Raw genomic sequence first — 57,671 nt, forward strand, 5'->3', positions numbered from 1 at the left:
ACGCCAAACGCGCTTGCCGCTTCTTCTAGCGGGACAGACATACATGAAACCGTCATTTTTGCGCCAGATTCCTTGTGTTTCGCAAGCATATCACCGTAATCCATACGATAGATATGGTCGCCGGAAAGGATCATAACGTACTTGGGGAGTTCGTCGCGAATGATGTCAATATTCTGAAAAACAGCATCGGCCGTGCCCTCGTACCAGCTATCAGAAAAGCGCTGTGAAGCGGGGAGGATTTCTACTGATTCACCCAGTTCTTTTTTGAAGTGCCCCCAACCTCTAACAAGGTGACGAATAAGTGAATGAGACTTGTATTGTGTTACTACGCCAATTCGTCTTATCCCTGAGTTAACACAATTTGATAGAGGAAAGTCGATGATTCTAAACTTACCGCCGAAATAAAGCGCCGGCTTGGCTCGCCAGTTAGTGAGTTCGTGTAATCTTGAACCTTTGCCCCCAGCTAGAATAAGCGCATATGTATCGCGAGTAAGGTTACTGATGTAACGAGAGCTTTGATCTGCCATTTCCTATAAACTCCTGTAAAAAAGCGACAACTGTGTATCGATAGAAATATAAAAAGAAAACGAAGTGTTGCGATTGAGTGCGCTATGCATGATAGGCCCGTGTGAACAGACTTTCCTGATAACCTAAACCCATATTACACAAGATATTTTATAATAACAGCCGGATTTTTCTGCTTTGTGATGAAATGGTTAAATTTTTTAAACTTATGTGGCTGGTACGAATTTTCTTAGCAAGACACCCATCATAAGTTCAACATGAATCATCAACACGATTATAAAAATCCTAAAAAAGACACCCACGCTCTATTATATGAAATAAGCAAAATATAAATTAAGCAAGACACCCATCCAACGGAGCAAAAGCATGGTGATATTTGCTTAAAATAATGCATTGGTGCCTTATTGTTGTGAGATAAAAATAGTCACTAAGATTTAAATTTCAAAAAATGTAGAAGACATCCGTTCAGATGCGGTACTAACGATAGCTAGAGGTTATCTAACTATTTTAAGAGACATCCACGATAAGATTTAAATAGTTTGACGTAGCATTAATGTGGGCAATTGCGATGAAAATGTTTGGATGGGTGTCTATCTAACGCAAAGATCAAAAAAGAGGTCAATGCTACTTTAAGTGACAAATGTTAATTAGATGTTATATTTGGAGCACCGATTTGTCTTGGAGTGTCAGATGAGAGCATTAAAAAAACTATTAGTTGTCGTGGGTACTGTAATTTTATTGTTTGTTGTTACAAGCTTTTTTATTCCTAATGATTACAGTGTAGAAAGGAAAGTCAATATTGATGCTCAGCCATCTGAAATATATCCGTATGTCGTGGACTTAAGAGAGTGGCAAAAATGGGGCGTGTGGTTCAAACGTGACCCAAGTATGAAACTTGACTACTCTGGCCCTGATAGAGCAATTGGGATGCGCTCGGAATGGAAAAGCGAGACAGAAGGCAATGGTGAAATGGAAATTACGCAACTAGAACACAACAAACGTGTTCTCTATCGCTTATATTTCCCTGAGTTTGACATGGGCTCATCAGGTGTGGTTGAAATTGAGTCTATCGATGATGGGTCTATAGTTACCTGGAGAGACGAAGGCTCCGTTGATAACAACCCAATAAACAAACTTTTTGTCTTAATGATGGACAGCATGATTGGGCCCGACTTCGAAATGGGGCTTGAAAACCTTAAGGTGCTCGTTGAGAACAATGGTTAATAAACATAAGGTTCTGATCTAAATATATTAAAGTACCGTAATTACAGGATTAAATTACGGTACACGCCTATCGTTTATGAAAGAAAAAAATCTCCTCGTAGCGGGCCTCTCTCTTAACAAGCTTGCCGACTTACTTATCTCAGCTAAAACAACCTTAACCGCAATTCTTGTAAGCGTTGGGGCTCCGATTTGGATGGTGGGCTGGTTAGTACCAATCAGAGAGTCGGGGGCACTTCTTCCTCAGGTTTTTATCAGTATTTATCTTCGCAAACATACTCAAAGGCATGTCGTCTGGCGTGTGGGTATGGTGGTGCAGGCATTTTCAGTACTCACAATGCTGTTATCTGTCGTGTATTTTTCTGGCTTTACAGCGGGAGCCCTGCTTCTTTTTGCACTAGTATTTCTAAGTCTAGGCCGCTCAGCTTGTTCACTAACCGTTAAAGACATGGAGGCTGATGTTGCGAAAAAGGGCGAGCGAGGTAACCTTATTGGGATAGCGTCTACTGCATCTGGTGTTGTGACCTTAGCAATAGCGATACCTTTAGTTATTTTCAATAAGGCATTCTCGTCCAATGTTCTACTATTTATTTTAGGTGGAAGCCTGCTCTCATTTGTGCTGACGTTGATTTGTGTATGGCCAGTGAAGACACATGTAAATACCGGAAAAGACGAGGGGCAAGCATTAAATGTTAATTTTGACTCTACCGTTTATAAGTTCATTTTTGTAAGAGGGCTTTTTGTCCATTCGGCACTTGTGGCTCCTTATTTCATGATTGAACGAAGTGGAGATGCGAAAGAGCTTCTTCCCATATATATAGGCGCTGAAGCTTTGGCAGCGCTCTTGTCGTCTATTATTTGGGGAAAAGTCGCAGATAAAAGCGCTCGGTTAACTCTACAATTGTCAGGGGTGTTAGCATTGAGCGCATGTGGCGCACTTCTTTTCTTGAAGTCCACTTCAATTATTACTTCAGCAATTTTGTTTTTCCTGCTTTCAATTGCTCACACAGGTGTACGAACAGGTAGAAAGACTTATAGCTTAGATGTTAAAGATGGCCATGAAAGAACCGAACTTGTTGGCTTTTCTAACACTGCAATAGGGATAATATTGTTATCATTTGGTGCGCTCTATGCAGCGCTAACGCCTGTTCTACCGTTTTCTGTTGTTTATATCATGACAGGTATGCTCTTGATTGCAGTTGTTACGACCATTATTCTACCCTCTGAAAAGTAGGCTAGGCAGTATCAAAGCAAAGCGTGGCAGATTTTTGTTTAGCTAACCGCTTCCTATTAGTGTGTATTTTAAACTTTTGCATAGAGGCCGTGTCTCCAGCAGCGATCGAGAACGCACTCTCAAAATGTCTTATTGCCTGAGTCCACTGAGTTTGGTTTAGGCCAACTAGCCCCAGCTTCAGCTCCAAGTGATTTCCCTTTGGTGAGGCGTTCTCGTCGTGGTTACGCAGTGATTTAATTGAGCAGTTTAAAAGCTCATAATAGCGTTTCAGAGTAAAGTTTAAACAGCGTCGATTTTGGCTTATTATTTGGCATTTAAATGGCATAAATCCTTTTTCGGAGTTATTGTTAGACATATGAAGAGTCAATCTTTTATGAATGCTCGTATTAAGTGATTCTTCTAGGCTCGCTGCAGCTTCTGCTCGTATCGGGTTTAAATCAACATAAGCCATGCACGATAATAAAGCCTTTTCTGTTAACAATGCTTGAGAGCGAAATCGGCCTTCCCAGAACCTGCCTGTACAGTCATCCTCTTGGTTCGCTTTCCTTGCAATAAACTCGTTTAAGTTCCTCATGAACCAACTAATGTCATAGAGTCTTTTTCTATATACTTCAGCAGTACTTTTCACCGTTTCTAACTCCATTTTGCTAAGGACTTCGCCTTTCATGTATTTTTGCGTTAAAAGGGTACCTTTGTGCATTTTATGCCACTGTTTTAGCACCGTGTTTATTGACCAGGAAAGTGCCGCGTTTTTGTTAACGCACAAAATAATATGTACATGGTTGCTCATTACTGCGTAAGCACAGATTTCAATGGCGAAGACTTTGCTCAAAAACAACAGCCTTTGTTCAACCCATGATTTTCTGTGCTCGTAACTGATGTTTGTAACGCGGTCGAATCCGCAAAGGTAGCTTCGTCTTACGCAGCGAGATATACAATGGTAATAAGGCGTGTCTTGAAGACTAATAAGTGACTTCCTGCTTTGTGCCATGTCCAATTTTTCATCTAGGTAGTATCAAAGATATTAACTTACCATTGCATGGGGGAAGCTGTGACCTGAACGATAGGGCGGTTTTACGCATGAAAACTGGTTGTTTGGTAAGAGGTGGAGCGCTATGAAGACACCCAACATATCAGTGCGTTACAAAGACACCCCAAATATCAGCAACGTATATACTTAGTGAGGTGTTGCATAGACACCCAATACATCAGAGACATATATGCTTAATATGGGTGTCTACGTAATAAAGGAGGTTAAATAAAAAATGACTATTTAGTTAAAAGCGCATTGGCTGCTTTCGATACGGGTGAGCGCCCTAAAACTTCAGATATATATGAAGTTGCCGAAAGCAATTTTTCAATACTCACCCCAGTTGTGATACCCATACCGTTGAGCATATAAACAACATCTTCAGTGGCTACATTTCCACTTGCTCCTTTGGCATACGGGCAGCCTCCGAGGCCAGCGACAGCTGAATCTATAGTAGCTACACCGTACCCCAAAGCTGTATATAAATTTACTAACGCTTGTCCATATGTATCATGGAAATGGGCGGCAACTTTGTTGACATTAATCTCTTTCAATACGTCATCTAATAGCAATCTTGTAGACATTGGTGTGCCTACGCCGATAGTATCGCCAAGGGATACCTCGTAACACCCCATGTCAATGAGTTCCTTACTTACCTGTGTTACGGCGCTAGGTGAAATTTCACCTTCGTAAGGACACCCCATTACGCATGAAACATAGCCCCTCACTTTGATTTTGTTTTCGCTTGCCAGGTCAAAGACAGCCTCGAAACGCTTTAAGCTCTCGCTTATAGAGCAGTTAATGTTCTTTTGTGAAAAGGATTCAGAAGCCGCACCAAATACTGCAACCTCTTTCGCTCCCGCATCAATAGCTGCTTCTAAGCCTTTAAGATTGGGTGTCAATGCAGAATAATGAATCTTGTCTTCGGGGCTAAGCGCCCTAAAAACTGCATCCGAGTTCGCCATTTGGGGCACCCATTTGGGAGAAACAAAGCTTCCTGCTTCGATACGATTAAGGCCAGTCAGTGAAAGAAGTCTTATAAGTTCAATTTTTTGGTCAGCGTTTAACGCTTCTTTTTCATTTTGAAGGCCGTCTCGGGGGCCAACTTCAACAATACTTACTGCATTTGGAAACATCACTTTAGCCCTCTGAAGTTTCTTTCGCTGAAAATGCTAAAAGTGTGGCGCCACCGTCAACTAACTCACCAGGGTTGAAAAAGAACTCTTCCACTGCACCATCGTGCGGGGCGATGATGCTGTGCTCCATTTTCATCGCTTCCATGACCAGTATAGGCTCGCCTTTTCTGACCAACACACCCTTTTCGACCAAATGTGCCACTATAGTTCCGTTCATCGGGGCACTGAAGTTAGCATCATCAGCATCGCCACTATCATCACCTAGCGATGCTGAGATTATGTTGAATGTAGCATGGGTGTCTTTGTTAAAAAGAGTGAACGTATCGTTGTTGTTTGAAAACGTGAATGTTGATTTGTAGCCATCAATCGTTGCTTGCAAATTATTGTCTACAAGTTTTCCGTCTACGTTATAAGTATTGTCGTCTACAGACACCTCCCAAACATCTTCACTTCCGGTACGCTGGTGTTTAACCTCAATATGCACTTCTTCTTGGTTGCAAAGCAAGATGAGAGTTTCTGTATGATTTGCATTAGCCCGCCACGCACCTGCAGTTGACCACACCGCTGGGGTCTTATTACTTCCTGAAGCCTTTCTATTTAAAAGCGAAAGCAATGCCATTGCAGGAATGTTAGTGTGGATGTCATTGCTAGTTTCATCGTTAGCGGTTGCACTAAACAACGAGTCATGGTGTTTCTCCACAAACGTAGTTGTAAGCTCAGCGCTAACGAACGCAGGGTGTGTAACGACACGCTTTAAGAAGTCGATGTTTGTGCTTACACCGTCAATATAGTAGTCACCCAATGCACTAATTAGGCGCTTGAGCGCTATCTCACGGTTCTCTCCCCAAACCACAAGCTTGGCAATCATAGGGTCGTAAAAAACGCTTACCTCATCACCTTCAATAACGCCGGTATCAACGCGAACTACGTCGTTTTCTTTTGGCGTACGTAAAAGGCACAGCGTGCCGGTAGAAGGCAGAAACTCGTTGTTTGGATCTTCAGCATAAATGCGCGCTTCGAATGCGTGTCCTGTTAACGTGAGTTCATTTTGTTGTTTAGGAAGGGGCTTTCCTTCGGCAATAGTCAATTGCCAGTGAACCAAATCCTCACGGGTAATCATTTCGGTGACAGGGTGTTCAACTTGCAAGCGCGTATTCATTTCCATGAAGTAAAATGAACCGTCTTCATCAAGTAAAAACTCAACCGTTCCCGCACCTACGTAGTTAATGGCTTTCGCTGCGAGTATCGCCGCTTCACCCATTTTTTCTCTCACTGACTGAGACATATTGGGGGCAGGGGCTTCTTCGATAATCTTTTGGTGTCGGCGTTGAACCGAACAATCACGTTCAAAAAGGTACACGCCGTTGCCATGGGTGTCACAGAAAACTTGAATTTCAACGTGACGAGGACGCGTGAGGTACTTTTCAACCAGCATGTGGTCGTCACCAAAGCTCGCCATAGATTCACGTTTAGCTGCGTTTAATGCTTGAGAAAACTCTTTTTCACTCCAAACTTGGCGCATGCCTTTACCGCCACCGCCAGCAGCGGCTTTTAGAAGGACTGGGTATCCCATTTCATCGGCAGCGCCTTTTAATATCGCTTCACTTTGATCGTCGCCATGATAGCCTGGAACTAAAGGAACACCTGCTTTTTCCATAATGTGTTTAGCGGCAGACTTAGACCCCATCGCTTCAATTGCAGATGCTGGTGGGCCTACAAAGATAATATTGTTTTTGGCGCATAGATTCGCAAACTCAGCATTTTCCGAGAGAAAGCCGTAGCCTGGGTGGATAGCGTTTACACCAAGCTCCTTTGCTTTTTCAATGATCAACTCGCCTCGTAAATAACTTTCCTTCGACGGAGATGGCCCTAGATAAACAGCTTCATCAGCCATTTGTACATGAAGGGCATTTTTGTCGGCGTCAGAGTAAACGGCTACCGTCTTTACACCTTGAGTGTTGGCTGTCTTTATAACGCGGCATGCAATTTCACCACGGTTTGCAATTAGTAATTTATTTATCATTCTTAACCTCCACCCATGAAGCACTGCGCTTTTCTAAAAAGGCTGACAGACCTTCTTGACCTTCTATAGATGTCCTAACTTGTGCGATAAGTTTGCTTGTCTTTGTGAGAAGGGCATCGTTAATCTCTTGCGTAGACACCCATTGCACTAAGTCTTTTGCTTTCGCCACTGCTTGGGGGCCGTTTTTCAGTATGTTTGATAAAATATTGTCGATAGTGCTATCGAGTTCGTCTTCTGTTACTGATTCGCTCAAAAGTCCAAGTCGTCTTGCTCTGCGCGCAGAAAATACTTCAGCGGACTGGAAGTAGCGTCGGCATACTCGTGCGCCCATAGCTTCAACAACGTAAGGGCTGATGGTTGCCGGAATAAGGCCAATTTTAACTTCACTTAAGCAAAATTTACTGAGCTTGCTTCCAATAGCAATATCGCAACATGCAATTAAACCAACAGCACCGCCAAAAGCTGCGCCTTGTACTCTTGCTATCGTGGGCTTCGGCATTTTATAAAGCGTCTGCAGCATGGTGGCTAATGCAAGTGCATCACTTTCATTTTGCGCTTCGGTATAACTGGCCATTTTTTTCATCCAGTTAAGATCGGCCCCTGCACTGAAACTTTTGCCTTCCGCTCGTAAAATTAGAGCGCGAACGTTTGCGTCTTCACCCGCTTTTTTAAAAACGCGAGTAAGCTCGTTTATCATTTCGTCGTCAAAGGCATTATGTTTTTCAGCTCTGTTTAAAGTAACAGTGGCAATGTTTCTTTCATCTACGCTGTAAATCACTGATTGTTCCATTTCCAGCACTCCTACATTCTAAATATGCCAAATTGGGTGTCTTCGATAGGCTTGTTAAGCGCCGCTGAAAGCGATAGGCCAAGCACTAATCGCGTATCCGCTGGGTCAATAACGCCATCATCCCAAAGCCTTGCAGACGCATAGTATGGATGTCCTTGTTTTTCGTACGTATCGATAACAGGTTGTTTAAATGCCTTTTCTTCTTCTTCCGACCATGACTCGCCTGAGCGCTCTTTTTGGTCGCGCTTAACCTGGGCGAGTACGCCAGCAGCTTGTTCACCACCCATTACAGAGATTCGAGCGTTTGGCCACATGAAAAGGAAGCGTGGGTCATAGGCTCGGCCACACATGCCATAGTTACCTGCACCGAAACTGCCGCCGATAAGCACTGTGAGCTTTGGCACATTCGCACATGCAACAGCGGTTACCATTTTTGCGCCGTGTTTTGCGATACCGCCGTGCTCGTATCGCTTACCGACCATAAAGCCTGTGATGTTTTGCAAAAACACGAGAGGTATTTTTCGCATGGCGCATAGTTCGACAAAATGCGCACCTTTAAGTGCGCTTTCACCGAAAAGTATGCCGTTGTTAGCCACAATGCCTACAGGGAAACCGAAAATGCGTGCAAAACCACAAACTAATGTTGTGCCGTAAAGGGGTTTGAACTCATCAAAGTCTGAATCATCCACAATACGCGCAATGATTTCTCTTACATCGTATGTCTGACGACTATCAGCAGGCACAATACCGTAAATCTCTTTGGTGTCGTAGCGTGGTGGTTTTACCTCTGCCACGTCCAGACCTTCTGGCTTCTTCCTGTTTAGTCTGGAGACAGCATTACGCGCCAATGAAAGCGCGTGGTGGTCGTTGTTAGCAAGATGGTCGGCAACGCCTGAAATTCGAGTATGAACGTCACCGCCGCCAAGCTCTTCTGCGGTAACCACTTCACCTGTTGCTGCTTTAACAAGCGGTGGGCCGCCTAGGAAAATAGTCGCTTGTTCTTTTACAATAATGCTTTCATCAGCCATAGCGGGAACATAAGCACCACCAGCTGTACAGGAACCCATTACTACCGCAATTTGAGGGATATTCTTAGCAGACATATTCGCTTGATTAAAAAAGATGCGGCCAAAGTGCTCTCTGTCTGGGAATACATCATCTTGGCGAGGTAAGTTAGCACCACCTGAATCTACTAGATAGATACAAGGCAGGTTATTTTGCTCTGCAATTGTTTGCGCTCTAAGGTGTTTTTTTACGGTTAAAGGGTAGTAAGTACCGCCCTTAACGGTGGCATCATTAGCTACAATCATACACTCGATGCCAGCAACAATACCTATACCGGCAACAACGCCTGCACAAGGTACGTAGTCTTCGTAGACTTCCCATGCTGCCAGTTGGCCTATTTCTAGGAAAGGCGTGTCTGGGTCAATCAGTGCATTGATTCGGTCGCGCGGTAGTAGCTTACCTCGAGACACGTGGCGCTCAGCTGCTTTTTCTCCACCACCTTGGCAAATTTGTTCGATTTTTTCGAGGAGATCATTTACCTGAGCCTGCATGTGTTCGGCATTTGCGATAAATGTTTCAGATTTCGTATTTATACTTGAGCGAAGAACGGGCATAACCCCTCCTTGTGTTGGGCCTATGCGACGGCTGTCGCGTTAGCCACTAGTTAGCAAGATGATTGGCAAGACACCCATGCTTAGCGCCTTCGCTGCGGTGGGTGTCTTTGCAATTCATTAGCCTATTAATAAAGTTCAGCTTTTCTAAATCTACTTAAAATAGAGTAGGGTGGGTGTCTTTATAACTTCTATGACTCAAAGAGCGCCTAGCCTTTCTTGACGCAAACGAAGTTATCTTTCACCCATAACTACTTATTATTTAGATTCGTTAAATAGCTCGCGGCCTATAAGCATTCGGCGAATTTCAGACGTTCCGGCGCCAATTTCATATAGCTTGGCGTCACGTAATAGGCGACCTGTTGGGTATTCGTTGATATAACCATTACCACCTAACAGCTGAATGGCATCTAACGCCATTTTGGTTGCCAGTTCTGCTGAGTAAAGAATCGCGCCAGCAGCATCTTTTCGCGTTGTTTCACCGCGATCGCATGACTGTGCAACGGTGTAAACATACGCGCGTGCAGCATTCATTTGCGTGTACATGTCAGCTACTTTCCCTTGTACTAGCTGGAATTGACCAATTGATTGGCCAAATTGCTGACGGTCGTGAATGTAAGGTACTACGATATCCATGCACGACTGCATGATGCCTAGCGGGCCACCGGATAAAACAAGGCGCTCGTAATCAAGGCCGCTCATAAGTACGCGAACGCCTTCACCTTCGTTGCCTAGAATATTCTCTGCAGGTACTTCACAATCTTCGAAAACTAATTCACAGGTATTAGATGAGCGCATACCCAGTTTGTCGAGTTTCTGTGCGCGGCTGAAGCCAGGGAAGTCACGCTCTACGATAAAAGCTGTGATCCCTCTTGGCCCTGCGTTAGGGTCAGTCTTAGCGTAGATAACAAAAGTGTGTGCATCAGGACCGTTCGTGATCCACATCTTGTTACCGTTAAGGATGTATTTGTCGCCACGTTTTTCAGCCTTCAGCTTCATGCTAACAACGTCTGAGCCTGCATTAGGCTCACTCATCGCCAATGCACCAATATGTTCACCGCTTACTAATCTAGGCAGGTACTTTTCACGCTGGGCATCACTACCATTTTTAAAGATTTGGTTAACACAAAGATTCGAATGTGCGCCATAGCTCAATCCAATACCACCTGACGCGCGGCTCACTTCTTCCATTGCGATAGTGTGCGCAAGGTAGCCCATATCAGAGCCACCATATTGCTCTGAAACAGTAACGCCCAACAGGCCCATATCGCCAAGCTTTGTCCACAATTGGTTTGGGAATTGGTTATCTGCATCTGCTTGTTCAGCAAGAGGAGCAATCTCATTTTGTGCAAATTGATAGACCTGATCACGTAACATCTCGATGTCTTCGCCAAGTCCAAAATTTAAAGTAGGGTAGGAGGTGTTCATGCGATATTTCCTCGTTTAAGTTCTGCGAGTTCTTCACGGCAACGTGCTTCAACATCATCTAGTTCAGACATTAGCATCTGGATATCTTCTAGCTGCTGTTTCAGCACTGCTCTTTTCTGTTCAGTCATTTCAAGCATGGCTTCTAACTGAATGGCCGAATTGGGGTTAGTGTCGTACATGTCGAACAGAGTCTTGACTTCAGCAAGGGAAAATCCCAGCCGTTTTCCTCGCAAGATCAGCTTTAAGCGCACTCTATCTTTGTTCAGATAAACGCGATTTTGTCCCGTTCTTGACGGTGACATTAGTCCTTGTTCTTCGTAAAAACGAATTGAACGGGGAGTAATGTCAAACTCTCGAGCGAGTTCGCCTATGGCATATGTTGTTTCGTCGTCGTACTTGCTCATTACACGTACCTTGTATTTCAGCGCTGTCTTAACACCTCTGTTTTAACGTGGGTGTCTTTGTAATTAAATTATCTGTAGTTCGGTGGGTGTCTTTGCTTTAACACTATTGTCTTACGGTAGGTGTTTTTACATACCGTGAGATTAAAACGTAGTGTTTGGTTGACACATACTTTGTACAGGTTTACGTTAACGTTAATTACATTTTACGTTAAGGTAAAGTAACATTTTACTAACGTCAATTTTTCATGGTGAAGGTAAGGCGTTGTAGCTGTTAGGGGTGTTTACTTTTGTATACATCTACGTAGTTTTCTTCACTTAACTCTATAATTTAAATGAATTTTAAGGGCACGGTTATGAGTAACGAATCAGTAGTTATTGTCGCGGCTAAACGCACACCAATGGGTGGTTTCAACGGAAATTTGTCTTCGCTTACTGCGACCAAACTTGGAGAAGTTGCGATTAAATCAGCCTGTGAAGAGATGGATGTCTCTGTAATTGATGAAGTCATAATGGGATGTGTATTACCTGCTGGTCTTGGTCAATCTCCTGCGCGTCAAGCTTCACTGGGTGCGGGGCTTCCATTAAGCGCTGGTGTGACAACTATCAACAAAGTATGCGGTTCGGGCTTAAAAGCGGTAATGATGGCGCACGACTTGATAAAAGCGGGCAGTGCTACGGCAGTCGTGGCAGGTGGAATGGAAAGCATGAGTAATGCACCATACATGTTGCCTAAAGCTAGAACAGGATATCGTATGGGGCACGGTCAAGTGCTTGATCATATGATGCTAGATGGTCTGGAAAATGCCTATGACGGCAAAGCAATGGGCTGCTTCGCGCAGGACACTGCTGATGAAGAAAATATTTCTCGCGGCGAAATGGATGAGTTTGCTCTAAGCTCGCTTTCCAAGGCACACGAAGCAATAAACAGCGGAACTTTCGTCGATGAAATAGTACCTGTTACGGTTTCTTCTCGTAAGGGCGATACTGTTGTTGATACCGATGAAGGCCCAGGTTCGGCTCGCCCTGAAAAAATTCCAACACTAAGAGCGGCTTTCAAAAAAGACGGTACGGTCACGGCTGCTAACTCAAGCTCAATCTCTGACGGAGCAGCGGCACTGGTTGTAATGAGCGAAAACAAAGCAAATGAACTTGGTCTAGCACCACTTGCGCGCGTTGTTGCTCACGCTACAAATTCTATTGAACCTGAAAACTTCACCGTTGCACCTGTTGGCGCTATGAAAAAAGTGCTGGATAAAGCAGGTTGGACGAAAGAAGAAGTCGATCTTTTTGAAATTAACGAAGCATTCGCCATGGTAACTATGTTGGCAGTCAAGAAACTTGGACTAGATGAAAGTAAAGTAAACGTAAAAGGCGGCGCTTGTGCATTGGGTCACCCAATTGGAGCCTCTGGTGCACGCATTTTGGTAACGCTTCTACACGCACTGAAACAACGCGGCGGTCGAAAAGGTATCGCATCTTTATGTATTGGCGGTGGTGAGGGTGTAGCACTTGCCGTTGAGATGCTCTAGCTTGAAACAATCGTAAACATGTCAAAAAATTAATCATAGAGTGCCATCACATCGTTGGTACTCTATGGTTTAATGAAAATAAAACTGACTAATATGAAATTGCTCCTCAATCCAATCCGTATAACCTTATTAACGGCGCTCATTACTTTTGCACCTGTAACTTATACTCACGCGACGCCAATACAGAAAGCGGATATCAATTTAAGTTACAAAGACACCCACGTTAATAAATTGGGTTCTGGCTCGAATGACACCCATTCAAACTCAACATCGATTACTCACGCTCACGCTGCTTCTACGGTTGATGTCTTTCAAACAGCTTTAAATTACAAGGACACCCACGTTAATCAACGGAAGTCGCCCTTGAATCGTTCTTCCAGTGACACCCACGCCTACATCCATCCAAACCAAGATCCGAATGCAAACTCACACTTCCTAACTCAGGTTTCATATTCTGCGTTGGGTGTCTTGCCAACGAGGGAGCATGATTCGCAGTTCAGTTATGGTGAAGACCCGCTTCAGACAGTGTATGTGTGGCATGGCCGCAATGGTGTTCAAAGTAGGATTGCTGGGGACGCCATAATTTTTGTGCATGGCGGATGCTGGCTAAACGCATATGGATACGACCATGCTAAAGGGTTTTATAACGCGTTGTCGGAGTTAGGGATGGGTGTCTTTGCAATAGAATACCGGCGTGTTGGCGATGAGGGAGGTGGCTGGCCTGGTAGTCTGAATGATGTAACAACAGCAGTGAAAGCATCGCTAGAAAAAATAGTTACGGCAGATGATTACCGCAATATTTTTGTGGTAGGTCACTCTGCAGGTGGCCATCTTGGCTTGCTCGCTGCACAGCAACTATCGCGCAGTGATTTAGGTAAAAGCATCAAGCAAGTGATAGGGCTTGCCGCTATTACGAATGTGAAAAGTTATGCACTTGGAGAAAATAGCTGTCAGACCGCTACGCCTCAATTTATGCAGGGCTTACCCTCTGAGAAGGAACACGAGTACCAACTGGCCACGCCAGTAGCTACTGATATTCAACCTTCAGTCACCTTACTGCAAGGTAACGAAGATAGCATTGTTCCCGAACACCACGCTACAATACCCGGCGCAAAAAATAGAATAATAAAAAACGGTGGGCATTTTGACTGGCTCCACCCCGACTCATCATCCTTTGATGCTTTACTTGAGGTTTTAGGTGAACATGATAAATAAGGTTTTTACTGCCAAGCAACTTGATGAAAAAGATCCACTTTCTTGTAAAGCGGATGCCTTTTTACTGCCAGAAAATACGATATATCTTGACGGTAATTCACTGGGGCCATTGCCAAAAAACGCAGAAAAGCGGGCGAGTGAAGTGGTCAAAATGCAGTGGGGTGAAAGCCTTATTACAAGCTGGAATAAACATCAGTGGATCTCATTACCGCAACAGGTGGGTGACAAAATAGGTACGCTCGTCGGTGCGAAGCAAGGGCAAGTGATATGTTGCGACTCTATTTCTATTAACCTTTTTAAGGTACTTAGCGCTGCTTTGAGAATGCACCCCGAGAGAAAAGTGATCGCGACAACAAGGGATAATTTCCCCACCGATATTTATATGGTGCAAGGTTTGCTGGATTTACTGGGCGATGATTACAGTATTCGATATGTGGATGAAAGCAATATTAGCGCTCAGCTGACCGATGATATTGCGGTACTAATGTTAACTCAGGTCAATTTTAGAAGTGGCTTTAAGCTTGATATGAAAGCTATTACTGAGCAAGCGCAAAGTAAGGGGATTCTGACACTGTGGGATTTGGCCCATAGTGCTGGGGCATTCCCCGTGTACCTGGATGACTGTAATGTAGACTTTGCTGTAGGCTGCACCTATAAGTACTTAAATGGAGGCCCTGGTGCTCCAGCTTTCATTTATGTTGCTCGTCGCCATCAGGCTAGGTACAAACAGCCGTTATCTGGTTGGATGGGCCACAACTCGCCATTTTCTTTTTTTCCGGACTACACACCTGATACCTCTGTTAAACAAAACCTGTGCGGAACGCCGGGTATTATCGGAATGAGCATCTTAGATGCAGCACTTGATGTGTTCGATGATGTGTCACTAAAGACTATTGATGAAAAGTCGAAAAAACTACAGGCATTTTTCATAGCTGAGGCTAAAAGGGCGAGTCTTCTAGAGGAACTCAAAGTTGTAAGCCCGCCGCTGGATAACAGAGGAAGCCAAATTGCTTTTGTACATGAGGACGCCTATGCCATTTGCCAAGCATGGATTGCAGAAGGTGTTATTGCCGATTTTCGTGCACCTAATATTCTTCGCATTGGCTTTGCGCCGTTGTACTTGAGTTTTGCTGATATTGAAAAAGCCGTTATGTCATTGGCAGCAATTATTAAAGAAAAACGATATGATCAGGCTGTATTCAAGCAGCGACAGAGTGTTACGTAGACAAAGAATGAGGTAATAAGCGAATTTATTGCTTTTTTTGAGTTTACCCTTAATACTTCGCGGTTGATTTGTTGTTGATCTATTTACATTTTTTGGGTGTGCAGTTGAAAAAAATAAGAAAAAATCTGCTTAACACAGTAGTGTTACTGGTAACCACTTTTTTTAGTACGCTTTCACAGTCGGAATTTCAGGAACCAGCAGCCTCTCAAAAAACAAACGAAGTAACCTATTGTATCGACCCGAACTGGGCGCCTTATGAAGCGATAAGAAATGGGATTCACGTTGGTATTTCAGCCCAATACATGCAGCTTATCGCTGAACTTGCCGACCTTAAGTTTACGCTCGTCCCAACACAAAGCTGGCAAGAAAGCTTAGAGTTTATTCAACAAGGCAAATGCCAGGTTATTCCTATGTTGAACACGTCCGACTACCGCAAGCAGTTCTTAGATTTTAGTATGCCGTATTTCGAAGCGCCCAACGTGCTTGTTGCCCGTGCAGGTATGCCAATGTTACAAGGTTATTCCGGCATTGGTAACCGCACAGTTGGGATAGTGCAGGGATATCGTCAGGTCGAGTATATTTCGCGCTATTACCCTGGTCTGCGACTAAAGCTAATCCCTTCTGAAGAAGAAGGGTTAAAGCAACTAGTAAGCGGTGAATTTGATGTGATGGTAGGCTCCCTGATGAGCGTGAACATGCACATTAACAATTTGGAACTCGAAGATTTGGACATCGTAGGTTACGCTGAGCCTTTTGACTCTCTAGCATTTGGTATCAACAAGTCTTACAGCTACTTGGTAGACAAGCTAAACACAGCAATAGAACGCATTCCAGAGACGCGAAAAGTAGAAATTTATAAACAATGGAATAATGTGCAAATTCGATACAGCCGCAATTATACCGTAATGATACTGAGCTCTATCATTGTATTGATGGGGCTGCTATGGCTAATTTCGAGAAACCGTCATGTTGGTGGGTACAAGCGCATAATTCAGCAAAAGAATGAGGAAATAAGCGCGCTTCAAGCTAATTTGCTGGAAAAAAACAAAACATTAGGTTTTCTTTCGGCACACGACAATATTACTGGGTTGTACAATCGTAATCATATGATCCAACGTGCGGAAGAAGAGATTTCACGTTTCCATCGTTTCCATACTACTGCAACCTTAATCGCTATCGATTTAACGCCGGTTGATGAAGGTTTATATACGCACGACCCGACTATTCGAGAAGAAGCGTTAAAAGCGGTAGCCCAAAACTGCCTTGATACGGTACGAGAGGTGGATGTTGTATCTCGATTCGATGGGGAGCAGTTTGTGGTGCTTTGCCCCCAGACCCAATTAGATTCAGCAAACATCCTCGCAGACAGGCTACTTGAATGCCTAATTGCGCATTTCCTTTTAGGGGAAAAATTCAATGTTGCTATTGGTATGTCTGAATTGCGAGACGCAGAAGAGTTTCCCGATTGGCTGGAGCGCACCATTAAAGCCTTGTTTCAATCTAAGCGACAAGGCTATGGCAACGTGAGCATTGCTCAGTAGGAAATAAGAATTAAATGACGTGATTAAAATCGAAAGGAGCTTAGCTTTAAAAGGTTAAATTAAAGCTAAGCGCTAACTAAATAATTGGCTCATAATGCCACTGATGAGAGTCATAATGAATTTTAGCGCGGTCATATTCCCTTTCAGAACGCCAGTTTCTGTTATTTAACTTGGCAGAAACACCAGGGTAGAGCCTTTTATTAGCAATAAGCTTGATATCCGCTTGATAGTGCTCTTTCGCTGCCTTTACATCATTCGCTTTGTTTTCCAACCACTCAAGCAATGCACTTTCGTTGTTAAAAAGCTCAAGGGCTTCAGCGGCTTTACGCTGCAGCTCTTTAGGTATTTTTTTCCCTTGAATTAAATCAATCTTCTCTTTGTGTTTTAAGTTGTTTTCGCGAATTTGTCTTAATAGTTCGTCAAGCGAGTCTTTACGCTCTAATAACTGATTAAAACCAGGGCTGAAATCCACTTTTAAAGTACTGCCAGAAACGGCGCCTAGGGTACCCGCTTCAACACGGTCTTGGCTCATAATGTCACAAGCAAATAAATTTCCCATAGGCTTATCAATTTGCCCCACAATTACCGCTCCGCCACAGCGCAGGCGGCTGTATGCAAGTTGTCTTCCGACAGTAATATTGCCAGAGCACTGGATATCGATACCTTGCCCGTGCTGAACGTGAATACTTCCCGCTGCCACCAGTCTGCACTGGAAATCACCTTGCTTATCATTCACCTTTCCCATGGCGCCTTCAGTGATAATAATATCGCCACCAGATTCAATGTAAGCCGATTCAACAAAGCCGTTTATTGTGACATCACCCGCTGCTTTAATTTGCATTTTCTCGGTAACATCGCCATTGACTAATACAGCACCCTCATAGTTTACGTGCCCTGTACCGACGTTTACGCCGTTACAGATAAAGGTGTCATCAATATTCATAACTTGATCGCGGTATTTTGGCATTCCTGAAATTGACGACATTAATAGGTTTGCGTCGCTGTCAGACACCACCGTGCCTGTCCCCATTTTGAAATCTATCCATTCTCCTTGAACAGCAGGAAGCGTGTTTCCTTTCACATCAAAGCCTGTACGGCCCTTTGTCGGTGGTGTACGGCGCAGAACAGGCGTGTTTACCTTCACGCAAATGACTTCGCCCAGGTTGCGCATATCAACCCGTTCACCTTCGTTAGTTTGGGGCCTAAGCACCCGTTCTAGCGCGTTGGGGACAAGTGGAACAAATTTGGAATTTTTGCCATTTCTAGCGGGAAGGCCTTTGGCAATGGTTTCTTCTAAAACTGTACCGGGCGCTTCATTTCTAGCTGCATTCAGCATGGCCTCTATTTTTTTAGTGCTGACACCACGAACAACTCTGTTTTTAACGGCTAGCGACTTTACTGTTGCAAGGGAAGGGAGCTTACCGCCGTATGGCGTGGTAAGAACTAAATTTGCCATCATGCCGTCTTCAGGCAAACGAAATTCAATTTCTGCATTTTTTCGTTCGCCTATGCGTTCCTGAACCACGGTACCATCACCCGTTTTAAAGTAATGGTTGGCCGTTTCACAGGCTGATTTTAACGCTTTTTCTGACACATACAGACGCTTGGTTTCGCCACTTTCCAACTGTTGTCTAACATCACGGATATCCACCTCTGATGCAAATTCAGAAGGATTGAGCATAATGTTTATATAGGTTCTTGATTTGTCGAAGCTTATTGTAACGCCATTCATGACTACTTATTCCCTTGCGCACGTGTATTGTTATTATCGGCGGAGGTCATCAATTCCTTGACTACGTTTTATCCTTTACCGCCTTAGTTCAACTATCATTAATTTATGATGTTATAAAACCTCCGTCAAAGGTTTTTAGCATACTGATACAGTGCGCGCAGTATAGCCTGCTTGTCGGGGTTGTCGCTGTGCTCGTGAGCTAACGCTTCAAGCCTCATCATGTAGTTTTCTAATGTAATCGAGCCGCCAAATGCGGAGTCCGTTAGTCGAGCCTGACGGTGATATTGCCACTTTGTCATCTCGTCAGCGGTAAGAGTATTAGGGTAGTTGCGCGCGCGGTAACGAAACAGTTGTTTGCGCAACCTTTCGTGCTGGGTTTCATCGCCCAAGGTGGCAAGGTCGTCAGGCGCAGCATCAATAACACGCTCACACCAACGTCTATCTTCATCATTCAAGAAACCACCACTATACAAGGCATGGTCTACGTCAAGCTCTGTATTGTTGGGCTCTTCGTCGTACACATTCACAAGTTTAGCCGCGAGTTCGTTAGTGCTTGCGAGTGTTTTGTAATTGTCTAGGCAACGTTCACGATCAAGACCTAACCTAGCGGCGTTTTCCTCAGTCATTGCTTTGGCTGTGGTAAGAAAAGGGGAGCGATTAATGTGGATAAGTTTAAGACCAGGTCGTTCTTTAGTATCTGAATACGTATCCGCTGGCGCGTAAAGCGCCTGTCTTATTTCTTCGGCTGAGTCGTTTATTAAGCTGTCGATATCATGCGACAAGTCTATAGCAATGATGGCATTTGAATTGGTAGGGTGCTTTGCGATGGGCATCACCCAGGTACAGCAACCCTGTGATGCCGGTAATTTCGATGATATATGCAGAAGTACTGAGGGTTTGCTCAAGTCAATTTGCTGCATCACCGTGTGTTTATTGCGAAGCGAAAGTGCGTAATCAAATAAACGAGGTTGCTTTTCTTTGATAAGCTTTGCCAAAGCGATGGTTGCATAGACATCGCTCAGCGCATCGTGAGCATTTTCGTGGCCGATGTTATTAGCTGCAGTGAGCGATTCTAATTTGAAGCTAGGCGTACCATCTTCTCGTTCTGGCCAATTGATTCCTTCCGGTCTAAGCGCATAACACGCTCTTGCTACATCAATAATATCCCAGCGGCTGTTCCCGTTTCGCCACTCTCGTGAATAGGGGTCGTAAAAATTACGGTAAAACAAATAGCGCGACACTTCATCGTCAAAGCGAATACTGTTAAATCCTACACTACAAGTGTTTGGTGTAGACATCTCTTGGTAAATTCGCGCTGCAAAATCCGCTTCGTTTGACCCATCTCTTATGGTTTGCTGTGGCGTAATGCCGGTAACCAAACATGCCTCTGGGTGAGGTAGATAATCATTAGCAATGGCGCTCATAATGTTGATGGGCTTTCCAACAACATTTAAATCCATATCTGTTCTGACCGCGGCAAATTGGCAGGGGAGATCTTTTTGTGGGCTGGTGCCAAATGTTTCAAAATCGTGCCACAAAAATGTAGGTGCGTGCATAACCACCATTGCTTATTAGTAAAACCTTGCACGCAGTGTACACCGCGATAATTTTAATACCAAATGCTGTTGGTTTTGTGCCCAATAATTCAACCGTTTGAAAGGCCAGAGTGACGTTGTAACTTACGGTTTTATTGTTTGTTTTTATATGAAATTTTTAAACTGTAAACTTGCGAAACAAACCATCTCTGACTAGTTTTAGGTTATTACAAGTTATACGGAAATTATTGGCTTGTCAGTCCTTCCATCTAAACCTACGTTTAACGAAGCTAAAAGTACCTTTATATTGGCTACTGTGCTTGCTACCTTACTGATTGTGTTGGTTGTTAGTTTGTTTGAAAGCAGTATAAAAGCGACGGCGGAGAGTCAGGCGTTTGAGGCCTTAGAGAAAAGCGCATTAAGCGTGGAAAATGTCGCCGAAACTCAGCTAGTCAAACATCTCAACGCCCTTAATTTTTTGCACCAAACGCCGCCGATAAGCGGAATAGTTAGAGCCACACAGAACAATAAGTTAGACCCTAAAGATGGCACTACGCTTGATCAGTGGAAGCACCGCTTAGAAACTATATTCGTTGCTTTTATCGAAAATAACAGCGAAATCGATCAGTTAAGAGTCATTAAGGCTGATGAAGAAGGGAACGAGTTCTTAAGGGTCGAGCGCGAAGGCGGGAGTGTTTTAATCGCCAGCAACACTGACTTACAGACAAAAGCAACACGAAATTATTTCATTGAAAGCGCCAAAAGTAATAAAGGACAATTTTACATATCTGATATCAACTTGAATCGGGAATATGGAAGATTAGAATACCCCTACAAAAGCGTCATTCGGCTTTCCTTACCAATCTTTAGTGAAAGTGGCGAGCGTTACGGAATGTTAATTATGAACGTTAACGCGCAGTACATGCTTTCTCAAATGACCCAATCCTTAACGAGCAACCAGTCGCTCTATGTCACTGACCGTGATGGTTATTTTGTAGTACATCCCGATAGCCAAAAATCCTTTTCTAAAGACTTAAACCCGTCTGTAACATGGCAAAGCGAATTCTCAGTATCTCAATTCAACGGGCGCGGCAAGATTACCTCCAAAAATGAAAGCCAGGGCGTAAATTACGCTGTTTCAAGGGCGTTCACGCTAGGTGCGCAAGGTCAGGGCTCAGGCTTTTACTTACACATACTACTACCGCAATCTCAAGTGAGTGCGCTGATAAATGAAAAGCGGCTGAGCGTTTACAGCGTGATTGGTGTCATATCAATTATCTTTGTAAGCATTCTGCTTTTTGTATATCGCAGTAATAAAAAGAATATTGAGCTAGCCAAAGTGCGTGGCGAATCAGCTGCTATTGTGGATATTTCAAAAGATGCCATTTTTAGTGTGGACTCTACGGGTATTGTCAAAAGTTGGAACAAAGCTGCGGAGTCACTTTTCGGGATCCCCTCCCAAATAATCCTCAATCAGCATTATTCATCTTTCGAACCACTATCCTTATCTGGGTTAGAGGATGAGCTTGTTAAAGGTGGCAAGCAAGTTACTTTCACCTCTCATTATGTCGATGATGATAAAAATGAGCATTCACTATTGATAACTACCTCAACGATATGGGGAGAGCATTCACAGTTTTCTGGCGTAGCTGTAGTAATTAGAGACATTACGGATGAACAAAAAGCGAAAGATGCCATTGAGCGAGTCAACTTAAAGCTTGAAGAGAAAGTGGTAAGTAGAACGAAAGAGTTGGTTGAGGCAACACAAGAAGCGCGTAAAGCAAGTAAGGTAAAGAGTTCATTCATTTCTAATATCAGTCATGAAATGCGCACGCCCCTGAACGGGGTAGTTGGCTCTTTAGCTTTATTAAAACGCCAACCGCTTAACGAAAAGGCTGAGCAGTTAGTTTCCATGATGGAAATCAGCTGTAACAACTTAAACGTGCTTATAAACGATGTACTAGACCTTTCTAAAATAGAGGCGGGTAAGTTGGAAATTAACCAGCAACGTTTTGAACTACTCTCTCTTATCGAGTCTATCGCCAAAGTGTTCGCTATTAAGGCGGCAGGTAAAGGCCTAGAGTTGCTGGTGGATACCTCAGAAGTACCAAGGATAGAAGTTCACTCAGATCCTCACAGAATTAACCAAGTATTGAGTAATCTACTTAACAATGCGATTAAGTTTACCAAAACAGGGCACGTCAAACTCTCGCTTTTTCTAAGCGAACCGGCGTCTGAGGTTCACCAGTTACATTTCAGCATTGAAGATACAGGTGTTGGAATAGCGAAAGACAATCAGCCCAAGCTTTTTTCTGCGTTCACGCAGGCTGATGCCTCAGTGGCTACACAATACGGGGGTACAGGGCTAGGACTATCTATTTGCAAGCAGTTATGCCAATTATTAGGTGGGGATATTACCTTTGAGTCGGAGTTAGGAAAGGGGAGTAAGTTTTCGTTTTATATTTCCCTTCCCGATACTGCATTAGATAAGCCAGCAGATTCTGACCAAGTTGGCCAGGAAGAAAAGTCACTACTTAATAAGGTTAAAGTTGGCGTTTCATCTGCTTACTTACCGCTACAAACGCATATTTGCAAACTTGCTGCATATGTAGGTGCTACTCCTGAAGTCTTAGATGGGCCCGCTAGTGCTATACAGTGGCAAGATTACAATGTAATTTTACTTGATGAATCCAGCGTTTTAATTGGTGAAATAGACAGAGAATGGGAGCGAAGTGAAAAGGGCGGAAAGGATAGCAAAATGCCCGTGGTTTATATTCTTCAAAAGCTAGAGGGGGCACCCTATGAGTTTACGCATTTGACGCCTCTGTACCTACCCAAACCCCTTTTCCGCTCTACGTTTATAACGGTAAAGCAAGGACTAGATGTTGTTAAATATGGTGGCTTGACTAAAAAAGTCACCACTGAAGAAAGCCATAGTAGTGCATCAGAAGCCGAAAATTGGGCTGAAGACCAAATTAAATCGCACATTTCAATTGAAAATACTCGCTTACTTATCGTTGATGACAACCTGATAAATAGGGAAGTGGCTAAGGGCGTACTAGAGTACTTACCTTGTAAATTATATACCTGCGCAGACGGAGAAGAGGTGGTTGCTTTTCTGCGTAAATGCGATGAAAAAGGGCGTCGTATTCATAGTATTTTAATGGATTGCCAAATGCCTAAAATGAATGGTTACGAGGCGACTCGTGCTATTCGAGAGGGAAAAGCTGGTGCAATGCATGCCGATGTTCCCATTATAGCCATGACGGCAAACGCTATGCTGGGCGAGAAGGAAAAATGCTTAGAAGCAGGGATGGACGACTTTGCCACTAAACCGGTTATTGCAGATGTAGTAATCCCAAAAGTCAGGCAGTGGCTCGTTAATCAAGTTACCAAGGTGGCTGGCACCGAGCTTGAAAATTCAGATATTGATTCCCAAAGCGCTGAACGCAACAACACTTCTTATTCAGAACCCGCCGATAAAACAAGTAATAGTGCGTCGTTGCCCCCCTTAGTAGACAGCCTGCTTGGCGCTATTGATAGAGATTTAGCGTACAGTACAGAGTGTATGCGCTCAATAGACGATTCACAGGAACACAATGCTAGTGATGATGTTCTTGTTCACTCTGAGGCTACCGACGCATTAGGTAAGCCGGAGGTTATTTCTAACGAGCAGGCGAATACAGTAAGTGACGGCTGTTGGGAAAAAGAGAACGCTATAGCACGAATTATGGGTGATAAAGCTTTGTTCTCTCGGGTTTGTGAGCTCTATTCTCAAAGCGCACCTGAAAAATTTAAACTTTTACAAAGGGCTGTAGAGCACCAAGACTTTTCACAAATACAAATTCTGTCGCTTAAACTCAAAGGAATGTCTGCTGATATTGGTGCCGTGCAGCTGAGAAAAGATTTTGAATCACTTTGGGAGTTATCAAAAGTAGCTGATTGGGAGAAAGTAAAGGCGTTGCTTCCATCTATCGGCGACGATCTTAATACCTTTTTAGAACTTCTTGAAGTAGCCTAGATTATCATCTTTTAGTGTGTCATCTTAATTCGCTATAAATACGATAATCACATCGCTCGTTTGTGTTGGTTTCATCTGCCACGGAGCAAAGCGGTGTTTTATAACTTTAAAGGAGTTAACCGTTTGAACCTTCCTCGCATTTTTCGTCAGTCCAATAAAGTTCAAAATACGTTATGTGTAATCAGTGCCTTAGTAGCTTCGCTAACGCTCGTTAGTGCTAACGCATCGGCGGCTGATACTCACCAAGAAAGCTCACGGGTTGCCATCGCTATTCATGGCGGAGCCGGCACTATTTTAAAGTCTTCGATGACGGCTGAAAAAGAGGCGGCGTATAAAAAGGTGTTAACCCAAGCAGTACAGCACGGTTATTCCTTGCTGCAAGACGGTGTCAAAGGTGAAGTCGCGGTGGTTGAAACCATTAAAATTCTTGAAAGCTCACCTTTGTTTAACGCCGGCATTGGTGCCGTGTATACCTTTGACGGAGAGCATGAACTAGACGCGTCTATTATGCATGGTGGAAGTAAAAACGCAGGTGCGGTTGCGGGTGTTAAGACAATTCGAAGCCCGATAGAGGCAGCGCTGTTGGTAATGAATGAATCTCCACACGTTATGCTTTCCGGTGAAGGCGCGGAAGACTATGCAAAACAAAGCGGCCTTGAGCAAGTGGACAATTCGGTTTTCGACACTGAGTTTCGCAAGCAGGCTCTAGATAAAGCGAAAGCCCGTATGGAGCAGGCTTCAAATGGTTATGGTTTACAGCAGGGCAATGAGCGCTTTGGAACCGTAGGGGCAGTGGTACTAGATGGCGAGGGCAACATTGTTGCCGGAACATCCACCGGCGGAATGACGGCTAAACGATATGGACGTATTGGTGATTCACCGGTGATTGGTGCTGGCACCTATGCCGACAATGCAAGCTGTGCGGTATCGGCTACTGGACATGGTGAATATTTTATTCGATACAATGTGGCAGCAGATATTTGCGCGCGGATGAAGTATCAGGGCTTAACGTTAAACGACGCTGCTAATACAGTGATTAACGACGTGTTAGTGAAAGCTGGTGGTGATGGCGGTGTAATTGCTATTGACGCAAAAGGTAATGTTGCAATGCCGTTTAATTCAGCGGGTATGTACCGCGCGAGCATTGATGTAAATGGCAATGTGAAAGTGGCAATTTACAGAGATTAACCACTGTAAAATCTATTTGTTGTTTTAATGTTAAATATGCTGGCTTGTAGGCAACGAAAGGTCTAATCTTAAAGTGTGGGGGAATGTTACTTTCACATGTGGTTAAAAATAATTGAAGTGCCGTAACGCCAAATAAGTCGCAGTATCGGTCACATTAGGCGCCACGGCTGGAGAATTGAAAATGGAATCGTTGCAAGTCAGTGATTATATGAATACTCACCCAGTGAAGCTTAATGTCGATATGCCCGTTGCGCAGGCTGTCGAAGCGTTGTTAGCCAGTGGGCAAAGTGGTGGACCAGTGCTTGACGTAAAGGGAAAGGTCGTGGGCTTTTTATCCGAGCAAGACTGTATCGCTCAAATGATAGCTTCAAGCTACTATCGCGAACAAATTTGTAGGGTCGGGGAAATCATGAAAACGCCGGTGGTTTCGGTTAAACCTTACATGTCTGTAATAGAGTTAGCGCAATTGCTGCTTAAAGAGAAGCCGCGGGTTTACCCGGTAGTAGATGATGATGGTGTGCTTTTAGGCTCAATTAACCGAACGGCCGTGCTTCGTGCCATTGACGTTCAATTAAATGATGGCTATCAGCGAGCAGGCTAGTTGATATTAGATTTTGCGCTGCCTATGTAAGCTTGTCTGCAAAACCTAAAGCTGTCTACAAAACCTAGGGCTGTCTGCAAAATCTAAGGTGGTATTTGCGATGTTTTAGCTAATGCAACCTTAAGCGCAATTAAGCTACAGCGATAAGTCAGCAAGTTTTGAGAGTAAAGGGAGAGGTTAAGCTTTAAACTTCCCCCTTTCTCTATTATCGACGTGGGTGTTGATGGTTACTCACACCATGTGCCTTTAACCTTGTCTGTTTACTAAATCTCTTATTGCGTTTTTTAGCGTCGTACCTGCGACAAGTTTAAAGTTTTGCTTTTGGCTTGGCATTACGTTTCGGCCATCTTGTACTACCCACAGTCCTTCAGTAAAAGCACCGCCAAGGTTGGCATTTGTTGCTTCTAGCCCGTCAGTTTCCGATACCCCGTCAATTTGTTTTGCCTTGTCAGCAGCAATTTGAACTAGCCCCATAAATGTTAACGTTTCAGGGTTTTCTTCATCTATATGATAGATGGCATAGCTGTTATTGCCCTGACTTGATGCAATGAGGTATTTCTTGTCATCAACGGTAAATAGTGCCAAGCCCTCTACATCAGCTTCAACGGGTGGTGTTATTGCTGAAATAAATGTAGGTGTATTATCAGTAGAGCTGATATCCAGCGCCCAGATGCCTGTGGCCTCTTCACCAAGGTAAGCGGTATTGGTGTGGGTGTCTACCACGCAGCCTTCAGGCTGTGAGGGAAGAGAGAAGCTCTGACTTAACTTTCCTTCAACTGCTTTGCCTTGGTTGATTGATAATTCATATCGCTCGAAGCGACCACTGGTATCGTTCGCAAAAACATGAGCTATACCGTTATTGGTAAAAAGACACATACCATAAATGTCGCTAAGCGTTGTTTTAATCTCACCTAAATGGGCGAGGTTACCGTTATGATCTATTTCCAAAACAGACAAGCTGTTATGTGTTCGGTTTGAAGCAACGGCAATATCAGTAAACTCATTTTTACTGCCGATGTTCACAGTGTTTACCGCAACCCGGTACCCAACATCAACGTTGTTGACTCTTCCTATCGGCAGGCTCTGAAGTTGCTTGCCGGTAAGATCGTAGGTATTCAATGCGCCTTTTTTGTCGGTGCCAACTATGCGACTGTCTGAAGGGGCCTGTGAGTTAACCCAAATAGCAGGGTCGTCAGCTGCATCACCATAGTTTTGCACAGGCTGAGTTTGCGCGAATGGTGAAACAGTGGCCACCTTATGTTGGGCAGAAGTATAGGAACCACTTTGAGTGTCATCGCCTTTTTTAGCAAGACACCCATCGTTAAGATATGCGGCGGCCAAACTAGCCGGCAGTTCTACAGAATAAACCCTGCCCGATGCATCATCATCTACTACCACAGAGATTCCTTGCCCTTCCTTATTTGCAAAAGTAGCTAACTGAATAAATTCAGGTTCTATGCTTTCTGCGGTCCCATCTTCATCGAGCATCAAAGTTACGAACTCAGCATGACATTGACTTTGAAGCCATACGCCGCTTTTATCTGGGCTTACCCAACCGACAAGACTGCTATTTGAACTTAGGGTTGTAGAGGGTAAGACGCTCACGCCTTCGACTGGTGTATCTGCGTCATGAAAGATAAGCGTTTTCTCTAACTCACTTTCTATATGGGCGTTAATCTTCCATACCCCGGCGAACTCATCCGCCAAATAGATGTTTTGCGTATCTAGGTCAACACTGCAACTTTTAATGCCAGGGCCTATGGCGAAACTGCGTAGCGATAAAAACTCATCATGGTGTAGTTCATATTGATTGAGGGTGCCTGTGGCATCCACATTGATAATGTGAGGGTGTCCTTGCGCACTCATTGCTGCGCAAATGGCCTCAGAGCCTTTGGCGGCTTGGCTAAGCAGCCGTTGCACTGTCAGGGTGTCAACAGATATGCGATATGCTTCAATATGTTGCGTGTTGTTATTAAACACTACCAAAGACACCCATTGTTTGTTCGTAGAGTTAGCTACTTCAGCGTGAGCAAACGTGTAGCTGCCTTCAATAAATTGAGTTTTACCTTGGCTGTTAGTAAGTGAAATGCCTTTATGCTCGTTTATTTGAAGGTCAATAACATGGGTGTCTTCGAAAGAATGACTTTTCTTTGACTGCGCTACTTTAAGCGTATGATTGCCATGGGGGTCATCGTAAGACGCTACTGGCATGGGTGTCTTTGTAAGCGCTGTGTTTTTTGTGCTGTTAGCATGGGTGTCTTTGTTAGCGTTAGCCTGGGTGTATTTATAAGTGTGATCATTGTTTTGGTAATAAAGCGTTTGCTCAAAACCTTTTTTAAGATGTGTAAGCGTAAGTACAGTGCCTGTAGGCTCGATTTGGTTTTTTGTGGCTGTTATATTTTGAGCTGCACAGCTAAAGAGTGTTGCTAGAGCACCGGTAAAAACGACGGTCTTTGCTACTGCTCGGTGTAGCCCTTTTGTTTTTTGGTTATCCATTGTCATCATTAATCCTGAATCGTGTTCGGCGAAGATACTGTGCGGGCGTTATTCATTGTGTGGGTGTAAATCGTCTTCCCTTTGTGATCGATGTAATTAAGGAAGATGTTTTTAGCTGTCATGCTTACACTGACAAAGCCGCCGGTCGATTTTGCAAATTGCGTAAAGTCGTAGTTACTAACAGGGCGCACTTCTGAGCCGCCACCGGACACTACGTGCACTAGGCCATCCCCGGGTAATTGGTTGTGTTGAAGGTCGTGCTCGTGCCCAGCAACATAAAGGTTGACGCCATGTTTGTGGAAAATGGGTTCTAACACGTCTTTGATAGCTTTTGTTTTACCGTAGCGTTTACCACTTGAATAAAGTGGATGATGGCCAATGACAACTTTCCAGGTATATTGCTCTTTGGCCAACATAGTATTTATCCAATCAAGCTGCTCAGACGCTCCTTGTGAGTAGGCTTCCTGGTATTTAGCTTCGCCTGCATAGTCGGGGTTTAGCGGAGACGTATCGATAAACAACAAGAGAGCTGAGCTTCCATCGTCAAGCTTTAGAGTCTTACTGTAATACTGCGCCGGCATTTCCCATCGTCGACTCTTAGTGCTGTAATCTATTTGCGCCTGCCAGTTTCCTCGATAGTCATGGTTACCCAACACAGGGTACCAGTCGATGAATAAATGAGGTTGATGATAAATAGCTTCGTAAGAAGACAGCCAGTAAGGGTCGTCAATTGAGGCAACACCGTTGTCGTAGAAGTTATCGCCGGTGGTTGCGATAAATTCGGCATCTAGTTGATAGCTTGCAACATCTAGCCATTTTGCAACGTGTTTTTGATAAAAGTGGCCGTTGCGGCCCCAATCACCTAACGTTAAAAAAGAAACCGCGTCATCCGGTACCGATAAACCTTCAATAGTGGTGTGCACATAATAATCATGTGAATACTGCTCGTTGGTAGCCTTCGCATTTTCAATAGCTACGTTAGTTTTTGCCGCGGAGTAAGCGGGGCTTGTTTGCTCTGCCTTTACAAATTCTGAGGTAAGGCAGCAGGTGAAACAAAACGCAACCGCAAACAAGGTTGCGAATGTTGGCTTTGTGGTTGGGGCGAGTGTGGGTAAACCGTGCATGAAAGACTCTCAAATGCAGATGACGCAAGCCCCATGTTAGAAGCTTGCGAACATCTGAATATTAACAACAAATAAAAGTGACTAGTTAAGCTGCCAAGTGAAACCTAGCTCAAAGGTACGGCCATACTCTTCGTACTGCGCGTTTTGACTGCGCGTATCAAAGTAGTTATAGAAAGGCTCGTCACCTAGGTTTATGCCGTTGAAATACACCTGCATGCTGTCGTTAATGTAATAGCGGGCCATGAAATCAATTTGTACATGGTCATCTTCAAATCTCAGCATATCACCGTCAATTTCTTCGAAGTTTTCACTTTTATACGTGGTAGCAAGTCGTACACTGAAATCATTCGCTTCGTAACCAATGGTTAAGTTGCCAATGCGATCTGACTGGTTAGGTAACTGAGTTTCGAACGTTTCACCGTCTAAGAATGTAGTGGCTTCGGAGTCTGTGAACGTTGCGTTCGCAGATACAATAAACCCGTTATTGAAGGCTTTGACCCAAGAAAGTTCCAGACCAGTCAAGTCAGCAGAGTCGCCATTTATTGGCTGAATAACTTCTTCAAAACCTTCCCAGCCAGTGGTACCTGCAACATCGGCATACACAACAAAGTTGTCGATATTCTTATAGAACAATCCTGCTGAAATTACACCAATGTCACCAGGGTAGTATTCAACTGACAAATCAACGTTTTGCGCTTCATAAGGCTGAAGCTCTGGGTTGCCCACTTCTGCCTCACGTTCCGTAACGAAAACGCCATCGTCTTCTTCGGTTTTACTTTCGATAATTTGAAACGCAGCCACATCTTCAAATTTTGGACGTGAAATGGTTTGCGTGTAGGCGGCACGAAGCTGTAGCTTGTCAGAAAATGTATATCTGGCGTTTACACTCGGTAGCCAGTAGTCATAGTCGCGTTCAGCTTCCCATGGTGTGTTGACCACTTCTTCTACATCGGTTTGTTCATTTTCAACAAGCTCTACGCGCATGCCTGACGTTGAAAAGTCGGTACGCTCATAGCGAACACCGGCGACTAAGTGAAGCTTTTCAATATCAACGCTGCCCATCACGTAGGCGGCAAAAATATCTTCTTCATTTACATACGTGGCACCGCGAGATTCAACTTCTGAATTAAGGCTGTCTACTTCGAGGCTTGAGCGGTTATCGTTAAAGTAGCTGCGCATAACGCCGCGATTAAGCCCTGGCCCGAAATTATCGAGTGCATACTCTGGGCTAGCAGTACCAAACTGAGAGGCATCTAGCCCGTCAAAGTCGCCATCAAAGATTGTGATGCTGCTGTCTCTGTCTTTTTCTCGGCTGCGGTATTTTGAACCAAATTTGAATTCACCAATGTATCCGCCTACGTTAACAGGGCGTGATGCGTCAAATTTAATACTGGTTTCTGTATCTTTGGTGTAGTTATCTTCAAAACTGATTTCATCTACCTCGTAGGTAGATAAGTCCATGGCATCAGCGTTTTGCGACACTGTTGGGCGCATGGTATTTAAATCAGCGTCAATGCTGTCGTTTTCCGTTTTAAAAACGTAATACAAAGCGTCTGGTTCGTCTTCATCAGACTTCGCATAACCAAGTTGCCAGTTTGCTCTCCACGTCTTTAACTGATGCTCACCACCTAGTGCCACTGTAAAGATGCTTTGGCTTTCGTAACGATCTTTACTTTCTCTTTCTATTTCCGAGTCTTCACCGTCAAAAGTGAAAATGTTGGCCTGACGGTATTCGTCATCAGAAAATTCACTATATAGTGTGCGAAGGAAATACTGGTTGTTGAAGTCGGGACGGAAATCAATGTTCAGCGCACTACCTAAACGTTCGCGAGTGATTGTGTAGTCACGTTGCTCAAGCTCGTCATCACCGTTACTTTCAACGTTATCCGAACCAAAGTCTCTGTCAAAGTAAGAGATAGCGCCGGCCACACCCCATTCAGATGAAAGCTTTTTAGTAAAGGTGCCAGACAGCTTTGGGCTGGTTTTATCCACTAAATCATTCTGACTTGCTTGTACAGTAACGCTTGCGGTATCACGGGCTTTATCAAAGGCACTTACGCTTTTTACCGCCACCGAGCCACCAATGGCGTCGCCATCCATATCTGGGGTTACAGATTTCGATACCTCTAACGTTTGAATAAGTTCTGAGGGAATAACGTCAAGCGCAACAGAGCGCACGCCAGACTCCGGCGAAGGAATATTTAGCCCGTTGATGGTTACGTTATTAAGGTTTGGGTCGATACCGCGAATTCCCACAAAGCGACCTTCGCCTTGGTCACGTTCTATAGAGAGGCCGGGCAAACGTTGTAGCGATTCCGCAGCATTCTGATCAGGAAATTGACCAATAGCGTCTGCCGAAACAATAGACGAGATACGGTCAGATACGCGTTGCTGGTTAATGGCGCTTGCCTGTCCGCTTCGTTGGCCGCGCACCAGAATCTCATCAATGGTATCGCCGCTACCAAATTCGACGGCAGCGCGGGCAATACCATTGTCTGTCACGTTAATCGTTTGCGTGACGGTATCTTCACCAAGATAAGAGATTTCTAGTGTGTAAGTACCTTCAGGAATAGAAGGGAAGCGAAACGTGCCGTCTCTACCTGCTTCGGTCACAAGCCCTAGCTCGACAATTCTAATTTGTGCGCCTGTATAGCTGCGTGCTTTGGCGGCGTCTTTTACTGAACCAATAATGATACCATCCGCCGCTAAAGCAGGCGATGCAACGCTAAGGCCTAGCGCCGCTATGCAGGCAAGTGTAAGAGAAGAGTACGCGGTTTTAATTTTCATTTATTTTCCAATCAATTAAGCAGTCAATAGGAGTGTGAAGTAAGTGCTAAGTTAATGACTAAGTACCCTAAGAATGCTCCATGACAGTTATATGACGATTTGATGGAGCAATGGGCTTACTTTCGGCAATTGTCGCTAACTCTCAAATCGATGAGCTAAATTGACCCTGTCTTAAGTTCATGATTTTACTTGGTTTGTGTTTCTTTTTTCACGTTCCTTGAAATATTTGCCATCAAGATGTCACATTGATGAGCCAAACTGACCCTCGACAGTTTCAACAAATTTGGGCAAGACTCTCGTTTTGTTTTAAGCGCTGGAAGCCGCTGGACTGACGCGTGATGTATTCAATATTAGAGATATCCAAAGAGAGCATTATGTTTACCTTTACAAATTCAACACAATTTAGACATCACAAGCTTTGGCTGGTATTTACGTTTTGCGTGGTAACCTTGGCGGTGTGCCTAGCTTTTATGTTTGGCAATGCAAAAGAAAGCACCGTGATATATGGCCTAGATATTGTGGGGGAGGGGAGCATCGCTTTCTTAACGCTTGCGTGGATGCTAGCAGCGCTCGCTAGCCGTCCTCCTGGAAAAGTGACTAGCCTTCTTATTATAGGGCTAGGCTTTTTCTTGTTTTCTGTCAGTTTAGATTTCTTAGACGAATTTTTTCATTACCCCGAGGCGGCTTACTGGATAAGTATGATTGAGTCTTACCCTGCGGCGGTGGGGATGGTAGTGATGACCGCGGCACTTTATCAATGGCACCTAGAGCAGCGTGCGTTAAATTTGCAATTACGACGTCGTGAATGGGACGTTCGGGATCACGATGCTATCGATCCGATTACTCAGCTTTACCGTGCAGAGTATTGGAAAGCACAAATAAATAAATTACAGCAATCCGGGAAGTCGGCTGTAATTGCCATCATCGATATCAACAATTTTTCATTGTTCAATCAAAAGCATGGGTATACAGAAGGCGACAGGTATCTGCACGACATTGCGCAATTGGTGATCATGAATTTGCGCCAGCAAGATCTAGCGTGTCGTTACGCGGGTGATAGGTTTGCTATTTTGATGCCAGACGTCTCGCCCATGCAGGCCGATGTTATTCTGAATGATATCAAAGTAAGTATTCAGCATCTGTCTTTTAGACATAGCCTCAATGCCAACGCTATTTACACCACCGCACGCAGTGCTCAAGTGACGCTGTTACCTAATCAGCGCCTTGCGACTGTGCTAAACACCATGCTGTTAGAGCTTGAGTGTTCTCATGACAGTGCAGCGTAGTTTGGTCAGATTGGTGAAAATAGCTGGTGTATGTGCACGAAGATGCCTGCGGTGAATGTCTAATGGATTTAACGTTACCACGAATTAACGCACTAGAAGATTCTGCAAACGAAAATGCAGCGGCAGGTGCTGAGCGTTGCCATTCAACCCGTGTATGTAGCGTGGGTGTCACTGGTAGTGACAATGTAGTGATGTCGAGCCAAGATAAAGTGATCGCTGGGTATTGGCTGGTAAAGGCAGCGCTCAATGTGGCACTCTCTCGTGGCGGTAATAAGAATAAGCTCTTGCGCGGTACAGGTATTTTTGAGGAGTCGTTACAACCCAATTCGCTAGTAAGCATAAACCAGTATTCATCGCTGTTAGGCAATGTTCACAGCCAAACCAAAGGTAACGATGTCAGTTTTTTATTGGGTGGTGCTTTAGCCTCGCAGTGGCTTACTAGTCCGCTACATGTGCTTAAAGCATGCGAAAATATTGATCAGCTACTTCTACACCTTACTCAACGCCAAACATTTAGGTGGTATAGCTTACCGCTATGTCAGTTTCAGCGGTTTGAAAGTGCCGACAAAATAATGCTAGTGCCTCAGTTTACTGGCGCAAGCAGCAAACAGCTTCAATTCACTCTTGAAGTTGCATTTTCAACGCTGGTGGCGCTCATTAAAAGTATTACGAATAAGCGAATACCTTTGTCTTTTACCTTCACAGGCAGTCGACCGAAGAATATCGCTGACTATGAAACGCACCTTGGGCTTAAATTATCGTTTAATGGCCGCTTTAACAGTATTTGCATTGAAAAAAGGGTAACAAGCCAACCCTTAGGGCTGACAACTCAGCCGATAGACTCTGTTGAATTGCACGCATCTATGGAAGATTTACCAAGTAACAGCGCAACGCAAACGAAAGAAAGGAGTTCTATTGAACAGCAAAACCGCTTGTCTTTGCCTGACTTTGTGAGACGTTACGTTTGTGCTTCGTCTAACACGCACTCGCCTAATATCGGATTGCCTGAATTGGCGGAAACCCTAGACGTCAGCGTAGCAACGCTGAAACGGAAATTAAAAGAGTTCGGCACTAGCTATCGCGCTCTGTCTGAAGAAGTTCAGCGCAATCATGCGCTTTTACTTTTATCGGTGCACAAGGTGAGTAACGAGGCTGCGGCCAATGCAATGGGCATTAACGATTTGCCTAACTTTCGTCGTACAGTAAAACGACTAACAGGTAAAACCCCTAGCGAACTTAGAAGTTAATCAGAGACCGTAAATCGTGTTCGCCCCTTATGTGTCGAACATAAGACCTCTGTAATTAACATCTCAGTGCACTATCAACCCTACGATATAACTATGTGACGCTGCCCCCCAGCAGCAAGGTGGTTGTGGTCCACTTCTTAAAAAAGCAATACTCTTTGTCGCGTCAGCTTAACGTAGAACTACTATGCCTGCTGTAATACGACGCAATTACAAACTTTGTAAGTCTCATTGAGAGGGTAATTCTCTGTACGGTCTGTTATGACATAATCATTGGAAAGTAAATGTCTTTTCAATATCGTTAAAACCTTTTATCCTTTGCAGCCTTAGCTTTGCATCGTCAAAGACCAAAAAGATATGGTCTTGTTGAAGCTTGTTTTACGCACTCACACCCTTAAGGTGGCTTTTCCGCGTAGCCTTTAAACTTTTGCTGTTACGCAATAAAAACCAAAAGAGAGTTTTCTGTGCACGAAAATAACGACATTGCACCAAATTCTATCGCACCCAACCCGTTAGGTTTAACGCCTATTTTGCTTTTTGTAATTCTTGTTGTAGTGACAGGAATTACCACAAACGATATTACTGCGATGCCTATTTTGGTGGCGTTTTTTATCAGCGCTGGGTATGGCCTATGTTTAAATCCGAAAGGTAAAAAGGTCAGCTTCTCTGAAAAAGTACAAACCTTTTGTAAAGGCGGTGGCGATAAGAATATTATTCTTTTGGTGCTGATATTTCTGCTGGCTGGTGCGTTTTATGCCGTGACTATTGATATTGGTGCACGAGATGCCACAGTTAATATGGCGCTACAATTTGTGCCTTCTGCACTTATTTTGCCAGGCCTGTTTTTGATTTGCTGTTTTATATCATTTTCCATGGGCACGTCCATGGGCACCATTACTGCGCTCTCACCCATAGGTGCAGGCCTTGCCACAAGCCTCGGGCTGCCGGTGGAAATGGCGCTGGGTATTGTCGTGGGCGGCGCTATGTTTGGTGACAACCTTTCGTTTGTTTCAGACACCACCATTGCAGCAACCCGTACGCAAGGCGTACAGCTTAAAGACAAGTTTAAGGCAAACTTAATGGTGGCTGTACCGGCCTGCATCGTTACCATGGCATTACTGCTTATGGTCGATGTTGATACTTCTGGCATTGTTGAAGGCGGCAGCTACGATTTTTGGCGCATAGTGCCGTACCTGTGCATTATTGCTTTCGCGCTAACAGGGTTTAACGTCATCAGCGTACTTGCAGTGGGTATTGCCAGTGCTTGCGTAGTGGGCTTGCTGCAAGGCAGCTTTACGCCACTTTCCATGATGCAAAGCATCCAAAAAGGGATGGGCTGGATGCAGGACTTGGCGATGATTGCCATAACCATAGGTGGCATTGTAGCGCTCATGCACGCTAATGGCGGTATAACCTGGTTAATCGAACGCTTGACCCGCAAAGTTACATCAAAGAAAGGCGCGGAATTTAGTATTGCAGGCTTGGTCAGCTTTTTAGACATTACAACGGCGAACAATACCATTGCCATTGTTACTGCAGGCCCAATTGCTAAAGACCTGAACGAAAAATACGGCGTAGACCCACGCCGTACAGCGTCATTACTGGATATCTTTTCGTGCAGCTTTCAAGGCTTGGTTCCCTATGGCGCGCAGCTTTTAAGTGCAGCGGCCGTAGTGGGCATTTCACCTTTGGCCATTACGCCTTATTGCTGGTACCCCATGCTTATTTTTGTGTTTGGCGTGGCGGCCATTTGGTTTGGCTTTCCCCGTTTTAAAACTCCGCAGGACGATGAATTAACCCAAAGCGCTTAAATTCTCGTAACGCTTAACACGCTGGCTTTTTAGGGCGGTATCTTCTAGGATCACCGCCCGAATTTTATTGATGATTAAAACCTCGCTTTAGGATGTCACTTTGTCTTCACCACTTGCTATAAAACCTCTTTACAACAAACTAGACGATTGTTTAAGCGCAGATAAGTTTCGCTTAAAGCGCCGTATTACGCAGCTTGCACAAAAAGTGAACGGTACATCTGGTGTTGACGGAAAAGGCGCGGAGAAAAAGGCAGATAATCACAAAGATTCAGAACGTGACAACGTAGTTAGCAAAGAAAACTTAAACGCCCAGTTTGAAAAACTAGAAAGCGACATCAACACATCAATAGAGAAGCGTAATTGGCGCAAGGACAATCTTCCTAACGTTGAATACCCACCGCTGCCGGTTAGCGATAAAAAAGAAGACATCAAAGAAGCGATAGCAAACAATCAGGTCGTGATTGTTGCGGGTGAAACCGGGTCGGGTAAAACGACACAGCTACCTAAGATATGCTTAGAGTTAGGCCGCGGTGTAAACGGCATGATAGCCCACACTCAGCCTAGACGACTAGCGGCACGAAGCGTAGCGACTCGAATAGCCGAAGAGCTAAACACGCCCCTTGGCGAAAAGGTGGGCTTTAAAATTCGCTTTAGCGATCAGGTAAGCGAGCGAAGCTACGTTAAGCTTATGACCGACGGTATGCTGCTAGCTGAAATGCAGCAAGACCGCTTCTTAAATCAGTACGATACTATCATCATTGATGAGGCCCACGAGCGAAGCCTTAATATCGACTTCTTGTTAGGTTATCTGCGCCAGCTGTTAGATAAGCGCCCTGATCTGAAGCTTATTATTACGTCAGCTACCATCGACCCGGAACGCTTTTCTAAACACTTTAATAATGCGCCAATTATTGAAGTGAGCGGACGTACCTATCCGGTTGAGATTCGTTATCACGCGCCAGAAGATAATAATGACGATATAGATCAAAGTGATGCCATCGTAAACGCTGTCGACGAGCTAATGCGTGAGGCGCCAGGCGATATCTTAGTGTTCTTAAGCGGGGAGCGCGAGATACGTGACACCCAAGATGCTTTGAGCAAACAGCATTATCGCAATACTGAAATTGTTCCGCTTTACGCCAGGTTGTCGGCGGCAGAGCAAAACCGCATATTTCAGTCTCACAGCGGCAGGCGCATTGTGCTTGCTACCAATGTGGCCGAGACATCGCTAACGGTTCCTGGCATTAAATACGTAATTGACCCAGGCTTTGCCCGTATTTCACGCTACAGCGCTAGAAGTAAAGTGCAGCGACTGCCTATTGAGCCAATTTCTCAAGCGTCAGCGAATCAGCGGGCAGGGCGATGCGGCCGTGTGTCTGACGGTATCTGTATCCGCCTATACAGTGAAGAAGACTATCTAGGCCGCCCAGAATTTACTGACCCAGAGATACTGCGAACCAACCTTGCATCGGTTATCTTGCAAATGCTTGCGTTAGGGTTAGGCGATATTGCTGCTTTTCCGTTTGTACAGCCGCCTGATAACCGTAATATTAACGACGGTTTCCGTTTACTTGAAGAAATCCAAGCTATTGCGAAAGGCAAAGCTAATAGAAAAACGAAGCAAAGTGGCAAGATGCAGCTTACCCCGCTGGGTCGTCAGGTAGCACGATTGCCCATCGACCCACGCTATGCACGCATGGTGATAGAAGCCGAGCGTACAAACGCGCTCAGCGAAGTTATGGTGATTGCAGCCGGGCTTTCAATTCAAGACCCACGAGAGCGACCACAGGAAAAACGCCAGCAAGCAGACGAGAAGCACAGCGAATACCACGATAAAGATTCTGACTTTATCAGTCTTTACAACTTGTGGGTGGCGTTTAGAGAGCAACAAAACGCGCTGAGCCAAAACCAATTGCGCAAATGGTGTAAGCAAAATTTCATCAACTATTTACGTATGCGTGAGTGGCAAGACATTGTTAGCCAACTCAAAAAATCTATTGCTGAACTGGGCTTTGGCATTTCAAAGCAAGAAGCCGATTATCAGGCTATTCACCAAGCTATTGCTAGCGGTTTGCTGTCGCACATGGGTTTTAAAGACAAAGAGCGCGAGTATATGGGGTCACGCAATTCACGCTTTTTAATTTTTCCAGGCTCAGGGTTATCAAAGTCTCAGCCAAAATGGGTAATGGCAGCCGAGCTTGTAGAAACCTCTAAGTTATTTGCACGCATGGTGGCAAAAATAGACCCAGCATGGGTAGAGCCTTTGGCCGAGCATGTTGTGCAACGAAGCTATTCAGAGCCACACTGGTCGAAGAAACGCGGTGCGGTGATTGCCTTCGAGAAAGTAACCTTGTTCGGGTTACCCATAGTGATGAAGCGTGCGAAGGTTTATAGCCTTATCGACCCACCAATCTGCCACGAGTTATTTATCCGTGAAGCGTTAGTAGAGGGCAATACTAAGCTCAATTACAGCTTCTTACAGGAAAATCAGGCACTGCTGGAACAAGCAGATGAATTTGAACAAAAGACCCGTCGTCGCGATTTGATTGTTGATGATGAAGAACTCGTTAGTTTCTATGCCAAGCGTATCCCAGTTGAAGCCAATAACGATGCGGCGTTTAAAAAGTGGTTTAGACAGCACGGAAGCAACGACAGTTTAACGTTTAAAGAAGAAGACGTGTATCGTCAGCAGCCTGGGCAGTCAGTAGCAAATGTTTTCCCTGATGTATGGCGCCAAGGCAATATTACGCTGCCGCTACGCTATAACTTTGAACCGAACGCTGAAGATGATGGCGTAACGGTAGTGATCCCGCTACCTGTACTCAATCAAGTTGATAACGTAGGTTTTGATTGGCTGGTGCCGGGGCTAAGGCACGACCTCATAGTAGGTTTAATCAAAACCTTGCCCAAACGTTTGCGCCGTAATTTTGTGCCTGCGCCTAATTTTGCTGAAGCGTGTCTTGCTGATATCAGCGAAACGGATAAAAACAATCGCCCTGTGCCTTTGATTGCAGCCGTAACCGATAAACTGCGTAAAATGACAGGCGTTATCATTGAAAGTGAAGAATGGAATTTACCCCAGCTTGATAAGCATTTAAAAATGCACTTTGCGGTAGTGAACGACAAAGGTGATGATATTGCCAAAGGTGACGACCTGCATGCGCTTAAACAGCAGTGTGAAGGGCAGGTTAAGCAAACCTTTGAGAAAGCCGCAACACCGGAGTTAGAGCGAAATAACATAGAACAATGGGATTTTGAAACTCTACCGGAAACCTTTGTGCAAAAGGTAGGCGGATTTGAAGTTCAGGCGTTTCCTGCATTGGTGCAAAAGGGCGATAAAGTAGATATTGCGCTCATTGAAGAAGCGGATAAAGCCCAAGTTCTGCATAAGCAAGGCGTGAATGTCTTGATTAAAAACGCGATGCCGTCGCCGCTTAATTATTTGCAAAGCAAATTACCCAACAAAGCCAAACTGGGTTTGTATTTCAACCCATTCGGGCAAGTGAAGGCACTGATTGATGACTGTATTTTTGCCGGTATTGACGCCATTGTCGGTGATTACTGCAAAACCAATAACACCGACATTCGCAGCAAAGCCGACTTTGAAGCCTGTTTAGAGATTGCTCGTGCGAACATTAACGAAAGGGTGTTAGAGATTGCAAAACAAGTGGAGCTGGGGCTTACCCTTGCGCACCAGTGCCAGAAGCAAATGAAAGGTAACGTGCCGCTGACCATGATAAACGCTTTAGGTGACTGTAAAGCCCACTTGGCATCGTTAGTGTTTCCTGGTTTTGTTTCTGAAATTGGTGAGAGCAGGTTAGAAGATTGGAACCGCTATATTAAAGGCTTGGCCCGTCGTCTTGAGAAGCTACCTATTGACCCCAACAAAGACCGAATGCATCAGGTAACCGTAGAAAAGTCGATTAAAGAGTGGGAAAAAACGTGCAGTAAGTACCCCAAAGGTAAGGTGCCTCAAGCCCTTGATGATGTGCGCTGGATGATAGAAGAACTGCGTGTTTCTTTGTTTGCGCAACAGCTTGGTACGGCCTACCCCATATCAGCGAAGCGCATTACGCTTCATTTGGCGGACTTTTAATAAGGCTCTTGATGTAGACAATGGGTAACGCCTAGCTTTCCAAACAGGAAGCGCTTCTACTTAGAATGATTAATCAATTAAAGCGCCGTAGAACATAGTGTCGCAGGGCTTAATTATTTGTAAATAATAGAAGCAAGGTATGCTGTTTTGTCGATTGCAGCACATTACCATAAAGTTATTGAGGTAAGACCAATATCATTTTTACAACATTGCTGAATAAATTTTGGACAGTTCGATTGACAAGTTATCGTCATCACCCTATAACAACAGTGTAGTCGAAAGCGTAAAGCTAAAAATCGGGAGAAGTAGACATGTTGGGATACGACGATAAGCGAAATTTTTTCAGGATGATGGTAAATTCGCCGTGTCAGTTGCAAATTACTGACGATGAGTCGAGCCGCACCATGCAGGCAATGTGTAGAGATATCAGCGCTACTGGTATGTCTTTAGAGGTTGATGAACCCTCGATTGAAGTAGGCACTCAGGTGAGTGTTGCTATCGAATCATCTAGTTCTCAAATTCCTTCTTTGGCCGCGTTGGCGACCGTTGTACGCTGTAAGCCAGAATCTGAGTCTAGTTGCATAATAGGTGTTGAAATTTCTCAGATGAAGTAGTCACTTTCCTGTTATTTAGGCGAAGCTCCCCCCTTCGCCCCATTCAGTCGTAATACACGAGAGTTTCTTCAATAGTATTTTCGACATATATTCGCCGAAATTACACTGATTACCAGTCTTTATGGATGGTCTCCTGTGAATGACGGCATCGTCTCTCATCATCATTTCCATTCAGTATTCCGAATAAGCCGTTCAATTTTTTCTATTTTAATGTTTGTCTACAATTGATAATAATTCTCATTAATGCGAAAGCAAACAGAATTCAACTTTTGATAGAGCGATTATTATGAAAAAGACAATTACCTTTGCCTTTATGCACTTTTCAGTAGCCTTTACGGTAGCCTACCTACTTACGGGTAGCTTGGTAGTAGGCGGTGCGGTAGCACTAGTTGAGCCTGCAATTAATACTGTGGCGTTTTACTTCCACGAAATGGTATGGAAAAAATTAGATAGTAAAGAGGAGGCTACTGAAGGGAAAGTAAGTGAATCTTCACAGCCGCTATCGAATGGCTTTTCAAATAATAGTGACTTTTCAAACAATATAACCTTCGCTTCTTAGAATGTAAGGTTTATTGCTCGCTTTCTAAGCTATTTAAATCACCTATCGTTAATTCAATAAGTGAAATCAGCGCCCAAGTTCTTATAAGAACGAGGGCGCTTTTTCATTTCTAATCGTCGGTGACTTCGCAGACTAAACCTTTCAGGTAATAGCCTTCGGGGTAGCTACCAATAATAGGGTGGTCAGACGCTTGATTTAGCCTTGCAATGATTTTTATTGTGCGGCCAGCATCGAGCGCAGCGTCGGCGACAACCTTCTGGAATAAATCTGCAGGCATAAGACCTGAACAGCTAAAAGTCAGCAACAATCCACCAGATTTAACCGCATGGATACCGTACATATTAATGTCTTTATAGCCGCGGGCAGCACGGTTTAATGTAGCTTTGCTGTCAACAAACTTTGGTGGGTCGAGTATGACCATATCGAACTGTTTGCCCTTTTCGTGATACTCCCTTAGCGCTTTGAATACATCTTTGTTGATGAAATGCGCTTTGTCCTCACTTAGTCCATTAATTGCCACATGATGTTTAGCCAAATCTAAAGCAGGTTGAGACACATCAACGTTAGTCACTGACTTGGCACCGCCAGAAAGGGCATAACACGAGAACGTACCTGTGTAGCTAAAACAGTTGAGTACGTCGGCATCTTTCGCGTAGTGTGCAGCGGCGGCACGACTATCACGCTGGTCGAGATAAAAACCGGTTTTATGACCATGTTCTATATCAACAACAATATTAATGCCGTTTTCTTTTACTGTAACCTGCATGGGTGGCTCGCCGTGAAGCACGCCTGTTACCGGCTCTAGCCCCTCTTTTTTGCGTACATCAACGTCACTGCGCTCATAGACGTGAACATCAGGCATTAGCTTGGTGATTGCCCATACTATCTTATCTCGGTGCTTTTCACCGCCAGCGCTAAGAAGCTGCACCACGGCAACATTGTCGTACAGGTCTATAGTAATACCGGGAAGACCATCGCTTTCTGACGCTATCCAACGAAACGCATTTGTTTTAGTTGGGTCGAACAAGCGCTTACGCAGCGTTAGCGCAGTTTCTAAACGGCGTAAGAAAAAGCCGTTATCAATGCTTTCATCTTTTTTAAACGTCCACATGCGAACGCGAATTTTAGAATTTGGAGAATAAGCGCCTCTTCCTAACCAATCGCCTTCAGAGTCGAAAACATCTACCGTATCACCAACTCGAGCACGGCCTTTTAACTCAGCCACGGCGCTCTCGAAAATCCAAGGGTGTTTACGGCGAAGTGATTTATCTCTGGACGGTTGTAATATGACCTGTGCTGACATGTAGGCTCTCGTGGCAATTTAGACAATATATATTTGATGTAAGCCATTCTAGATGCTTACGGTAATGGCCGCGATTATACGCATTTTCAAAGGTTCTGTGTTGAATATTATCAATGCCCACTGTTATAAACTTAGAAGAAACCCAAACTGATTGATAGAGAAGTACGTAGACAAATTACGATTAAAATTTTAAGACTAGGATTGGATGCAAAGTATGCGCTATGTGGATTTTGAAAAAGGATGCAGCCCAAGCGAACTGACTGTTAAGGAATGTGATGGGTTATCGCTTACATCGGGAAAAGTAAAAGTAGAGGTAAAAGCATTCGGTGTAAATCGAGCAGATACGTTACAGCGTCAAGGTAGTTATCCACCACCGCCAGGGGAAAGTGAAATCCTCGGGTTAGAGGTAGCGGGCGTTGTAACAGAAGTTGCTAGTGATGTTAGTACCTTTAAAGAAGGTGATGAAGTATTTGGTTTGGTCGCAGGTGGTGGCTATGCCACTGAAGTCATTGTCAATCCTGCTCACCTAATGATTATCCCTAAGGGCATGCCATTTTTTGAAGCTGCAGGTCTTGCCGAAGTTTTCCTTACCGCATTTCAGTGTTTACGCACGATTGCTCATATTAAGCCCGCTGAACGAGCCTTGATACACGGGGGCGCAAGTGGTGTGGGGTTGGCCGCCACTCAGCTATGTCGATATTGGGGCGTGCATAGTGCTGTAACGGCTTCAAGCCAAGACAAGCTTTCCCTTTGTGAAAGCAATGGCGCAGAGTATCTTATTAACTACAAACAGCAGAAGTTTGATGACGTTCTAAAAAAAGTATGGCCTGAAGGCGTTGATATGGTGCTTGATATGGTTGGTGGCGATTATCTTAACCGAAACCTCAAAGTGCTGAAGCAAGACGGCAAAGTAGTTTACCTAGCCATGCTAGCAGGTCGGTATGCTGATAACCTTGATATGGCCTTACTTTTAGGAAAGAGAGCCTCGATTATTGGGACAACACTGAGAAATCGAAGCGACGACTATAAAGCAGACTTGATACGTGACTTCTCTAACGTATGTTTGCCCGCTTTTGAAAATGAAGAGCTGAATGTAAATATCGATACTCACTATAGTATTGATGATATCGATAAGCCTCATGCGCGATTGGAAAACAACGACACACAGGGCAAGTTGGTCATTTCTTGGTAAAAGCGCGTGGTAACAAGCTCTTGGTAAAAGCTCATGTCAAAAGCTTGTGGTAAACGTCCTCACTAAAAGCTATTGGTGAGAGCTTTTAGTAAAGACTCTCACTAAAGACGCTTTGCTAAGGTATTTTACTTTCCAACAAAGCCTTCATCTGGCTTTGTTGGGTTTGCTTCTGCAGCACCGCGGGCAAGGTCATCACAACGCTCATTTTCAGGGTGTCCTGAATGACCTTTCACCCAATGCCAGTTTATTTTGTGCTTTTTCACCGCTTCGTCTAAACGCTGCCACAAATCTGCGTTTTTAACCGGCTTTTTATCAGCAGTGCGCCAGCCGTTTTTACGCCAGTTATGGATCCACTGATTAATACCATTTTTTACATACTGACTGTCGGTAGTTAACTCAACGTTGCACGGCTCGTTTAAGCTATTGAGTGCTTCAATCGGGGCAAGCAGTTCCATACGATTATTCGTGGTGTGGGCAAAGCCATCGCTCAACTCTTTTCTATGCTGTTTGTAAATTAGTACAGCACCGTAGCCGCCCGGGCCAGGGTTACCTAGACACGAGCCGTCGGTATAAATGTGAATGGTCTTTTGAGCCACAGCGTTTCCTTTAGTTTAACTCGCTTAATTTATCTTGTGTTTTCCCTTAGCGGATTGCGAAGGGGTTGATATACTATCAAAAAATGAAAGTGTAATTATAGTAGAGGTTCCATGCGCCAAATTGTTCTCGATACTGAAACCACAGGTATTGACCCCAAAGAAGGCCACCGCATTATCGAAATAGGGTGTGTTGAAGTTGTTAACCGCCGTTTGACGGGGAATCACTTTCACGTTTACATCAACCCAGGCCGGCATATTGAACAAGAGGCAATTGAAGTTCACGGTATAACCAATGAATTTCTTGCCGACAAGCCTACATTTTCTCAAGTTGCTCAGGAATTTGTAAGTTTTATCAAAGGGGCACAACTTGTTATTCACAACGCACCATTTGACGTGGGCTTCATGGATCACGAGTTTGGAATGGAAGCCTCAACAAAAGGCGTCATCACCAGCCAGATGTGTGATGTCCTTGATACGCTGACCCTTGCTCGCCAAATGCACCCTGGGCAGAAAAACAACCTCGATGCACTGTGTAAACGCTATGGCATAGACAACAGCCACCGTACGCTTCACGGGGCTTTGCTGGATGCTGAAATTCTTGCCGACGTCTATTTATTAATGACCGGTGGGCAGACTAAGCTTAAATTGGCATCAAGTTCGGGTAATGATGCTGACTCAACCGCTGTTCGCAGGGTCAAGCGAGGCGCAAATAAATTAAAGGTTATTAAAGCTACCGCCGATGAAATAACACAGCATGAAGCTCGCTTGGACATTGTAGAAAAAGCGGGTGGCAAATGCTTATGGCGTCCTCAGCCAGAAGAGGTGTCTTAGCCAAACGCATTTAAATCGAAATAAAATAGCCAAATAGTGCAGGAGCAGCGTAGCGTGAGAGTGTGGTTTTATTGGGTAATTCTTTTATCATCGTTTATACACTTAAGCGCTGGCGCTCAGTCGCAAGAAGACGAGCGCGACGCCGCTAGGCAACTCGCAGATAGTGCGGTACAAAACCCTCAGTCAAATAATCAAAATGTTGATACCTCGCCCCTTACTGACTTAGGCGACAGCTACACAAACTCAATCAAACTTCTACAAAACCGGTTTCGTGTTGATTACAACGTTGAAGAAATCACTATGGTTTTCTTCAGAGAGTATGGCTCTGCCCCCGTAGTACTTGTAAGGCCTGATGGGTCTAAACTGTTTCAAGGGCGAGTGGACGAAGAGAAAGTAGAGTGGTTTGATGCCGACACCTTCGACATGATTACCATCAAAAACCCAGTTGCTGGGCCGTGGCAGGCCGTTGGCCAGGTGTTGCCAGAGAGCCGCGTCATGGTGATATCGAACATAGAGCTGCATGCAGACCCGTTACCTGACGTTTTATTTGCAGGTGAAATTTTAAAATCTACGGCGTATCTCACTAATAACGGCGAGTCTATTGATAACAAGCAGTTTAGAGATGTGGTCGAGCTCGATATTGAATTTAAAAGTACGAACAATCCTAATTTCGGAAATTTTGGTTCAGGCGATCAAAATATTGCTACGTTTCAAGACGACGGCCGAGGAATGGACGAACGCCCAGCAGATGGTGTCTTTACCGGGCAATTTAATTTAAAAATACCGGCGGGTGAGTGGAAGCCTGTTTTTCGCGTTATTACTCCCATGTATACCCGTGAGCAAGAAAGCCAACCGATTGTCTTACATAACAACCCTGTTTCTATTGACGTCGAAATGAATGGCGGTGGTGATGGCTATCACAAGATCATAATTGATGTTGATCGGGAGCTCGTGGATATTGATTCTTTACTTGTGGATGGAAAAGTAAAGTTCCCCAATGCAGACATGCAGAACTTTTCTTTGACTGAAGGGGGGAGTGAGCCTCGTGAGCATCTAATCGTTGCCTATGAGGAAGGCATTTTTAGAGTAAAGATTACGGCATATGGAACAACAGTGAACGGGCGAGACTTCATTTTAGATGTGCCTGAATTTAGTTTTGTTGCTGAGGGGCCTCAAGAACTTGAAGTTGAAGATCCATTAATAGATGGTAAAGACCCGATAGTTAACGGAAGTGCACCATTAGTTGCGTCACCTGAGCTGGACCCTGCCACTATGACGCAAAATAAAGAATTCTCGCAAGAGGGGCAAGAAGAAATGGATAATGGAACTTTGACCATTATCTTGATAGCGGTTAATGGGTCAATTGTACTTATCGGTGTTATTGCTGCTGCGGTTATTATTTTTATGCGCAAAAAGCGTACGTCTTCTAAACCGTCGTCTTCACCTGCAAAGCAACCTCCTGCTACGACTGATGCCGATCTTTCTTTGGAGGAAAAGCCGAAAGGTTTTAAAAAGTTACTGGGTATGTTTAAGAAAGGGAGCAAACCAGAAAATTCTTAATGCGTGTTTTGTCACAGTTTTGATTATGCGATGTTAAATTGTTCACTTTGAATTTTATTTCGACATAATGTCTATTTAACAGGCAAACAAACCGCAGATGACAATTTTATTAATAAAAAGCGTTGACTCCACATGGGGGAATACGTATTATCTGCGCCGCAGTCAGGGGACAGGGCAACAACAGCCAAGTCAACTCACTGATAACATTGAAGATGTGGAGCGGTAGTTCAGTTGGTTAGAATACCGGCCTGTCACGCCGGGGGTCGCGGGTTCGAGTCCCGTCCGCTCCGCCATTAATGATATGCTTTCTATTACACATTCCCCGTTCGGGGTTATCTCCAAATTACATCTATTTTCTTCAGTCATAATTCAAATACGACGCTAGTGTTTCGCTTGTCTTATTTCAAATGCGCCTTACCAAGATTTACATTGCTTTTATCTTTCGTTACTTAAGCACCTTGCTTTATGCAGGCTGGCATTATGCCCTCAACAGCAGTACGTCAAAAACTACCCGACAAACAGTAATATGTGACCTAAAATCGTAGTGTGTTTTTTTGAATTTGTACTACATTTAGGGCGTTAGTGCATAAAAACAATGGAAACTATGAATAAAAGCGATCAAAAACGGTATTTCCTTGCAGATAACTTAAAAGCGATTGGCGTTTCTCTATTAAGCGTAGCTTTGGTAACACTTATCCTTGCCATCGTTATGTTTGTGTTTATCAAAGAACAAGAAGAAAGCCGAGCCAAAGAAATTCTGGACAATGTTCGTCTTGTCTTCAGAGATGCTGAAATTACTCTCGATTACCTTAACGCATTGCCTTACCAGTCCTGCGAACTCGATAATTTGGCCGAAATGCGCAAAACCTTATTTCGGTCTCGCTTTGTTAAAGAGATTGGTTTTTATGAGAATAATGAACTTAAGTGTAGTACTTATCTTGGAATTCTAGAAACACCGTTTAAAGAAGCTGAGCCCGACTTTTATACGCAGATTGGCGATGCATTCTGGATAAATACACCCTTGCAACTTTTCGATAAGCAGGCTACTGGCACCATTGTACAGCGTGGGCGCTACAACGCCGTATTAGATATGGACAGTGTAATTGGCTACAGCTACACACAAGATTGGCAGCTTTTTTACAATGGCGATCAATTTTATCATATAGCAGGTAACCCTGGCTTGGTTGACACAAGACTTAGTGAGGATGAAATGAATGCGCGCACTGGCTATTTCTCATTACAATTTATATTGTGTGACGAGCGCTACAACAACACTTGCTTAAAAGTGAAATCTGATCACGGCAGAGTATTAGACTTACACTCAGGGAAAATCGTCTTATTTGTCTTTGCCATGTTGATGACCGCAGCGTTAACGCATATGTTAATGTTTAATTATTTACGCCGTCGCCGCTCTTTGGAATCTCGTGTGAGTAAAGGCCTGCAAGAACATAAGTTCTATAGCCTCTATCAGCCTTTCGTTGATTTAGATACCGGCAAAGTAATTGGTTGTGAAGTACTGAGTAGGTTTGAAGACGAATTCGGGCCTATTTATCCTGATGAGTTTATTCCTCAAGTCAAAGAGCAGGACATGACGTGGGAATTCACCGTAGATATGATAACAACAGCGATGAAAGAGCTTAACGAAAACCCGAATATTCCTGAAGGGTTCAAAGTGTCGTTTAACCTTTTCCCTTTTGATTTTACAAGAGAAGATTGTTTAGACTTAGATTTTGTTCTTGAGATGAACGTCAAAAACTTTAAGTTGGTTTTGGAAATTACTGAGGACGAACAGATAGCTACTCATAGTGCCGTTAAACATATCAAGTCTCTCAAAAGCAAAGGCTTCTTATTTGCTATTGATGACTTTGGTGTTGGTTACTCCAACTTAAGTCAGCTTAAAACATTGAACTGTGACTATCTTAAAATTGACCGAAGTTTCGTAATGGATATGGAAGATAACAGTATTCGTTCGTCACTTATTCCACATATTGTCAGCATCGCCGAGGGGTTAAACGTCGACCTGATTGCAGAAGGCGTCGAAAATACCGAACAGTGTAATGAACTGAAGGGCTTGACTATCGGGTTTGGCCAAGGGTGGTTGTTTGGCAAGCCTCAGTCTGCCGATGCGCTAGCTAAAAGCGTCCAAGACACACAATAACACGTTTTAGCGCTGTTATTTTTCAGTTGGTGTTGGTAGTGTTTAGCGCTACCATTCACCGTCTGGAAAATTAAGAAGAACAGTCGCATGCAGGACGTGCTAATTTGCCGCAATATTAACAAAACCTATCAAGATGGCAGTAATGCCACCCCCGTATTACACGATGTTTCTCTTTCAATAAAAACTGGCGAACATGTTGCCATTTTAGGAAGCTCTGGTTCGGGGAAAAGTACGTTATTACATATACTTGGGGGATTAGATAAGCCTTCTAATGGCGAAGTTGAATTCAATGGTAAAGCATTGGGTAAATTAAGTGGTAATGCGCTGGCGAAACTTCGCAATGATGAGATGGGTTTCATTTATCAGTTCCACCATTTGCTTGGTGAATTCACTGCGCTAGAAAACGTAGCCATGCCGCTGAGAATAAGAGGATTGCCGACAAAAGCAGCACACAGTAAAGCTAAGGTTATGTTAGACGAAGTTGGACTTTCTCATCGCGCCGATCACTTACCCTCGACGATGTCGGGAGGCGAGAGGCAGCGTGTGGCAATAGCACGGGCATTAGTTACCGAACCCTCTGTTGTGCTTGCAGATGAGCCTACTGGGAATTTGGATGATTCTACGGGTGAGCAAATTTATAAGCTTTTGACAAGTTTAAGCGAGAAAAAGGGCACTGCTTTTGTGGTGGTGACTCACGATATTGCTCTTGCTGGAAAAATGGATAGGGTGTTGAAAATTAAAGATGGCCGGTTAGTTAGTGAAGCTTTGTCAAAGGAGGAGCAAAATGCTCGCCCTTGAACTGGCTAAAAGATTTAGGAAGACACGTTCAGAACAGCGCTTCATTTCCTTCATCTCTATGTCTTCCACCATAGGTATAGGGTTAGGCTGTTTCGTTCTTATTGTTTTGCTAAGCGTTATGAACGGTTTTGAAAAAGAACTGACGAGTCGTATTTTGAGCGTAGTCCCACACGGAGAGATATACAGCAAAAGCGAGAGTGGAATCGAGAATTTAGATGCGCAGCTTTACCGGTTCTCCCAAGATAGCAGAATCGCATCAGTGACGCCCTACACAAATTTAACGGGTATGCTGCAGTCGAAAGGTGAGTTAAAAGCCATTAGCGTGACAGGTATACCGGTAACGCAAGTTGCCGATAAATATGCCGAAAGGGTGACGAATAAGGATTGGGAACGGTTTTCAGCACAAGAAAATGGCCTCATTGTAGGTAAGGGCATAATGTCATCGATGGGCCTAGTTGTTGGGGACACAGTGCAAATATTGATTCCTCAGACTACCCTAGATTTGACCTTTAAAGCGCCTCGCTCCATTACGTTAACTATCGCAGGTATGCTGTCTGTTGGTGGAGAGTTAGACAACCAGCTTGGGCTAATGCATTTAGCAACGGCATCGGACTCTATCGGTATTACATCTAAAGCCCAGGGTATTCAGTTTACTCTTAATGACCCGTTTTCTGCCTACGATACTATGCGAGATATTGGTTATAGTTACCCCCAAGCCGTTTATATGTCTGATTGGACACGTACCCAAGGGCATCTATATAACGACATTCAGCTTGTTAGGGCTGTGGTCTATATAGCGCTTATTCTCGTTATATCCGTAGCTTGTTTTAACATAGTGTCGTCATTAGTTATGGCTGTCAGAGACAAACAGGCCGCTATTGCGATATTGAAAACAATGGGAGCCTCTGACCGCTTAATACGCAGAACTTTTGTATTGCAGGGGGCCATTAACGGGCTCATTGGCATTGTAGTTGGCGTAACGCTTGCCGTACTCGTCGCACCAAATCTTTCGGATATTGTTCGTTTTATCGAATTAGCCTTAGGCGTAGAGATACTCTCCGGAGATATATACTTTATTGACTTTCTACCTTCAAGCTTACATTGGCAAGATGTTGTGATAACAGTTTTGGTCGCCATGTTTTTGAGTATTGGCGCAACTTTATATCCGGCGCAAAAAGCAGCAAAAGTGTCGCCGTCTTCAGCGCTTCACTAGCGAGTAACATAGCCAATGACTTAGCCAATGACATAGCCAATAACGCACCAACTTGTTAAACCCTACGTTAGTTTGTCTAGGCTTTGCTGTTTGGCCATATAGAAAACTGACGGTTTCTCTGGCAGAAAGGCGGTATCGAACTAATGCGGGTGATGGCTGTAGCTAAACTCATGCAGTACAGCAGCAAAAAAAGGCCAGCGAATAATGCTGGCCTTGTTTTACGGTTAGTTTGTACGCTGCTGCAACACTGGCTTTGTGTGAGCATTACACCCAACTGGTGCTATGTATGGGCTATTTGTTCCTTTCGAAATGTTCGAAATCAACATCTTCTTGTTTTAACCCTGCTTTAGGGTCGTTGTAGACACTTTCATCTAATGCGCCTTCGCTCTTCGCAACGACGCAAGACACCATACAGTCACCCGTAATGTTTACTGCCGTACGTGTCATATCCAATAGCCTATCTACGCCGATAATAAGCGCTATACCTTCAACGGGTAAATTCACTTGCTGCAACACCATTGCAAGCATAATAAGGCCAACACCAGGTACACCAGCGGTTCCGATAGAAGCAAGAGTGGCGGTAAGTACTACCATCATATAGTCACTTAGACTTAAATCGACAGCGTAAACCTGGGCGATGAATACCGTCGCAACGCCTTGCATGATGGCGGTACCGTCCATGTTAATTGTTGCGCCCAAAGGCAGCGTGAATGAAGAAACTGAATTACCAACACCTAATTTGTTTTTAGCGGTTTCCATAGTAACAGGCAGAGTAGCGCTGCTGCTCGACGTACTAAAAGCAAAAAGTGCAGCGTCGCGCATTTTCTTCATCAATATAATGGGGTTCAGCCCTGCCAAGGCTTTTAGCAGAACAGAGTAGGTTACGAGGCCGTGAAGAATTAACACGCCAAATACTAAGAAGAAATACTTCGCCAAACTTAATATAGTTTCGCCGCCTATTGTTGAAAATAGCTTCGCCATCAACACGTACACGCCGTAAGGCGCTAGGTTCATGATGATTGTCACCAAACGCATGATTACCGTATTGATGTCTTCAAAAATAGCGGTAAGGCGCTTGCCAGCATCACCCGTCATTGCCATTGCTATACCGAACAGTACTGCAAAAACGATGATTTGAAGCATATTGCCCTGTGCCATCGAGTTTATTGGGTTACTAGGAAACATATTGACAATAACGTCTGAAAGGCTAGGAGCCTCTTTCGCTTGGAACGTGGTTTCAGTAGTAAGATTGAGTCCGTCACCAGGAGAAACGACTAAAGCTATACTCATGGCTAGTGTTATGGCGATTGCGGTTGTGACAACATAGAGTCCGACTGACTTAGCGCCAAGTCTTCCTAGCTTGCTTGGATCTGATAAAGTACTAGTGCCACAAATAAGGGATACGAAGACAAGGGGAACCACCAGCATTTTTAAGCTAGCGATAAATATTTGTCCGAGAGTAGAAAATATACCTTCGACAAGAATGTTATACGTTGAGAGCTCTAAACCGAATATCGAAAAAGTAAAATCTCCGCTATCATCAAACAATAATTGGAGAAAGACACCAGTCAAGATACCGGCAGCCATGCCGATAAATATGCGAGCGGTTAAACTATATTTATGTGCAGATGAAGACATTAATGTTTCCTGTGCATTTTTATATTTTTAATCTTTCGTAGTGTGCCAGATTCAGTTGATTTTTAAACATAAAAAACGACGCAATTGTCAATAAAAGAGGTTCAGGAACGAATTATGTCGACATTAGCGAGAGTGCTAAGCTTAATTAGCGCAATATTTATGCTAACAGCATGTGGTGGGGGCGGCTCTTCAGTCTCTCGGGATAACACGGATAATGGAAGCGGAGACGGCGGTACAACCACGCCTACCTATTCAATTGCCTTATCGTTAGAAAATGAAAGTGGCGCAAGCGACAACAACTTATCAGAAAACAACAGCCTGTTTGCGGTAGCGACTGTGACAGATGAAGACGGGAATCCGCACTCAGATGCTCTGCTAACTTTTACCCTGAGTAACGAGGAACTTGCCGAGTTTGGAAATGATACCGGCACTGCAAGAACTAACTCAAGCGGTGTCGCCAGAATTCGTTTAGATGCAAGCACGGCTTCGGGTGATGGTGAAATTACCGCAGCGCTAGGCAGTGGCGAAACAGGAACGACAACGTTTTCTGCGACCGCAGTTACCGGCACAGACCCTTCTACAATTAGCGTTTCTCTCTCGTTGCAAAATGATAGCGGCGAGGCTGATAACAACCTTTCATCGAGCAATGCGTTGACGGCAGTTGCAACGGTAACAAATTCACTGGGTGAACCTCAGGCAGATCTGTTGCTTACCTTTTCACTAAGTAACGATGAGCTGGCTACCTTTTCAAATGACACAGCGACTGCACTTACTAACGCAGAAGGTATTGCAACAATAGGTATGTCGGTAGGAAGCGCGTCTGGTGACGGCGAAGTAACGGCTACTTTACCTACTGGTGAAACAGACTCGACGACTTTTAGTTCTGAAGGCAGTACAACGGTAAGTGAAAACCCGGCATCTCTGGAGCTTTTCGCTGACAGTATTCAGCTGGCTTCAAGCGGTAGTGATGAAGTCGAACTCATTGCACTAGTTAAAAATGAGCAAAGCGTGTTGATGGAAGGGGTTGAGGTAAGCTTCTCGGCAGCGACAGGCGATGGCGTTGAGCTTCAGCTCACGCAACCCGTTACCCTTTCAGATGGTACCGCCCGTGCAATACTGACGTCGCAAAACGATAAATCAAACCGTACGATTACTATTACAGCCGGCGCGGGCAGCCTTACTGAGTCGGTTAATATTACAATTGCCGGAACAGAAGTAACTATCAACGGCGCGTCTTCAGTCATTTTAAATGACACTGTTGATTATACTATCCGCCTTCAAGACTCAGATGGCGAGTCTATAAAAAATGAAGATGTTGCCTTAAGTGCCACAAACGGCACCCTTAGCAGCGCCACGGTTAATACCGGGGCTAACGGACAAGCTACTGTGTCATATACAGCATCTGCCTCTGGAGAAAATACCATTACTGCATCAGCACTTAATGCTGAAACAAGCTTTACGGTGCAGGTACAGCAGGATGAATTTAACTTCGTTAACTTACCAACAGAAGAAGTGCCGTTAGGGCAAACACAGACTATCACCGTGCAATGGCGTCAAAACAACACGCCAGTAGTAGGCCAAGAGGTGACCTTTAGCGCATCACGAGGCGTAATTGACGGCAACTCTTCAGTACAAACCGATTCAGAAGGACAAGCAAGTATTGATATTAGCGCCAACAATGCTGGCATCTCTTCAATCACCGCAACGGCAAGCGATGGAAGCGGTAACGTGTTGGTTTCAGCACTCACTCAAATTGAGTTCATAGCTACTACACCGCACACGCTTATTGCTGATGCATCGCCTGATATTTTAGGCCCTGATGGACAAACCAGCACGATTAGCGCGGTGGTTCGCGATGTAGATGGTAATTTGGTAAAAAACAGTGTGGTTAACTTTACTGTCTCTGACGTGTCTACCGGATTCGTATCGCCCTCTCAAGCAACTACCGACAGTAAGGGAATAGCTACAACAGTCTTTACGTCAGGCTCGGTTTCAACCCTAGAGTCTGTAGTTGTTACTGCCTTTGTTGCTGAAGATTCAGCGATCGATGATCAAGTTACCTTGACCGTAGGTGCTCGTGCATTCGATATCTCTTTGGGAACGGGTAATGAGCTCGAAGAACCTACATCTACATCATACTTAAAGCGCTTCAGTGTATTTGTCTCAGACTCTGCTGGGCAGCCAGTCAGAGGTGTGAGTTTAACTGCATCGGTCGCGCCGGCAAAATATGTGGATAATGGTGAATATCGCACAGGGTTCTGGGTATATGATGATGATGAATCACAATGGATAGCCATAGTTAACCAGAATTGTCTCACGGAAGATATCAACGATAACGGCATCTTGGATACAACTCCAACCAATGAAGACACTAACGGCGACGAGATGCTCACGCCTGGATTAGTGGGAACTATAACCTTTGCTAACGGCAACGCTGAAACAGATGAAAATGGCTATGCAGAATTGGAGTACCGTTATCCGAGCAGTTATGCGGTTTGGTATGATGCTGTTATTTCCGTTTTCGGCCAGTCTACCGGTAGTGAAGCACAGGCTTCGATGAATTATACATTAAGTATATCGGCTGAAGATGTGACCGATGAAGGCGCATCACCGCCGGCTAACCCGTTTGGTGTGACCGACCAGTGTACCTTGGTTACGCCGTAACGTTACGTACCATTTAAAGCATTAAAAAGCCGGCTAATAGCCGGCTTTCTTTTTGGTTTTTAACTGTTTAGATATTACGCCTGCTGGAACGGATAAACCGAACCAATCTTCAGAATTTGCGTAAGCTCATCTAGAGCAGTGCGCGACTCAATCAGTAGCTGAGGATCGCGAAGGTCATCTTCACTAAGCTCATCGCGATAGTGCTTGTCGACCCAGGTATTTAAGCGAGCAAACTGGGTATCGTTGATTAACGTATTTTGATTAACCGCGGAAAGTTCTTGGTCATTCATTGCAACGCGCAAACGCAAACACGCCGGGCCGCCGCCATTGCGCATACTTTGTTTAACATCGAAATAGTTAACCGACTTAATTGGCGTACCTAGTGTAACTAGCTTGTCTAAATAACGCTTAACGGCTTCGTTTTCCTGACATTCAGTTGGCGCTATTATGGTCATATCGCCACCTGGAAGCGTTATAATTTGCGTATTGAACAAGTAGGTTTTTACTGCGTCTTGAACAGAAACTTCAGCAGTAGGTACTTCAATGAAGTGAAGTGGCTGGCTGCCAAATTTTGCCTGAAGCTCTTTGAAGCCCGCTTCTTTTTGATAAAACGCCTGCTCATGGAAAAACAACACGTTTTGGTTACCTACGGCAATCACATCGTTGTGAAACACACCTTGGTCGATAACATTAGGATTTTGCTGCATGTAAACTACGCCATCGTCGTCTAGACCGTGTAAGCGAGCGACTGCTTGGCATGCTTCTAATGTTTGGCGAGCCGGGTATTTTGTCGGTGCAGGTTTGCTGGTATCAAATGCGTGACGACCATAAACAAACAACTCAACGCCAGCCTGCCCATAATTGCTGCATAGGCGTGTATGGTTGGCTGCACCTTCGTCACCAAAATGCTCGTTATCTGGCAGGTGCTGATGGTGGGCAAAATGTTTTTCATTGGCGAATGTGCCGCGCAAAATATTGCCTGTAACCTGAGGCTCTAGTGAGCGATGAAACTTGTTCGTTAAGTTTGCAGGGGTAAAGTGAACGCGACCATCGGCAGTATCGGCACTAGGAGACACAGTGGCGGCGTTTGCAGTCCACATGCTACTAGCAGAGCAACATGCCAAGAAAATCTCGCGAGACTGCTTTGCAGCGCTTTCTAGCACGCGGGCATCAGAACCGGTAAAGCCTAATCGACGAAGTGCCGCAATATCAGGGCGTTCTTGCGGAGCTAATACACCTTGAACCATTCCCATATCGGCCAACGCTTTTGCTTTTGCAAGACCCTGCTTTGCAGCCTGCTTAGGGCTGCTTTTGGCATTCGCATTGTTTAGGGAAGCGACATTGCCAAACGATAAGCCGGCATAGTTGTGGGTAGGGCCAACAAGACCATCAAAGTTAACTTCAAACTGCTTCATACTTTCCCTCATTCTTGTAGTTTTTGCTGTTGACCCCATATGCTACATTCTTAAAGATACTGCGAATAAGTTCATAGCAACGGTAACGCTTTCGCTTTTCTCAGAGTCAAACACGGCACGTCTTTAAACCTGAGTGCGTTGTAAGGTCAGGTTGGAATGGCTGGCATTATACGGCTTTTAAGACCGATGCCAATCGCACTGCTCATTTAATGTGCAGTTTTTGTGCGCGTTTAGAGCGGTGGGAAGAATAAGTATGAAGAAGATCTTGTTTTCCATTCACTTTGTAGATATA

General features: G+C 44.3%; 39 protein-coding genes and 1 tRNA gene (1 of these 40 running past the window's edge). 23 read left to right on the forward strand and 17 right to left on the reverse strand.

Features of this window, described 5'->3' with window-relative positions:
- On the reverse strand, positions 1-527 hold the start of the coding sequence (gene glgC, locus ACXAGV_RS07635) for a glucose-1-phosphate adenylyltransferase (RefSeq protein WP_474872735.1). 760 nt of this gene lie to the left of the window's left edge; only the first 527 of its 1,287 coding nucleotides appear in the window; the start codon lies at positions 525-527; the stop codon falls past the left edge of the window.
- Between the two features lie 688 nt (positions 528-1,215).
- Here glgC and ACXAGV_RS07640 point away from each other — a divergent pair.
- Together ACXAGV_RS07640 and ACXAGV_RS07645 are read left to right on the forward strand one after the other, a co-directional pair.
- Positions 1,216-1,749 (forward strand): SRPBCC family protein, encoded by a 534-nt coding sequence (locus ACXAGV_RS07640; protein WP_474872736.1) that lies wholly within the window; start codon positions 1,216-1,218, stop codon positions 1,747-1,749.
- Between the two features lie 76 nt (positions 1,750-1,825).
- The gene (locus ACXAGV_RS07645) at positions 1,826-2,980 is read left to right on the forward strand and encodes an MFS transporter (RefSeq protein WP_474872737.1); all 1,155 of its coding nucleotides are present in this window, start codon (positions 1,826-1,828) and stop codon (positions 2,978-2,980) included.
- 1 nt (position 2,981) lies between these two features.
- Here ACXAGV_RS07645 and ACXAGV_RS07650 read toward each other — a convergent pair whose 3' ends face one another.
- The 7 genes from ACXAGV_RS07650 to ACXAGV_RS07680 form a co-directional block, all read right to left on the reverse strand.
- Complete coding sequence (locus ACXAGV_RS07650) at positions 2,982-3,971, reverse strand: transposase (RefSeq protein ID WP_474872738.1); 990 nt, start codon at positions 3,969-3,971, stop codon at positions 2,982-2,984.
- A 278-nt stretch (positions 3,972-4,249) separates the two neighbouring features.
- A complete protein-coding gene (locus ACXAGV_RS07655) occupies positions 4,250-5,146 on the reverse strand; it encodes a hydroxymethylglutaryl-CoA lyase (RefSeq protein ID WP_474872921.1) in 897 nt (298 codons plus the stop codon).
- Between the two features lie 4 nt (positions 5,147-5,150).
- Positions 5,151-7,169, reverse strand: a complete 2,019-nt coding sequence (locus ACXAGV_RS07660) for an acetyl/propionyl/methylcrotonyl-CoA carboxylase subunit alpha (RefSeq protein WP_474872739.1) — start codon at positions 7,167-7,169, stop codon at positions 5,151-5,153.
- Entirely contained in the window at positions 7,159-7,959 is an 801-nt protein-coding gene (locus ACXAGV_RS07665) for an enoyl-CoA hydratase/isomerase family protein (protein WP_474872740.1), read from the reverse strand. The genes ACXAGV_RS07660 and ACXAGV_RS07665 overlap by 11 nt, the downstream gene beginning before the upstream one ends.
- Positions 7,960-7,970: 11 nt before the next feature.
- Positions 7,971-9,578 (reverse strand): carboxyl transferase domain-containing protein, encoded by a 1,608-nt coding sequence (locus tag ACXAGV_RS07670; protein WP_474872741.1) that lies wholly within the window; start codon positions 9,576-9,578, stop codon positions 7,971-7,973.
- Positions 9,579-9,833: 255 nt separating this feature from the next.
- Entirely contained in the window at positions 9,834-11,003 is a 1,170-nt protein-coding gene (locus tag ACXAGV_RS07675; RefSeq protein ID WP_474872742.1) for an isovaleryl-CoA dehydrogenase, read from the reverse strand.
- Complete coding sequence (locus ACXAGV_RS07680) at positions 11,000-11,407, reverse strand: MerR family transcriptional regulator (protein ID WP_474872743.1); 408 nt, start codon at positions 11,405-11,407, stop codon at positions 11,000-11,002. The genes ACXAGV_RS07675 and ACXAGV_RS07680 overlap by 4 nt, the downstream gene beginning before the upstream one ends.
- Before the next feature lie 353 nt (positions 11,408-11,760).
- Here ACXAGV_RS07680 and ACXAGV_RS07685 point away from each other — a divergent pair, with 353 nt between their 5' ends.
- From ACXAGV_RS07685 to ACXAGV_RS07700, 4 genes are all read left to right on the forward strand, one after another.
- Entirely contained in the window at positions 11,761-12,936 is a 1,176-nt protein-coding gene (locus tag ACXAGV_RS07685) for a thiolase family protein (protein ID WP_474872744.1), read from the forward strand.
- 93 nt (positions 12,937-13,029) lie between these two features.
- Positions 13,030-14,151, forward strand: a complete 1,122-nt coding sequence (locus ACXAGV_RS07690; RefSeq protein WP_474872745.1) for an alpha/beta hydrolase family protein — start codon at positions 13,030-13,032, stop codon at positions 14,149-14,151.
- Positions 14,141-15,376 carry a kynureninase gene (gene kynU, locus ACXAGV_RS07695; protein WP_474872746.1) on the forward strand — a complete coding sequence of 412 codons (1,236 nt, stop codon included), beginning with the start codon at positions 14,141-14,143 and terminating at the stop codon, positions 15,374-15,376. Before ACXAGV_RS07690 ends, kynU begins: the two co-directional genes overlap by 11 nt.
- A 104-nt stretch (positions 15,377-15,480) precedes the next feature.
- Positions 15,481-16,917: a diguanylate cyclase gene (locus ACXAGV_RS07700; RefSeq protein ID WP_474872747.1), complete on the forward strand. Its 1,437-nt coding sequence runs from the start codon at positions 15,481-15,483 to the stop codon at positions 16,915-16,917.
- A 76-nt stretch (positions 16,918-16,993) separates the two neighbouring features.
- Here ACXAGV_RS07700 and ACXAGV_RS07705 read toward each other — a convergent pair whose 3' ends face one another.
- Complete coding sequence (locus ACXAGV_RS07705; RefSeq protein WP_474872748.1) at positions 16,994-18,649, reverse strand: FapA family protein; 1,656 nt, start codon at positions 18,647-18,649, stop codon at positions 16,994-16,996.
- 125 nt (positions 18,650-18,774) lie between these two features.
- A complete protein-coding gene (sbcB, locus tag ACXAGV_RS07710) occupies positions 18,775-20,205 on the reverse strand; it encodes an exodeoxyribonuclease I (protein WP_474872749.1) in 1,431 nt (476 codons plus the stop codon).
- A 232-nt stretch (positions 20,206-20,437) separates the two neighbouring features.
- On the opposite strand from sbcB, the gene ACXAGV_RS07715 reads away from it, so the two are divergent.
- From ACXAGV_RS07715 to ACXAGV_RS07725, 3 genes are all read left to right on the forward strand, one after another.
- Complete coding sequence (locus ACXAGV_RS07715) at positions 20,438-24,205, forward strand: ATP-binding protein (protein WP_474872750.1); 3,768 nt, start codon at positions 20,438-20,440, stop codon at positions 24,203-24,205.
- Between the two features lie 123 nt (positions 24,206-24,328).
- On the forward strand, positions 24,329-25,393 hold the full coding sequence (locus ACXAGV_RS07720) for an isoaspartyl peptidase/L-asparaginase family protein (protein WP_474872751.1): 1,065 nt from the start codon (positions 24,329-24,331) through the stop codon (positions 25,391-25,393).
- A gap of 181 nt (positions 25,394-25,574) precedes the next feature.
- The gene (locus ACXAGV_RS07725; protein WP_474807327.1) at positions 25,575-25,994 is read left to right on the forward strand and encodes a CBS domain-containing protein; all 420 of its coding nucleotides are present in this window, start codon (positions 25,575-25,577) and stop codon (positions 25,992-25,994) included.
- A 246-nt stretch (positions 25,995-26,240) separates the two neighbouring features.
- Here ACXAGV_RS07725 and ACXAGV_RS07730 read toward each other — a convergent pair whose 3' ends face one another.
- The 3 genes from ACXAGV_RS07730 to ACXAGV_RS07740 all read right to left on the reverse strand — a co-directional run bounded on the left by ACXAGV_RS07730 (position 26,241) and on the right by ACXAGV_RS07740 (position 32,401).
- A complete protein-coding gene (locus ACXAGV_RS07730) occupies positions 26,241-28,490 on the reverse strand; it encodes a phytase (protein ID WP_474872752.1) in 2,250 nt (749 codons plus the stop codon).
- A gap of 8 nt (positions 28,491-28,498) precedes the next feature.
- Positions 28,499-29,614: a metallophosphoesterase gene (locus tag ACXAGV_RS07735; RefSeq protein ID WP_474872753.1), complete on the reverse strand. Its 1,116-nt coding sequence runs from the start codon at positions 29,612-29,614 to the stop codon at positions 28,499-28,501.
- A gap of 81 nt (positions 29,615-29,695) precedes the next feature.
- On the reverse strand, positions 29,696-32,401 hold the full coding sequence (locus tag ACXAGV_RS07740; protein ID WP_474872754.1) for a TonB-dependent receptor: 2,706 nt from the start codon (positions 32,399-32,401) through the stop codon (positions 29,696-29,698).
- A gap of 374 nt (positions 32,402-32,775) precedes the next feature.
- On the opposite strand from ACXAGV_RS07740, the gene ACXAGV_RS07745 reads away from it, so the two are divergent.
- The 6 genes from ACXAGV_RS07745 (at position 32,776) to ACXAGV_RS07770 (ending at position 42,011) form a co-directional block, all read left to right on the forward strand.
- A complete protein-coding gene (locus ACXAGV_RS07745) occupies positions 32,776-33,687 on the forward strand; it encodes a GGDEF domain-containing protein (protein ID WP_474872755.1) in 912 nt (303 codons plus the stop codon).
- Positions 33,688-33,749: 62 nt separating this feature from the next.
- Positions 33,750-34,934, forward strand: a complete 1,185-nt coding sequence (locus ACXAGV_RS07750) for a helix-turn-helix domain-containing protein (protein ID WP_474872756.1) — start codon at positions 33,750-33,752, stop codon at positions 34,932-34,934.
- A 461-nt stretch (positions 34,935-35,395) separates the two neighbouring features.
- Positions 35,396-36,742, forward strand: a complete 1,347-nt coding sequence (locus ACXAGV_RS07755) for a Na+/H+ antiporter NhaC family protein (RefSeq protein WP_039223884.1) — start codon at positions 35,396-35,398, stop codon at positions 36,740-36,742.
- Positions 36,743-36,842: 100 nt separating this feature from the next.
- Positions 36,843-40,838 (forward strand): ATP-dependent RNA helicase HrpA, encoded by a 3,996-nt coding sequence (gene hrpA, locus ACXAGV_RS07760; RefSeq protein WP_474872757.1) that lies wholly within the window; start codon positions 36,843-36,845, stop codon positions 40,836-40,838.
- 311 nt (positions 40,839-41,149) lie between these two features.
- Positions 41,150-41,452 (forward strand): PilZ domain-containing protein, encoded by a 303-nt coding sequence (locus tag ACXAGV_RS07765; RefSeq protein WP_039223891.1) that lies wholly within the window; start codon positions 41,150-41,152, stop codon positions 41,450-41,452.
- Between the two features lie 286 nt (positions 41,453-41,738).
- Positions 41,739-42,011, forward strand: coding sequence for a DUF2061 domain-containing protein (locus ACXAGV_RS07770; RefSeq protein WP_474872758.1), 273 nt, complete (start codon positions 41,739-41,741; stop codon positions 42,009-42,011).
- Between the two features lie 109 nt (positions 42,012-42,120).
- Here the strand turns inward: ACXAGV_RS07770 and ACXAGV_RS07775 are convergent, their stop codons facing one another.
- Positions 42,121-43,314, reverse strand: a complete 1,194-nt coding sequence (locus tag ACXAGV_RS07775) for a class I SAM-dependent rRNA methyltransferase (protein ID WP_474872759.1) — start codon at positions 43,312-43,314, stop codon at positions 42,121-42,123.
- Positions 43,315-43,528: 214 nt separating this feature from the next.
- On the opposite strand from ACXAGV_RS07775, the gene ACXAGV_RS07780 reads away from it, so the two are divergent.
- Entirely contained in the window at positions 43,529-44,506 is a 978-nt protein-coding gene (locus tag ACXAGV_RS07780; RefSeq protein WP_474872922.1) for an NAD(P)H-quinone oxidoreductase, read from the forward strand.
- A 125-nt stretch (positions 44,507-44,631) separates the two neighbouring features.
- On the opposite strand, the gene rnhA is transcribed toward ACXAGV_RS07780, so the two are convergent.
- Positions 44,632-45,102 (reverse strand): ribonuclease HI, encoded by a 471-nt coding sequence (gene rnhA / locus ACXAGV_RS07785; RefSeq protein ID WP_014949181.1) that lies wholly within the window; start codon positions 45,100-45,102, stop codon positions 44,632-44,634.
- Between the two features lie 111 nt (positions 45,103-45,213).
- Between rnhA and dnaQ the strand changes: the two genes are divergently transcribed.
- The 6 genes from dnaQ to ACXAGV_RS07815 all read left to right on the forward strand — a co-directional run bounded on the left by dnaQ (position 45,214) and on the right by ACXAGV_RS07815 (position 51,662).
- Positions 45,214-45,933, forward strand: a complete 720-nt coding sequence (dnaQ, locus tag ACXAGV_RS07790) for a DNA polymerase III subunit epsilon (protein WP_474872760.1) — start codon at positions 45,214-45,216, stop codon at positions 45,931-45,933.
- Positions 45,934-45,987: 54 nt separating this feature from the next.
- Entirely contained in the window at positions 45,988-47,493 is a 1,506-nt protein-coding gene (locus ACXAGV_RS07795) for a TIGR03503 family protein (protein ID WP_474872761.1), read from the forward strand.
- Between the two features lie 216 nt (positions 47,494-47,709).
- Positions 47,710-47,786 (forward strand) — tRNA-Asp (locus ACXAGV_RS07800).
- A gap of 311 nt (positions 47,787-48,097) precedes the next feature.
- Entirely contained in the window at positions 48,098-49,651 is a 1,554-nt protein-coding gene (locus ACXAGV_RS07805; RefSeq protein WP_474872762.1) for an EAL domain-containing protein, read from the forward strand.
- Between the two features lie 87 nt (positions 49,652-49,738).
- Positions 49,739-50,449 (forward strand): lipoprotein-releasing ABC transporter ATP-binding protein LolD, encoded by a 711-nt coding sequence (lolD, locus tag ACXAGV_RS07810; protein ID WP_474872763.1) that lies wholly within the window; start codon positions 49,739-49,741, stop codon positions 50,447-50,449.
- Positions 50,436-51,662 carry a lipoprotein-releasing ABC transporter permease subunit gene (locus ACXAGV_RS07815; protein WP_474872764.1) on the forward strand — a complete coding sequence of 409 codons (1,227 nt, stop codon included), beginning with the start codon at positions 50,436-50,438 and terminating at the stop codon, positions 51,660-51,662. The genes lolD and ACXAGV_RS07815 overlap by 14 nt, the downstream gene beginning before the upstream one ends.
- 291 nt (positions 51,663-51,953) lie before the next feature.
- Here ACXAGV_RS07815 and ACXAGV_RS07820 read toward each other — a convergent pair whose 3' ends face one another.
- Positions 51,954-53,300 (reverse strand): dicarboxylate/amino acid:cation symporter, encoded by a 1,347-nt coding sequence (locus ACXAGV_RS07820; protein WP_474872765.1) that lies wholly within the window; start codon positions 53,298-53,300, stop codon positions 51,954-51,956.
- A gap of 114 nt (positions 53,301-53,414) precedes the next feature.
- On the opposite strand from ACXAGV_RS07820, the gene ACXAGV_RS07825 reads away from it, so the two are divergent.
- A complete protein-coding gene (locus ACXAGV_RS07825) occupies positions 53,415-55,964 on the forward strand; it encodes an Ig-like domain-containing protein (protein WP_474872766.1) in 2,550 nt (849 codons plus the stop codon).
- Between the two features lie 74 nt (positions 55,965-56,038).
- Here ACXAGV_RS07825 and astB read toward each other — a convergent pair whose 3' ends face one another.
- A complete protein-coding gene (gene astB / locus ACXAGV_RS07830; RefSeq protein ID WP_474872767.1) occupies positions 56,039-57,379 on the reverse strand; it encodes an N-succinylarginine dihydrolase in 1,341 nt (446 codons plus the stop codon).
- Positions 57,380-57,671: the final 292 nt, after the last annotated feature.

Source organism: Alteromonas sp. ABH4_453, from assembly GCF_056160665.1.

Excerpts from the sequence above, each read along its gene's own strand:
- ACXAGV_RS07660 (WP_474872739.1), bottom strand. The coding sequence starts at position 7,169 with ATGATAAATAAATTACTAATTGCAAACCGTGGTGAAATTGCATGCCGC.
- ACXAGV_RS07690 (WP_474872745.1), top strand. The coding sequence starts at position 13,030 with ATGAAATTGCTCCTCAATCCAATCCGTATAACCTTATTAACGGCGCTC.
- ACXAGV_RS07765 (WP_039223891.1), top strand. The coding sequence starts at position 41,150 with ATGTTGGGATACGACGATAAGCGAAATTTTTTCAGGATGATGGTAAAT.
- ACXAGV_RS07770 (WP_474872758.1), top strand. The coding sequence starts at position 41,739 with ATGAAAAAGACAATTACCTTTGCCTTTATGCACTTTTCAGTAGCCTTT.
- ACXAGV_RS07730 (WP_474872752.1), bottom strand. The coding sequence starts at position 28,490 with ATGGATAACCAAAAAACAAAAGGGCTACACCGAGCAGTAGCAAAGACC.
- ACXAGV_RS07640 (WP_474872736.1), top strand. The coding sequence starts at position 1,216 with ATGAGAGCATTAAAAAAACTATTAGTTGTCGTGGGTACTGTAATTTTA.
- ACXAGV_RS07645 (WP_474872737.1), top strand. The coding sequence starts at position 1,826 with ATGAAAGAAAAAAATCTCCTCGTAGCGGGCCTCTCTCTTAACAAGCTT.
- sbcB (WP_474872749.1), bottom strand. The coding sequence starts at position 20,205 with ATGCACGCACCTACATTTTTGTGGCACGATTTTGAAACATTTGGCACC.
- ACXAGV_RS07820 (WP_474872765.1), bottom strand. The coding sequence starts at position 53,300 with ATGTCTTCATCTGCACATAAATATAGTTTAACCGCTCGCATATTTATC.
- ACXAGV_RS07750 (WP_474872756.1), top strand. The coding sequence starts at position 33,750 with ATGGATTTAACGTTACCACGAATTAACGCACTAGAAGATTCTGCAAAC.
- ACXAGV_RS07815 (WP_474872764.1), top strand. The coding sequence starts at position 50,436 with ATGCTCGCCCTTGAACTGGCTAAAAGATTTAGGAAGACACGTTCAGAA.
- ACXAGV_RS07655 (WP_474872921.1), bottom strand. The coding sequence starts at position 5,146 with ATGTTTCCAAATGCAGTAAGTATTGTTGAAGTTGGCCCCCGAGACGGC.
- astB (WP_474872767.1), bottom strand. The coding sequence starts at position 57,379 with ATGAAGCAGTTTGAAGTTAACTTTGATGGTCTTGTTGGCCCTACCCAC.
- ACXAGV_RS07745 (WP_474872755.1), top strand. The coding sequence starts at position 32,776 with ATGTTTACCTTTACAAATTCAACACAATTTAGACATCACAAGCTTTGG.
- ACXAGV_RS07675 (WP_474872742.1), bottom strand. The coding sequence starts at position 11,003 with ATGAACACCTCCTACCCTACTTTAAATTTTGGACTTGGCGAAGACATC.
- ACXAGV_RS07705 (WP_474872748.1), bottom strand. The coding sequence starts at position 18,649 with ATGAATGGCGTTACAATAAGCTTCGACAAATCAAGAACCTATATAAAC.
- dnaQ (WP_474872760.1), top strand. The coding sequence starts at position 45,214 with ATGCGCCAAATTGTTCTCGATACTGAAACCACAGGTATTGACCCCAAA.
- ACXAGV_RS07670 (WP_474872741.1), bottom strand. The coding sequence starts at position 9,578 with ATGCCCGTTCTTCGCTCAAGTATAAATACGAAATCTGAAACATTTATC.
- ACXAGV_RS07650 (WP_474872738.1), bottom strand. The coding sequence starts at position 3,971 with ATGGCACAAAGCAGGAAGTCACTTATTAGTCTTCAAGACACGCCTTAT.
- ACXAGV_RS07780 (WP_474872922.1), top strand. The coding sequence starts at position 43,529 with ATGCGCTATGTGGATTTTGAAAAAGGATGCAGCCCAAGCGAACTGACT.
- lolD (WP_474872763.1), top strand. The coding sequence starts at position 49,739 with ATGCAGGACGTGCTAATTTGCCGCAATATTAACAAAACCTATCAAGAT.
- kynU (WP_474872746.1), top strand. The coding sequence starts at position 14,141 with ATGATAAATAAGGTTTTTACTGCCAAGCAACTTGATGAAAAAGATCCA.
- ACXAGV_RS07740 (WP_474872754.1), bottom strand. The coding sequence starts at position 32,401 with ATGAAAATTAAAACCGCGTACTCTTCTCTTACACTTGCCTGCATAGCG.
- ACXAGV_RS07825 (WP_474872766.1), top strand. The coding sequence starts at position 53,415 with ATGTCGACATTAGCGAGAGTGCTAAGCTTAATTAGCGCAATATTTATG.
- ACXAGV_RS07775 (WP_474872759.1), bottom strand. The coding sequence starts at position 43,314 with ATGTCAGCACAGGTCATATTACAACCGTCCAGAGATAAATCACTTCGC.
- ACXAGV_RS07665 (WP_474872740.1), bottom strand. The coding sequence starts at position 7,959 with ATGGAACAATCAGTGATTTACAGCGTAGATGAAAGAAACATTGCCACT.
- ACXAGV_RS07685 (WP_474872744.1), top strand. The coding sequence starts at position 11,761 with ATGAGTAACGAATCAGTAGTTATTGTCGCGGCTAAACGCACACCAATG.
- ACXAGV_RS07805 (WP_474872762.1), top strand. The coding sequence starts at position 48,098 with ATGAATAAAAGCGATCAAAAACGGTATTTCCTTGCAGATAACTTAAAA.
- ACXAGV_RS07725 (WP_474807327.1), top strand. The coding sequence starts at position 25,575 with ATGGAATCGTTGCAAGTCAGTGATTATATGAATACTCACCCAGTGAAG.
- ACXAGV_RS07680 (WP_474872743.1), bottom strand. The coding sequence starts at position 11,407 with ATGAGCAAGTACGACGACGAAACAACATATGCCATAGGCGAACTCGCT.
- ACXAGV_RS07735 (WP_474872753.1), bottom strand. The coding sequence starts at position 29,614 with ATGCACGGTTTACCCACACTCGCCCCAACCACAAAGCCAACATTCGCA.